The organism is Pseudogracilibacillus auburnensis (genome assembly GCF_003201975.1).
Taxonomy (GTDB): domain Bacteria; phylum Bacillota; class Bacilli; order Bacillales; family Amphibacillaceae; genus Pseudogracilibacillus; species Pseudogracilibacillus auburnensis.
The window spans coordinates 115,343-173,013 of the sequence record NZ_QJJQ01000005.1; the positions used below are offsets into that span (position 1 = coordinate 115,343).

Below are 57,671 nucleotides of genomic sequence, written 5' to 3' on the forward strand. Positions count from 1 at the left end.
ACAATGTTTAGCGCGAATTCGCGAAGAAATTAAGAAAGAATTAGCAGTATACGCATAATGCCGCTAATTCTTTTTTCTTTCCATCATTTATAAACTACTTTTTAAAATAGCTAGCACGTCTTCTTTTGTTAGCCTTTTGAAGTTACCACATTTTGGTTGGGTTTCAATTGTTTTTTCTGCAATAAGTGGCAATGTTTTATCCGTGATCTGATAATCACGTAATTTGATAGGTGCTCCCCAAGAAGCCCAATGTTGTGCCAAAGTATCAATGCCTTCATTAGCAATTTCTATATCCGTTTTCCCGTTCGAATCAATTTGGAACACATTAATTGCTAGCTGCTTAAACTTTAAGACATTTTCAACATCTAGTACATATCTCATCCAATGCGGAAATAAAATAGCCATCCCACCACCATGAGGGATATCGTGTACAGCAGATAATGCATGATCGATATGATGTGTACCCCAATCACCAATAAAACCCATATTTAATTGGTCACTTAACGCAATCGTACTTGCATAAGCAATTGTTTCCCTGTACTCGTAATTCTCTAAATCGTTTAATAATTTAGGGGCAACCTCAATGATAGTACGCAATACACTTTCACAAAATTGATCTTGAATGGGAACATTTGTCGCAAGGTTAAAGTAATGCTCTAACACATGGGACATCGCATCAACGATTCCATTTACCGTTTGTTTATATGGGACAGAAGTCATATAAGTAGGGGCGACAATGGCAAACTTTGCTCTCGAAAAAGAAGAAACCCATGCACGTTTATCCTGCTTTTCCCAATCGGAAATAACAGAACTTAAGCTCATTTCAGCTCCAGTACCAGCGATCGTAACAACGGAACCATAAGGAAGACCATCCGTGGCTCTTGTTTGTCGACTAATAATATTCCATACATCTTCATCTGTTTTCGCTGCCACGACAATTGCTTTCGTACAATCGATTACACTACCGCCACCGACTGCTAAAACGAAATCGACCTTTTCCTTTTTACATATTTCTGCCCCTTTTCGGACAGTTGTTACCCGTGGGTTTGGCTCCACACCAGCAAGCTCGAACCATTCTATGTTCGCATGCTTAAGCATATGGATTATTTTATCGTATAATCCGTTTCTTTTAATACTTCCACCACCATAAACGAGTAATACCCTATTTCCAAATCGAGAAATCTCCCTCGCTAAATTGTCTAACTGCCCTTTTCCAAATAAAAGCTTTGTCGGATTATAGTACATAAACGGGTTCATTTCTTCACCTCTTTTTCCTTCTAAACAACTCAACTTTCGCACTAATATAATAAGTGCAAACAGTTTCCTTGGTTAAGGTTGGGATGATTCTAATTATATCCTTGACAATTTCAGTAACATCAACCATTTCCAAAAATGGGTTCTAACATATAAAAACTGAACTGCGCAGTAACATTTAGTGACGGAGACCCCATCGCTACGGAAATACACTCCGCTTTCCCCACAGGGCATAAGAACGATATCTGTTCAACCTGCGCTATCGCTTGTTTTCACAGTGTCTCCATTACCGCGGGTGGCTGGTGAGTCTCCTCACTCGTAATGAAGGTGGGCCTACTAAAACCGGCCTTTGCGCCCAACGTCGGCATCCCCCTTGCCGGGGCAGGGGCTCACTGTGCCTTCCCCCGCGACGCACAATGTTTTCGATGGGACGAGCATTTAGCACAGTCCCAGGACGTGACCGCTTTTAGCCGACCAGGAGTCTACGTGTAGTTGATTGTAGCGGAGGAAAGTTGACTCCTACGGGAAAAGCAACAGCTGAAAATCTATTTTCTAATGTTTTGACAAAACGGATGAAATTAGTTGAGGCGTTGCCCGTGGAAAGCGACTATCCGTAGCGACAATCAACGGTGCTGCTAACTTAGTTACTTCGCAGTTTCGTTCTTATGCGTGATAATAGCTACAAACTTAACGTAAAGAGCAATGGGAGTTAGATGTATACAGATAGCCTAGAGTAAACAGTTAATCTTATGTCAACTTGAGCACTGTCTTTTCATCCCACTTCATTCTCCAAAGGCTTTTTGTCCATTTCACTCTACGAAAGTTGAATAAGTAAAAAAATAAAGGAGTAATGATTACCCCTTTAAATAAACTACCGCATCTATTTCTACTAAAACATCTTTTGGCAGACGGCTTACCTCAACTGTGGCACGTGCAGGATAAGGTTTTTTTAGATAGCGTCCATATATTTCATTTACTGTTGCAAAATTATCCATATCTTGTAAGTAAATTGTAAATTTAGCAACTTGTGAAAAAGTTGCATCTGCTTCAAGTAAAACAGTCCGTAAGTTTTCCATTACTTGAATTGTTTGTTTTTCAATGCCTTCCACAACTTCCCCAGTTTCGGGATTGATTCCAATCGCTCCTGAAGCATATAAATAGTCTCCAGCGATGACCGCTTGTGAATAAGGACCAATTGCTGCTGGCGCTTTATTTGTAAAAACTTCTTTCATGAACATTACTCCCTTTCCGTTAATTTTTCTCTTATTTTAATAATAACAACTTTCCCCCTGCTTTAAAACATTAAACTTCTAACTATCTTCACTTTTTTGCATCTAATACTTGAAAACGAAAGGTAAAAAAGAGACCTATTCCTAAACTTAAAAAAAGAATTCCTTTTGACTGGAGTAACACAAAATGATTCGACATGATTTCGCTAATTAAAAAATACACCCCTCCAATAATGGAACAAATAGACAGGATAAGTGATATGCCCCCCGATAAAGGAATATCCTTAGACAAACAAACCCCTCCTTATTTGGTAGCAAACTTGTTTTTATATTCCATCACATCACGAGCGTAATAAATATCGCCATAACAAGCATCAAATTGTTTCGCTTCCTCGCGTAAACAAGTGTAGATGGATTGATCCTCTGCATTTTGATACATCTCTTGCGAAAATTGAATGACGATATCTTGATCAAATTCTTTGTCACTATTCTTCACATAATGAGCAAAACCAATGCCAAAATTGTATGATTGAACCGCTAACTCAATATCCCCATTCGCGGCTTGTAAATTTTCTGCAAAATAGGAAACACCTTGTTTGATCGACACTTCTGGGTCATCAATACAGCCTATCTCTCCACATAAACTTTCCGAGGACTGCATCGGATCATCCCCACGTCCTCCAGATTCTTGCAACATCATTGCCAATAACACATCAACATGTTCTTCTACATCGTATTCTTTTGCATATTTACTAACCGTCGGTCGATATTGTTCAACCTTTTTTGTAAATACATGTTGAACAATATTACCACTTTTCAAATGTTCTTTATACGTATAAAGGGAAACACTAACTAATAAGATCGAGAGAATGACAACAAGGACAAAAACCTTGATCATCACTTTTTGCATTGAAACCTTCATTTCCCAGCCCCCAAGTAAGTTTATGTTTGTCTGAATAATTCTTTTTTACGCCATCTACCAAAAAGATAATAGAAGGAAGCTAGGAAACTACTAATAATAAAACTTGTTCCCATTCCAATTGCTATTCCTATTTCATCATAAATGCTAGAAAACAAAAATGTCAACGGGTATCTTAGTACCCAAAATGAAATAATATTTAAGAATAAAACTTGATACATCGCACCGGAAGCCCGAACAACCCCATTTAATACAAAGTTAATACCTAAAAAAGGAAAACAAAATGCCATCATTCGTAAATAAATCGTCGCAAATTCAACTGCTGCTTCTTCCTGAATAAATAATGAAACAGCAAATTCAGCAAAGATAACGATAAAAATTCCGATGAAACACATAAAAGCAAAATTATAAACCAATCCATACTTCGTTATTTGATGAACACGTCGCCAATTTCCAATACCGATATTTTGACCTGCCATACTATTAACCGCCGTTCCCAACGCCTGAGCGGGAAGCATAATAATACTGTCCAGTCGCTGGGCAGCACCGAAGCCACCGACAACTGCTCCACCAAAAACAGTAACAACGCTCATAATTGCAGCAGAACCAGCGGAAATTACTGACATTTGTAATCCTGACGGAATCCCTAAATGTAAAATTAATTTCACTTCTTTCCATTTAGGCTTTTTTGGTAGTTGAAAAGGGGCAAGTCGATTACGAAGCACAAAAGTTACCCCATAAATAAATGAAACTCCTTGAGCAAGGATGGTTGCGTAAGCGGCTCCATTTACACCCAAGTTAAATCCAGCAATAAATAGAGGATCTAAAAATAAATTTAAGACTACTGCAATCGTAACAAACTTCAATGGGCTTTTACTATCTCCAATGGCTCGTAATACCGTGCTAACGAAGTTGTAGCCAAACAAAAATAGCATTCCAATAAAATTAATTTGTAAGTAGCCTTTTGCTAAAGGTAATAACTCTACCGGGGTTCCTAATAATTTTAATACGTTTTCCGCTAAAAGAAATCCAACTACACTAAAAATCAACGCTAAAATGGAAAGGATAACGACAAAGGCATTTAAATAATGCGTTAATTCTTTCTCATTTTCTTTCCCTTTTAGCTGTGAAAGAATAGTTAATGCTGCGTTATTTAATCCAATAACAAATGCTAGCATCGTAAAAATAACTGCTCCAGAAATAGCTACTGCTCCAAGAGCGTCAGCACCTAGTAAATTTCCAATCCATAAACTATCAACAACTTGGTAAGATGTTTGCAGCAAATTTGCTAGAATAATTGGGCCAGAAAATAATAGTAATTGTTTAAAGATATTCCCTTCCGTAAAATTATAATTATATTGTTTTTGCATCCAATATCTACTCCTATGTTCATTCACCTTTATCTTATCATAATTTTCCATGCATTATTCCATGTACTAAAAGTAATCATCCGTATTTTTGAGACTTTTCATTGTTTTCAAATTATTCATTTTATGGTATTATTAGAAAAATATTGTTTTAAAGGGGTTGGTATTATTGATGAATCATGCGTTAACTGTTGGAGCTATGATGGAACATGCTGAAAAGTTTTTTCCAGGAAAAGAAGTGATCTCTCAAACACATGACAAGATTCACCGCCTGACGTATAAGGAAATTGGAAAACGAACTCGCTGTTTAATGAGCGCCTTAGACAAGCTTGGCGTAAAAAAAGGTGAACGAGTTGGAACACTTGCATGGAATACACACCGCCACTTAGAAATTTACTTTGCAGCACCAGGTATGGGAGCAGTTTTACACACAATTAATATTCGCTTATCCCCAGAACATATTATTTACATTATTAATCACGCGGAAGATAAAATAATCTTTGTCGATGAAGATATTTTACCACTAGTCGACAAACTTCAAGATCATTTAAAAACGGTGAAAGCTTATGTCGTTTTAACGGATAAAGAAGAATTACCCCCTACTAGTTTACCTAATGTTTATTCCTATGAAGACTTAATCAAAAATGGAGACGAAAATTATCCTTTTATAAAAGAAATGGATGAAAACGAACCAGCCGGAATGTGTTACACATCTGCCACAACTGGAAAACCGAAAGGAGTAATTTATTCTCATCGTGGCATTGCTTTGCATAGTTTTGCCTTGGCTCTTGCAGATACAGCAGCACTTTCTGAATCAGATATAGCGATGCCTGTCGTTCCACAATTCCATGTAAATGCATGGGGAATGCCATTTGCGTGCACATGGTTTGGTGCTACACAAGTTATGCCTGGCCCAAGATTTACCCCAGAAAGACTTGCTCAATTTATTGAAGACTATAACGTAACACTTACAGCAGGCGTCCCAACTATTTGGCTAGGTCTACTAAAGGTATTAGAAGAAAAAGAGTATGATCTTTCTAGTTTACGCGGCGTTTTATGTGGAGGCTCAGCAGCACCAATTGGCATGATTCGGGCATTTGAACAAAAATATAATATTCCTTTTTATCATGCGTATGGAGCAACGGAAACGACACCACTTGCTACCTTTTCAAGACTTAAAAGCTACCAGTCAGATTTATCAATTGATGAAAAAATAAACGAGAAAACGAGACAAGGTATTCTCGTACCTGGACTAGAAATGAAAATAATCGATGATGACGGGGAAGTCGCATGGAATAATGAGTCAATGGGTGAATTACTACTAAGAGGTCCATGGATTGCAGACGCTTATTATAAAGATGATAGATCAAAGGATGCTTTTATCGATGGTTGGTTCCACACAGGAGATGTGGTCACCGTCGATGAAGAAGGAACAATAAAAATCGTTGACCGAACGAGTGATTTAATTAAAAGTGGTGGAGAATGGATTTCTTCCGTTGAATTAGAGAACGTACTAATGGCACATGAGGCAGTTTTTGAAGCATGTGTTGTTGCTATACCAGATGAAAAATGGCAAGAGCGTCCGATTGCTTGTGTCGTACTTCATGAAAAGTTTGTCGATCAAGTAGACAAGGAAGAATTACTAGACTTTTTACGACCGCAATTTGCAAAATTTTGGATTCCAGATGACGTACTTTTTGTCGAAGAAATACCGAAGTCATCGGTTGGGAAATTTTTAAAACGTGAACTGCGTAAATATGTGTTAGAACATTATCAAGTGCAAGATTGAAAAGTGGCATTTTATTAATAGACGCTCCGTTAGTCAGGGAAAACGACTGATGGGGCGGACTTAATATAATCCTTTTCCATTTTAACTTCGTTTGCTTTTTAAACAATCGCAGTAGTACATTCATCTGCAATAGCTCTTTTACGATAACTACAGCACAAACCATACAACGTTTCCTCCTAGAGTCGTATGACGTATATCTAAACATGTTCTTATTTTCAAGCGTATTATGTACAATTTAATCTTGCATTAGACAAAATGTAAAGTGAATTTGTATATGAGTACACATTTGAGCAATGCATTCTTTATAAATGGTGGTAATATTTTAAGTGGTAAAGCCATTCCTTCCTAAAATAACCATTAATCTTTCTAGCCAACGTATTTTTCTGCATATTATTTAAATTGTTGAAGTAAGATTTAACAATATGAGTACTAGGGAATATCTAGAAACTATCATTGGATTCCCTCCTATTATGTTATTTTTTTAAAATAAAAACCATTAATTGAGAGCGCTTTCAATTATCAGAGATACTTATCTATAGTAAAAGGGGGTACATATTATGGCAGAAAGTATGGTAAAGCTCGAAAATATCACGAAGCAATTCGGAGAGTTACATGCTGTAGACAACATTTCTTTAACTATTAAGCAAGGTGAATTCCTTACATTATTAGGTCCTTCTGGATGTGGAAAAACAACGACGTTACGTATGATAGCTGGGTTTGAAAACCCAACGTCTGGAAACATTTGGATTAATCAAGCGTTAGTTAATGAGATAGCACCATATCATCGGGAAGTCAACACAGTATTTCAACATTATTCACTGTTTCCCCATATGACTGTATTTAACAATGTTGCCTTTGGTCTAAAAATGAAAAAAGTGAAAAAAGCTGAAATGATGGAAAGAGTATACAACGTGTTGGATCTTGTTCAATTAAAAGAATATGAAAATAGAAAGCCAAATCAATTGAGTGGAGGGCAACAACAAAGAATTGCCATTGCTAGAGCTATCATAAACAACCCCCAAGTCCTTTTACTAGATGAGCCTCTCGGTGCACTCGACTTAAAGCTTCGTAAACAAATGCAATTAGAATTAAAACATTTGCAACAATCTCTCGGTATCACATTCATTTACGTTACACATGATCAAGAAGAAGCATTGACAATGTCAGACCGTATTGTCGTTATGAACAAAGGAAAAATCGAACAAGTAGATGTTCCTCGAGTTATTTATGAAATGCCGAAAACATTATTCGTATCGAGTTTTATTGGAGATACGAATATTTTAAAAGGAATGGTTCATAAGAAAAGCAATGATGAACTAACCCTACAATTAGGTGCTGAGATGATTACCGTGAAGAAGGAGCCTACGATCGAAGTAGATGATCATGTCCTTTTATCTATCCGTCCGGAAAATATCTATTTTATCAAAGAGACAGAATCACATGATATAAAAATTCCTGTTAAAGTTATTGAATGCATTTATACCGGTTCTAGTACAAAGGTCGTTACACAGTTAAGTGATGGACAAAAAATAGTAATCCAGAGTACAAACGATGCCATAGTGACTAAAAATACCGCTGCTTTTTTAACTTGGAAAAAAGAATTAACCGTCGTTTATAAAGCCAACGAGAAAGAGGAAACTTTTTGAAGATTGGATCATTAGAAAATGGTGTGGAAAGTGTTTTTATTTCTAAAATCATTTAATGGAATATACTCACTTTCCTCCTGGACGGTTCATATATTCTATTTACTAAGTAATTCAGTTTGTCACCCAAATATATAAATAACCTACATTCTAATGATAACTGGGGAGTTGAGAAGATGGAAAGTAAAATAATCCGTTTCATATTCATTTCTAGTTTGATTTTTAGTTTAGTAGCATGCTCGGGTTCTGACACAACAAGTAATGAAAAGGACAAACAGCTAGCAGATGAACTCATTATTTTTAATTGGAGCGAATATATGCCAGATGAAATTATCGAAAACTTCGAATCAGAATTTGCCGTAGACGTAACGTATACTACATTTTCATCGAATCAAGAAATGCTTGCTAAAGTAAGAAGTGGCACTGTTCCTTATGATCTTGCTGTGCCCTCGGATTTTTACGTTCAAGTAATGCAAGAGGAAGGTTTACTTGAAGAAATAGATTTTACTAATATACCGAACTTTGAAAATATCGCAGATGAATGGAAAAACTTAGACTACGATCCAGATAATAAATATTCCGTTACGTATATGTATGGTTTTGATGGACTTATTTACAATAAAGAAAAAGTGAAGGAGCCACCGACGAGTTGGGCCGATTTATGGAATCCCGATTATAAAGGCCATGTCATTTTGATGGATGCCTCAGATGAAATTAGTGATATGTTACAACAATATTTAGGTAATGAAATGAACAATCCAACGATTGATCAAATTGAAGAAGGTGGAGAAAAGTTAATAGAATTAATGCCGAATGTATTAATGTTTACAGAAACCCCTGAAGCACAATTAGTAAGTGGGGAAGCTTGGCTTGTCTATGGTTATTCGGGAGAAGCAGGAGTCGCATATTTAGAAAACGATCAGATCGATTTTGTTCTACCAAAAGAAGGTGGAATTAGATGGACGGATAATATGGTCATTCCAACGACGTCTAAGAACAAATATACAGCAGAAGTATTTATGAACTATTTATTGCGACCAGATGTAAGTAAATTGTTGTCAGAAGAGTTTCCTTATGGGAATCCAAACAAAGAAGCAGTTGAGCTATTAGACGAAGAACTGTTTGGAAAAATCCCCGGCTTCAATTTACCAGCTGATCAAATAGAAAATGCGGAATGGTCCGAAGTACTGGATCCTGATAGAACACAAGCAGTAAATCGGATCATCCAAGAGGCAAAAGTGAAAGGTGGTCACTAATTTTCCATTGCTGTAACCTGAGCCTTTTTTTAGGCTCTCCTTCTTTCATATAGTGAAAAGGATGGTGTGATATGAGGGCGAAAACGAGGAAAGTATTGTTTATTTATAGTTTAGTAGTTTTTGCATTTTTGTATATTCCAATTATCGTCTTAATCGTTTTTTCATTTAACGACTCAAAGCTCGGAACTGTTTGGACTGGATTTACATTTGATTGGTATATAAAGTTATTTTCTAATTCACACATTCATGCTGCATTATTAAATAGTCTATTCGTTGCTATGATTACTACCATTTTATCAACCATTTTTGGAACACTTGCCGCCCTTGCACTGTATCGCTATACATTTGTCGGTAAAAGATCCATTGACTTTTTATTTTTAATTCCTGTCATTATCCCAGACATCGTTATTGCAGTTGCTTTACTGGCAATCTACGGATTATTAAACATTAATTTAGGCCTACTTACGGTTATCCCTGGCCACGTTGTGTGGGGGATATCATTTGTCATGTTAGTCGTTTTAGCTAGATTATCTGGTTTAGATCGGTCACTTGAGGAAGCAGCTAAAGACTTAGGGGCAAATGAATGGCAAACCTTTTGGCGTGTCACTTTTCCACTTATCTTCCCTGGTATATTAGCCGGTGCACTACTTACATTTACCCTTTCGTTGGATGAATTTGAAGTAGCTTTCTTCACAGCAGGGCCTGGCTCTAGCACTCTTCCCGTATTGGTTTATTCCATGGTTCGTCTCGGTGTTTCACCTGAAATAAACGCACTTTCTACGATATTAATTTTAGTCGTGATTATTGCGATTATCATTTGGGGTGTATTTATCAACAAAACGAAAGATAATAGGGGGAGTCTAAATGATTAGGACTATTCGATCAGCATATACGATGTTGTCACCAAGCCTCATTTGGCTGCTATTCTTCTTAATCATACCTGTTGGATTCATTGCCGTGATTAGTTTTACGACAAATTTGGGATTTGGAGGAATTTTATATAAATTTAGTACAGATGCCTACCGTTTAGCCTTCAGCACATTATATGCAAAAGTCATTTGGCAATCAATCGTTTGGGCTGCACTTGGGACGTTTCTTTGTATTGTGATCGCTTATCCATTTGCTTACTTTATTGCAAATGCAGGGAAGTGGAAAAACATGCTGCTACTGCTTGTCATGGTTCCCTTTTGGACTAACTTTCTCATTCTCATTTATGCCTGGATCATCCTACTTAATTCACAAGGTTTGATTAATTCTTTATTAATTAAAATCGGCATTATTGCTGAACCACTTACGATGTTATATAGCCCTTATGCAGTCATTATTGGTATCGTCTATGGATTTTTGCCATTTATGATTTTGCCCATTTACGCATCACTTGAACAGATGGACCGTTCCTATTTAGAAGCGGCAGAAGATTTAGGTGCAACACCTTTTAGAGCCTTTTTAAAAATAACATTACCTTTATCAGCACCAGGAATTTTTGCTGGTTCCTTAATTACCTTTGTTCCCGCCTTAAGTGTCTTCGTTATTACTGATTTATTAACTGGTGGAAAATTATTGATGGTCGGAAATATCATTCGAGATGCATTTGTCGTCGAAATGAACTGGCAATTAGGTTCTGCATTATCATTACTATTAACGATTCTTGTATTAATATCTATCTACTTGTTTATAAAATTTACGTCTTCAAAAGATCGGAATTTATTATTATAAGAAGGTGAAAAGATGCTACTACATTCAATGTGGGAAAGAACAGCTAATAAACGGCCATCATACCCAAGATTAACGGGCGATCATCATTGTGATATTGTCGTGATCGGTGCTGGTTTTACAGGATTGTCTACTGCCTATCACTTACAACAGCATCATATGAACACAATCGTACTCGAACATGACCGAGTTGGAAGTGGTGCAAGTGGACGAAATGGTGGAGAAGTATTAACAGGATATCTCGGCAATATGGAGGATTATGTGGAAACGAAGGGACTTCCTGTCGCACAAGAAATGTGGCAATTATCCCTTGATGCAATCGACTTAATTGAACATATTATCACCAAAAACAATATTCATTGTGATTTTACCCGTTCTGGGCATTTTCATGCAGCATATAAAAAGAGTCATTTAAACGAGATGAAAAAGAATCAAGCATTTATGGCTCGCCACTTCGACTATCATCCTATCAAAATTGTGGAGAAAAAAGATCTTCCAACCGAATTAAATACTCCTTTTTATCACGGTGGAGCCATCGATGAAAAAAGCGCTCATTTTCATCCACTTAACTACACATTAGGACTTGCAGAAGCTGTGACAAAATTACGAGGAAACATCTTTGAAGAATCAAGTGCGCTAAAAATAAAGTGGAAATCAACAAACAAAGTGATCGTATCTACTTCAAATGGTCGTGTTATTGCAAAAAAAGTCGTCATGGCTACAAATGCGTATGCTGGCGACATTCATAAACGAATTAAAAAATCGATTGTTCCCGTTGAAAGCATTATGATTTCAACAGAACCGTTAACAGAAAAAATGATGACGGACATCATTAAAAAAGACCGGGCAGTTTTTGATTCAAAGCATCTATTATATTACTTCCGTAGAACTGCTGATCATCGCCTCGCTTTTGGTGGATCTGGTAGGGCATCAAGTAAACGTGATTTAAAAAGAATTTATCAAAATTTGCATAAAGGAATGCTAAAAGTGTTCCCACAGCTACATGAAGCTAAAATTGAATATCGCTGGGGCGGGAAAGTGGGGTTTACGAAAACATTCCTACCCTATGTAGGACAGTTAAAAGATGGAACTTACTTTGCTTTCGGTTATGGTGGCCACGGTGCTGCGATGGCTACAATGCTTGGGAAAGTAATTGCTGATGCTATCTTTACTGAAACAGATATAAATAATCCTCTTAAAATAAAAAAATTAAAACCAATTGCTTTTCATAGTCAGCATGCAAAAGGAGTTGGAATAATGAAATTGTATAAACAGTTTCAAGACTTTATCTCCTAATAGTAAGACCACACCATTAGAAAGGATCTGAAATAATTGATTGAAAAAATGATATTAACTGGCACATCAAAAGAGATTGGCGAACAACACGGAAGACTCGGGAAAAACCAAATAATACAAAGTCTAGAAACATATGAAAAATTATTTCGTGACTATCAGTTTATTAGTTGGAATGAAGCCCGTGAGATGGCACTACATTATGTAAAAGCCATTGAGAAATACGACGATCAATTATTAGAAGAAATGGAAGGTGTTGCAAAAGGGGCCGGAGTAGATATTGAAGATATACTAGCATTAAATGCTCGTACAGAAATTGCCCTCGGGAGCTACGGAAACAGACAGTTTACAGATGGTTGTACCGCAATTGCAACAACGTCACCAATTAGTCATGACACCATTATCGGGCAAAATTGGGACTGGAAAGGTGCACAAACGAAAAGCTTATTATTACTTGAAGTTCACAGAAAAAATAAACCTGTTATTACAATGATGACTGAAGGGGGTATCATTGGGAAAATTGGTTATAACTCTGCTGGATTAGGGCTATGCTTTAATGCATTATTAACGGATAGAAAATCAAACGAAGTACCAATCCACCTTGCATTACGCGGTGTATTAAATTCATTTACACTATCAGAGGCTATTTCCAAAATTAAGGACGGACAGACCGCTGCTTCGGCAAGTTTACTCATTGGAAAAAGTGAGGAAGACGGTTCTGGTATGGTAATAAATGTAGAAGTTTCTCCATTCGGCATCGACTATGTCGGAGGGGATAAAGGATTCTTAGTCCACACAAATCATATTATGTCACCTGTAATCAAGAAACATTTACTTGATATGAATGAATACTGCTTTGAAGACTCCATGCTAAGATATAAACGAGCGCAACAATTAATCAACATTGCAATCAAAAAGAATGAAAAGATTGATCACGAAGTATATAAAAAGTGGCTTTCAGATACGTTTAATGCACCTAATTCCATTAATCATTTATGTAATCCACATGCAGAAGAACATCGACAAATGGAAACCGTTTTTTCAATTATTATGAACTTAACAAAAAGAAAAACGTTTCTTTCTATCGGAAAACCAGCAGATGGACAGTTTATTGAAATATAATTAAAGGTGTATAATAAGATGAAAAGGATTGACTCAAATGATTATCCGTGAAATTCAAAAGGAAGACATTGATGAAGTCGTAAAAATAGCCATCTTAGGCTTTGGCAACTCTGAGATTGCTTATAAGGAGGAACATTATGCAAACCATATTAACACTTTCCCAGAAGGTCAAGTATGTGTGCTTTACGATGGAAAAATAGTCGGATCAAGTTCGAGCATCATCATTAACTATGAAGAATACGGTGATGACCATACATTTGAAGACATTTCAAAGGACGGATTTATTAATAATCACAATTACCGTGGAAAGAATCTATACGGGCTTGATGTTGTTGTTCATCCAGCGTTTCGTAAACGACACATAGGTAAACGTCTATATGAAGAAAGACGACGTCTATGTAAACAGTTTAATTTACAAAGTATTATTATCGGTGGGAGAATGCCAAACTATCATAAATACGCCACCCACCATTCAGCGCACGAATATGTAGAGTTCGTTCAGCAAGGAAAAATATATGATCCAGTACTCACCTTTCAGCTAAAAAACGGATTTAACGTGCGATCCGTCAATGCTAATTATCTGGAAGATGATACAGATTCATTAGAATATGCAGCAATCATGGAATGGATAAATAAAGAATATGAATTAAAAGAAAATTGATTTACGTTTTTAGATTGGAAGCCTTATTTTTAGGAGAAATGGAGTAAATAGCTTCTGTCTTTCTATTATACCGTGCCGATAATTCTATCTACTAGATGCTCAAAGTCCAAAGCATTCTATGAAAGCGTACCTTCGCTATAAAACAGGCTGGGACAAAGTGTTTTCACCAAAGAAAAAACCGAACAATAGTAGCTGCATATAACCCGCTTCGGAAATATACTTCGCTTTCCGCGGGCAACGCCTCAACTAATTTCAAATGTTTTATTCAAAACGTTTGAAATGGATTTTCGGCTGTTGCTTTACCCGCAGGAGTCTACGTATATTTCCTCCGCTAAGGTAATGCATTGTTTGTCTTTAGATTTGTCGTTTTAGTTATGTCCCAGCACTTTTTGTCGTTATTTATGTTAGACCCAGCGTCCTGTTACTACTTTTTTCCGCGTATAAAACTGTAAACCATCTTTTCCATTTGCATGCAAGTCACCATAAAATGAATTTTTCCAACCTGAGAATGGGAAAAATGCCATTGGAGCAGGAACACCGATATTCACTCCTAACATTCCAGCATCGATATTTTCCCTAAACGTTTGAACACTTCCCCCATCATTCGTAAAAATACACGAACCATTTGCAAAAGGAGATTTGTTTGATAACTCTATCGCTTCTTCTAGATTACTTACACGACTAATGGATAATACTGGAGCAAAAATTTCATCTTGCCAAATTTTCATTTCGCTCGTCACATGGTCAAAAATAGTTGGACCAACAAAATATCCTCCGTCTTGTGCACTTTTATCATTACGACCGTCTCTAATTAATGTAGCCCCTTCATCTTCACCTGATTCAATATATTGTAATGTCCGTTCTTTATGTTCTTTTCGAATAACAGGACCAAGAAATATCCCGTCATCCAGCCCATTTCCAATCGTTACTTCATTTGCTTTTTTTACTAATTGTTCAATAAATTCATCTGCTACCGTTTCATCTACTGCAACAACAGAGCAAGCCATGCAACGCTCTCCAGCCGAACCGAATGCAGCATTTAAAATTTGTGTAGATGCATTGTCTAAATTAGCATCACGCAAAACAATCGAATGATTTTTAGCACCTGCTAATGCTTGCACACGTTTTAAATTTGCAGTTCCTCTTTTATATACGTACTCTGCGACTGGTTGAGAGCCAACGAAGGAGATAGCTGCAATATCTTGATGATCAAGCATCCCATTTACAACATCATGTGCTCCATGAACAATATTTAGCACCCCTTTAGGGAGTCCCGCTTCTTCCATTAACTCTGCTAAACGATTTGCTAATAATGGTGTCCGTTCAGACGGCTTTAATACAAACGTATTACCAGTTACAATCGCCAGTGGAAACATCCATGTAGGAACCATCATAGGAAAATTAAACGGTGTAATTCCACCAATGACACCAATTGGGTAACGATAAACCCCAGAGTCTAATCCTTTTGCAATCGATGGAAGCTGTTCTCCCATCATTAGTGACGGTGCACCCGCCGCAAATTCCACACATTCAATTCCACGCAATACTTCTCCATGGGCTTCTGTGAAATTTTTACCATTTTCTATTGTAATTAGCCGAGCTAATTCATCCCAATGGTCAACGAGTAGTTGTTGATATTTAAAAAGAATTCGCGCCCGTTTTGGCACCGGCTCATCTTTCCACGTTTCAAATGCTTCTGCTGCAATTTTCACTGCTTTATCTAATTCTTCCGTTGTTGAAATTGGTACATGTGCAATAATCTCACCTGTCGCTGGATTATAAACTGGTTCTGTCTTATCCGTTTTTGCTTCAACCCATTCTCCACCAATAAAATTCTTCACTTTTTGTGCAACTTGTGTAGTCATTAAAATTCCTCCTTGTTAAATAGTGGCTCAACCTTCACACCAATAAAATGAGTTCAACCCGTTCGCTTGGTTAAGCTTGGAGTGCTTCAAATTATATCCTTGACAACTTTGGTAAAATAAAACAGTTTTCCAAAAGATAGGGATCTGCGAATACTTCTTTTACCAAATAGATTTGTTGTTTTTTACAATAAGAATTAAATTGCGCAATAACTTCAGATAGCGGGATGTCCCATCGCTGCGGAAATGCACTCCGCTTTCACCACAGGGCATAAGAGCGACATCTATTCAACCTGCGCTATCGCTTGCTTTCACAGTGTCTCCTTTACCGTGGGCGGCCGCTAAGCCTCCTCACTCGTAATTAAAGGAAGGCCAACGTCGGCATACCCCTTGCCGGGGCAGGGTCTTATCCAGGCTTATACACCCACAGGAGTCTCCGTGCATTTCCTTCGTTAAGGTGAGGTTGAATCATTACGGTAATTTATGTTTGAAATAAATATCATTTACATTCTCCTAACGTATAGTTGATTGGAGCGTAGGACAGTCGACTCCTGCGGGAATAGCGCGAGTCTGAAGACCCCGCAGGAAGCGGTTTTTGCTTCCGAGGAGGCTGAAGCCGTGCCCGCGGAAAGCGACTGTCCGAAGCACAAATCAACGTTGCTGTGATTAGGTTTGTAGATGAAAATTAAACTAAGTTACTGCACAGTTTAGATCAAATACGTGATAATAGAAACAAACATAATGAAAAAACATTCGAGTTTAGATATAAACAGACTGCTTAGAGCGAACAGTTAACCCAAAGTTGACTTGAGCACTGCATCTTCATCCCACTTCATTCTCCATAGGCATTTTTGTCCAATTCACTCTGCGAAAGTTAAATAGTAGCAAATGCTTCTTTTAATACTGTGACGATAAAATCAACATCATCATCCGTAATATTTAATGGTGGACTTAAAGCGATGATATTATTAAACCCAGCAACCGTATCACCATTCTTACCAATGATTAATCCTTTCCCCTTACAGTAGCTAATAATATTATTGACAACATCCGCATCAGCTGGTTGTTTTGTCATCTTATCTTTCACTAACTCTATTCCTATCAACAACCCTATTCCCCTTATATGACCAACATATGGATGGCTATCTAAATCTTGCAACTTTTCTTTCAATACTGCTCCTACTGCTTTTGAACGTTCAATCAATTTTTCCTCTTCATAGATTTCCATGTTTTTTAAAGCAACTGCACAAGCAGCTGGGTTCCCACCAAATGTACTAACATGACGGAAATGATCATATTCACCTGAACTTTTAAATGAATCATAGATTTCTTTTCTAACAGCTGTTACGGCTAATGGTAAATACCCGCTCGTTATTCCTTTTGCCATCGTAACAATATCAGGCTTAATTCCTGAATGTTGAAACGCAAACTTTGCTCCTGTCCTGCCAAACCCACAAATGACTTCATCGATAATTAATAATGCTTGATGCTTATCACAAATTTCCCTAACTCGTGGCAAATAACTTTCATGCGGTATGATGACCCCACCACCAGTGATGAATGGCTCCATAATAACACCTGCAACCGTCTCACTCAACTCCCAAGTCATCACCCGATCAATTTCATCAGCTGCCGCTAAGCTCTGTTCTTCCAACGTACCTTGATAAGGACTTCTATAAATGTCAGGTGGGGTTACATGGATAAAACCTTGAGTAAGTGGTTCATACCGATATTTTCTTTGTGCCTGCCCTGTCGCCGAGAGTGCTCCCATTGAATTACCATGATATCCGCGATATCTAGAAATGAACTTATGGCGACCCGATTCACCATTTTGCTGGTGGTATTGCCTGGCAATTTTAAATGCCGTTTCATTCGCCTCAGAACCACTGTTTGAATAAAAAACAACATATTCATCTTCTAGCCATTCATTTAATTTTTCGGCAAGTTTAATTGCGGGAATATGACTTTGTGACAGCGGAAAATACGCCATTTTCTTCATTTGATCGAAAGCTACTTCCGCTAGCTCCACTCGACCATAGCCAGTGTTTACACACCAAAGACCAGCCATTGCATCTAAAAATCTATTTCCTTTTACATCTGTAATCCATGCTCCCTGCGCTTCCTTAGCAATAATGGTCGATTCTGGATTAAATGGTTTTACCCCATGCCATACATATTGTTCATCTTTTTTAGATAAATCGTCTGTGTTGATGATCACTTAACAACACTCCTCCCTTTTTATCTTACATATAATAATATATTATTTTACATTTTAGCCATTAGACATAATGTAAAATTATATCCTTTTCTCTTTAACTATAAGAGGATGTTCAAAAAGTCCAACAAAAATGACACATCGAATTTACGTTGGCTTGCTTTTCCAGTACTTTTTATCGACCTTTTTGAACACGCACTATAGGGGATGATATTTGCCTGTTACAGCGTCAACTGTTAAATAAAAAGAGGTTAACTTTCCTTTTCCTTTCACAATCCAATAAGGTCGATAGAACTCTTCTTGTCGCTGTAGTTCCAATCTAGGCATTTTTACTATTTTCATTCGAGAGTAGATAGACTCAAATAAAAATTGCTCCGCTATCTCGATTGCTTCATTATTATTCACGATCCTTTTCATGATGTATTTTTCTTTAATTTTCTTAAAAATAAATGTCGGTGCTGTATCAACTAAAGCCCCTATTTTATTCATCCCATCAATCGTACACCCCGTTTTTTGCCCTACTCTATTGATCAAACCGCTTTTTTCAACCTTATATTCGTGAAATAAATAAGGATAATAAATCAATGATTGAATTTCATATTTAACATTAGGTTCCATCTTTTTAAATGATTCCTTTAATAAGTCCTTTTCAAAAGAAATGCTTTCCGTTCTTACTTCTTTCATCACAATTTACTCTCTACCGACAATTGACTCGAGACGAATATAGAGATACTTTTAGCTTCGGGACTTATTTCACAAGAGATATTTTTCTCGATATTATTTGGTAAAATTCTCGGACCCTTCGCTTTCTCAAATAGGTCTAACACATCTTCTGAAGGAGGCGTCCCGAATCTATTTCCTATGACCATGCCAAGAATAGAAACAATTAATCCTCCCAAAAACGGATGAATGCCTGTGCTCGCCTGCCAATCAAAAGTGGTCCAAAGAATATGTGAAACACTTCCTGAGATCATTGCACTTAGAATTCCAACTTTATTTGAATTTCTCCAATAAACCGAACAAATATAAGGTACTAGGAAACTATTACCTAGCGTTCCAAACGCAAATACGACAAGGGCAAATACGGATGGTGGTTGCTTGATTGCTACAATCACTCCAATTATTCCAGCAAGAAGAATGCTTAAACGTGATACCAAAACCATCCTATCTTGATTGGCCGTTTTATGAATAAATCGTTGATAGACGTCTCTAGACAAAATGGTTCCCGCTTGCATTAAAATGGAATCCGAAGTGGACATAATCGCCGCCATCACTGCTGATAGTAGAATAGCTGCAAATAAACCTGGGAAAAAAGTATACGCTAACTCTGAGACAACCATTTCCGGATCAGCAATATTTGGAAGCAAAATAATGCCTATTAATCCAATCAAATACGGTGAAAAGGCCATAGCCTGGTTGTAAATGGCAGTCCATAAAGTGGCTGTCTTAACTGTTTTAGTACTCCGCATGGACATATGCCTTACAACAACATGGGGCAACCCCATATAACCAATGGAATAGATTAATATAGCTCCAATAATGACTCCCCATTGCCCATAAAACTCTAAATCTTTCCCCCAAATACTTAAATAGGAAGTGTCAATTTGTGCAAGTGAAGCATTAAGTCCCGATAATCCTCCCACATGGATAAGTCCCATGATTAAAATACCAACCATCCCAATCACCATAACAATCGCTTGGAAAAAGTCAGTCCAAACAACCGCTAAGTAACCACCTGTTACTGTATAAATAACGATGACACTTACCCCTATAATTAATGCTAACTCATACGGTAAACCTGTTAATGCTTCAAGCGCTTTTCCCGATGCGATGAATTGAGCAAATACGTAAGCAAATAAAAAAACAATCGAAATAACCGCCCCTACGATTCTAATTCCTGTACTCTCATATCGTTTTTCTAAATACTCAATAGGTGATAATGCTTTCAATAGTTCAGACATTCTTCTCATTCTTTTCCCTAGAACAGATAGGTTAACGATACTACCTCCTGCATCCCCGATCCCATAAAGAATTGCATACCAACCTCTTTGGAAGGCTTCTGCTGGTCCACCAAGAAACATAAACCCACTCATCGATGTACTTTGCATCGTGAGAGCAGTTACTGCAGGACCTAGGCTTCGATCCCCAAGTAAATAACTATCCACTGATTTAGATGCTTTTCTTGAAAAATACAATCCAATTGAAAGTAATATTAATAGATAAACAATAAATACAATTGCGTCAGAACCCACTTACTTCAACTCCTTTTCATCCAACTCTGCGTAATACTTATCTTCTAAATCATCTTGACGTTTGTTTACAAAATACATAACAATACCCGCTGTTAACCAAATAAAAGGCCAAGGTACAACGAGCCAAAAAGTTTCTGTAGGTAGGTTAAACACGATCATCACCTCTTTTTCTATTAGGTTCTGAGTATATAGTATAATAAACAAAATGACCTAACCTTAGACAAAGCGTTAAATTTGTAGAGCGCTTTCATTTACATGTTGTAAATCATAAGTGAGGCCACTTAAAAGATCTAGCACATTCTTCGTTAATGAAATTCATAACGAAAAGCTGTATTCGATGTAATTTTGTTCTTTACATGCTTTAATTAGACCGATAAACAATCTCCCCATTTATCATCGTTAGTTCCACTTGTAATTCTTTTATCTTCTCTTTTTCAACGTTTAGAATGCTTTTATCTAACACAACCAAGTCTGCTAACTTTCCCTTTTCTAAACTACCTTTTATTTCTTCTTCAAAGCTCGCATAAGCACCCATTATTGTATACGCTTTAAGTGCATCCAAAACCCCAATTTTTTGCCTTTCACCGACTTGTATATTGTGTTTCGATTTTCTATTTACGGCAGCATGTATTCCTAATAATGGATCACATCCAACTACTGGTGCATCTGACCCGAATGCTGCAGTAATCGTAGATTCAATATAGTCATTTGCCGGATACATCCAATTAACTCTATCACCATAGAAATGAATATAATGATCGCCATTTTCATACATAAAAACAGGATTAGGGATTACAATCACATTTAGCTCTTTCATCCTTTTTTGTAAGTCTGGTGGTGCAATCCCTGCATGTTCTATTCTATGACGATGATTAGCTTTAGGCCGCTCGTTCAGAGCAGCCTCAATACAATTTAAAACCATTTCTATCGCCCTATCGCCCTGCGCATGGGCTGTAATCTGATAACCTCTTTTATGAGCATCAATTAACACCTGATTTATTCCTTTTTGATTATCATATAGGATTCCAAAATCATTTGGATCATTTGTGTAAGGCTTCCTTGTCGCTAATGTCGGTCCAGTACTACTACCGTCTGAAAATAACTTTACCGGCCCAACTTTAAACTTTTCATTTCCGAAACCTGTAACAATATTTTTCTCTTTCATCTCCTTAATAAACTTCTTAGAATCTATTAAGGATCCTATCATAGCGTAAATACGAAGTTTTATATCCCCCGATTCCGTTCCCTCTTGCATGATCTCTAATAGTTTTGAACCATCCCCATAACCACCTGCATCATGAATGCTAGTGATTCCATGCTTAATAAAAACCTCTGACGCCATTTTCATTGATTTCTTCAATTCTTCCTCATGATGACTTGCTACTTCTGATATTTTCATATGAGCATTTTCTATAAGTTTCCCCGTTAAATGTCCAGAAGCATCCTTTTCTATTATTCCACCTTCAGGGTTCTTCGTCTTTTCATCTATGTTCGCTATTTTTAATGCCCTACTATTAACAATGGATTGATGGTTACAAACACGTACAATTAATATTGGATGTTCTGTAGAAATTGCGTCTAATTCTCTTTTTGTTGGAAGTCGCTTCTCAACTATATTATTCTCATTAAACCCCGATGCTCTAATCCAATTTCCCTTCTCCACATGTTGAACCTCTTTCCTTAACTCAGTATATAAGTCCTCGAGCGATTGAACTTCCGGACTGTTACAGTTGATATCTAAAAGATTAGTTCCATAAATACTTAAATGTATGTGCGAATCTATAAAGCCCGGTAGCAAAGATCTACCTTTCAAATCAATAATCTTTGTATTTTCACCGATAAAATCTGTTATCCTAACAGAAGAGCCAACGGAGCAAATTTTATTGTCCTTAATTGCAATTGCCTCTGTAATTGTCTGATGATCATCTATCGTTATAACCTCACCATTTAGAAATACAATGTCTGCAATAACTTTTTCGGTTGAGTCTATCATTGGACACCTCTTTTTTATGCATATATATTTTAACATCTAGTTAGTTTCAGTTTTTCATTTAATTCACTTCAGCATACTCCTTGTCCCTTTCTTTCACATGATTTTCATTATATTTAAACTGTAAAAGGGCATTTTCAAAGCGCTTAACCGTATTCTGATCCCTAGGCTTTGTGCTCAGACTAATAATGATGAATAGGGTCGCGTTTATGAGTAGACCCCACATAGCAGGATTTAACCCTAAAGGACTGACTAAGGTAGGTATAAATGTAAAGAGTATCGTAAAAGTTAAACCTCCAATCAAACCTGTGATTGCTCCAGCTTCATTTGCTCTTTTCCAAAACAGGGCTCCAATTGTTGGTATAATAAGTTGTGCAGTACCACCAAATGCTATCAAACCTATAGTTACTAATAGTCCCGGCGCAAATAGTGCAAGAAAATATGCTAATATGGAAAAAACAAGAAGGAAATATCTCCCTACTTGAATTAGCCTGTCTTGTGAGGCATCCGGGTTTTTATATCGTTGATAGAAATCTTTTGTCATCACTGCTGAAACTGCATGTATTTGACTATTCGCAGTTGACATGGCAGCCGATGCACCACCAGCCAATACAATTGCACCGATAACAAAAGGTGCGTATTCCATAATAATTATTGGTAATATTTGATCTGGATTTTCAACACCTGGTTTAATGAGTACGCCCGTCCAGCTAACTAAAACAGAGCCAATATACGATATAGCAACCAACGATATTAAAAATGGCATCAAGTTGAATAACTTTCCATTTTTAACAGCATACATTCTTAACCAGAGTTGAGGGCCCATTAAAGCACCAATTGCAGTAATCAAACAGAGTGATATCCAAGACGCATATCCAGAAGAACCTAATGGCCCAGGCAATGTTAAATGTTCTGGATGTAAGTTTTTCATTTGCTCAAACATTTCAATAGGACCACCAACTAGCCTTACAATATACAAACCTGTAAAGAGCAATCCAAAAAATAACAGAGCTCCGTAAATAATATCAGTCCAGGCAACGGCTCGCATTCCACCAACCCACACATAAATGATAATAACTAAATAAAATATTAATGCTGCTAACCAAAATGGTATAACACCCCCGGATGCAACCTCTATTAAATATGCACCACCTGTCAATTGTATTTGTAAATAGGGGACAGTAAAAACAATGACAACTAGACCTACTAGTATTCTTACTTTTTCACTATTATAAAAATCCCCTAATAAATCAGATGGGGTAACATAATGAAACTTTTTTCCCAAATACCATATTCTTTTTCCGATCACAAAATATAAATAGCCAAATAAAATGTTCCAAGCAAACGCAGTTAAATAGATTGGTCCTTGACTATAAAATGAGGCATTGGATCCTAAGAAAGCAAATGCACTCCACCATGTCGCAGCAACAGTGAAGAATACCGCTATAGATCCCATACCTCTACCTTGAATAAAATAATCATCACTTGATCCTTTTGATTTTCCAGCAGCATAAAATCCTACCATTAACGGTACAATCATGAAAATTACTATAATCAATACTCCAATTGTCATTCCTTTTCACATCCTTATTATTTTTTTCCCCAATTAAACTTGTAAGCTATAAGGAATAAAATTGTACAAAAAGCCCACCAAAATAAAACCCAAAAAAGAAGAAATGGTAATCCCAATACCATAGGATCAATCTTATTTGCCCACAAAATGATAGGACTTTCCAACATAACTAATCCCAGTATTGTAAGAATAGTAAATAAAATCCTTTTATTCATATTATCCCTCCTGAATTATCCTATTGAATCACTCTTTTAGATGGGGTTAGGAAAAAAGTGTTTTCACCAAAAAAAATCCAAACAATGATAGCTGCATATAACCCGCTCTGGAAATATACTTCGCTTTCCGCGGGCGGCTAGTGAGCCTCCTCTTTCGAAATTAAAGGGAGGCCAACTAAAACCGGCCTTTGCGGCCAACGTCGGCATACCCCTTGCCGGGGCAGGGTCTCACCGATGCCTTTCCTCCCGCGACGCACAGGACGTGCTAGTGTCGAGCGTTGGTCACAGGACGTGACCGCTTTTAGCCGACCAGGAGTCTACGTATATTTCCTCCGCTAAGATAATGAATTGTTCGTCTTTAGATTTGGTCGTTTTAGTTATGTCCCAGCCTCCTATTCATTATTTTATTTTCATACCATCGTACCTCTATTTTACTTAGAACACATTGGACAAAACGTTAAAAACAGATAGCGTTTTCATTAACACTTTGATTCATATATAAAATAGAAGGGAACATACTTGGAATATGTCTTTATTAGTGAAGAAATAGATTTTCATTAAAATACAATGGCTTTAATTTGATATAAGGAAAAATAATAAAGGGAACTGGATGTGGGAAATATGTAAGTTACCGATAAGAATACCTTTCCACAACAAAAGAGCACCTAAGCTACTGGCGCTCTTCAAAATGGACAATTTACTTAATTAAACAAGTTCTTTTTACAAAGGGAAAACTTCTCATATTAGGGGTTACACTGAGCGATTTAATTAATTACCTTCCATCAGATTCAATACCGTATTCAGCAACACATTAACTCCTTGCTCACAATCGTCCCAGTTCGTCTTTTCATTCTCCATATGACTTTTTCCGTTAATACTCGGGACGAATATCATCGTAGAAGGAATAAAACTTGCTATGAACTGGGCATCATGCCCTGCTCCACTGACTACTCTTTTATGCGAATAATGAAGAGCATTTGCCGATTGCTCTACAGAATCGCGTAGCTGAGGTTCAAACCAGACGGTATCCCTATCCCATAACTTGCTAATTTGTATTGTTGCTGTTTCTCGGGTAGGAGCATTAGCTAAGCTTTCAATAATTGCTTCCACTTGTTTCATCACTTGCGGATCTTTGTGCCTTGCCTCTATTGTAAAAATGACTTTATTCGGAATGACAGTATGAATATTAGGATGTACATTCATTCTTCCTATGGTAAATACTAACTGCTCATCCAATCGCCCCAGATTACCTTGGACAGTTGAAATTAAATCATTGGCTACAAAAAGGGCATCTTTTCTCATATTCATTGGAGTAGTACCAGCGTGATTCGATTCACCATTTATTTCAATCTCATAACAAACCATGCCAACTACACAATCTACTACTCCTATGGAAATGGAATGATGATCCAGTACAGGTCCTTGTTCAATATGTAATTCTAAAAATGCAGTAGCATCTTTTAAACGCTTTTCAATGGAACCAACATAATTGATGGACTCCAGAGCCTCTTTAAATGAAATTCCATTCACATCTTTGGACATCATCATATCAGTTTTTTGAAATTTTCCCGCAAGCACACCCGAGGACATCATGGACGGCTCAAATCTTGCTCCTTCCTCGTTTGTAAAATTCACAACAGTAATTGGTATTTTAGGAGTAATATTGTTCTCTATCAATGTTTCTATTACTTCAAGTCCAGCGATCACACCTAAGGCTCCATCAAATTTACCCCCTTTTTTTACCGTATCCAGATGAGAACCGATCACAATGGGTGGCTTGTTTTCTACCCCTTCTAATGTTCCATATATATTTCCCATATCATCAACCTCGACGACTAAACCCAAATTCTCGCAATAATTACAGAAGTAGTCACGTACTAAACGATCCTCTTCTGATAACGCTAGACGTGTTACCCCATCATTTGCTGTTCGACCAAAATCAGCGAACTTTTCCAATTTATCTTGAACGTTTCCCTTTTTAACTAACAGCAAGTTTTTATTCATATCGTTATCACCTCTTATATTTATATGATGAAAAAGGCTGTTTATCAGATTGGGGCTGCAATGCACATCTCATCCTCGAAAAGATGGTTGGAACTGTTCACTGCTCGCCCCATCGAAAAGAGCCGTTGTTTTTGCCACAAACCTATAAACTAAGACAAAACTTTGAATAGTAAATGTCTTACTGCTACGGAAATACACTACGCTTCCATGGGCGGTTGATGAGCCTTCCCTCCCGCGACACCGTGCCCGTGGAAAGCGACGATCCGAAGTGGAAAACAACTTAGCTGTTACTTCACGGTTTATAGCAAATGTGATGGGTAAGAAGCAGCAAACTTGCCACTTACTTTGAAATCTAAGGTTAACTAATGTCATCAACACCAATATCTTAGAATAAAAAGTAACAAGTTTCACCCTCCATCATTCAATTATGCTATCTCCTAACTTCAAAATGAAGAAATTACCTTCCATTACTCATTAAGCCCCTGCTTTTTGTTGTTGAATCAACACAACAGCAAAATACTTTCTTCCTTCAGGTGTAATGATGTGTAACATCTCTTTTTCATCTTCTGCAACATTTTCAAGTTCTACAAAGGCACCATTTAAGCTTTCAGTAACATTCGTAATTTTATACTCCTTTTGTACCAAAAAGTCTATTCGATCCCTCTCTTGTAAAAATGTTTTGTACTCACTCATTTTCTTTCCACTCCTTCTAACAATGTTTTATTCGCTCTTTCCCTTTCCATTCCCCTATCATTTTATTATACTTTTGAATCAACGGATGTATCTGGAAAAACGACCGTCTCTGGTTCAAGATCAATCTGCCAATCGCGCCCAACCGTAATTCCTAAATACTTCTCATCACTAGGGTCTTCAAGTTCTGCTTGTTTATATTTTTTAAACCACCAGTATTTAGCTAGAAAGTAATAGACGATCCCCGCGATGAAACATCCGACAAAAAAGGAATATGTTTGGAAGAGCAATGCGATTCCTCCACCAACTATAAAGGAAATCATTCCTGCCCAGTTTATTCCATTATGGAAGCGATATTGACCATCGCTTTCATATAAATGGGGAACATTCAGCCTGCGCTTACGAATGATATAATAATCAACAATGATGATACCAACCGTTGCAGATAAAATAGCACCACTAATGATTAAGAAAGGAATAATCACATCAAGAATCGCCCAAGGTTGTGACACTACAGCGATAACACCAGCTATAATAACTCCGAGAGCATATGGTACTTTAGGTCCACCAACATTAGAGAATACCGTTGCAGCAGGTATAACATTTGCTGGTGTATTTGTGGACCATTGTGCAAACACAATCATAAGAAACAAAATTGCTAAAACAATTCCACTAGTTGAAAGTAATTGGATTGCTGCAACAGGATCATAGTCACCTACAGCAATATAAGCTATTGCACCGATTGCAACGACAAAGGTTTGGACAATAGGCATAACAATGATACTACCTACCCACATACCTTTATTTCGCTTCCACCAACTTCTTTCAAACTTTGGCGCCGTTACATACCGTGATATATTCATGAGATCATTTGCGAGTGTCGACCAGTACCCCATCGTCCCAGTAACAATTAACATAAAGGCCGTAAACATGATGCCAGCCGAAACAGGTTCCTCAATCCATGCCCACACATTACGGTCAATTGCGGCGGCTTCTTTACCTAAGACCACATACATCCAAATGGCGATGATAATTACTGTAGGAGCGGCCAAATTAGCAAATCGTTCAACGGCTTTAATCCCAAGTATTGTATTTGTTAATTGAACAGCAATAAATATGATAAAACAGATAAACCAATTATCAAATCCCCAAAATATATTAAAAATAGCATTCATAGCTGTCGCACCAAAATACGTGTTAATCCCAAACCACATTGCCGCAGTAAAGGCCCTGATTAAAGCAGGAATATGCGTACCAACAGTTCCAAAAGGAGCTCGTATATATACTGGGAATGATAAGCCATGTTCAATACCAACATCCGCAGTGATTGTCATAAAAAGCCCAATCAGAACACACCCTACAATGGAGGCGGCCAAAACCCAGAAAAGCGATAGATTCGCCATTCCTGCCCCACCTATTGCAAAAGCCGAAATTACGATAGCCATACCGACCCACATAACCCCGAATCCAAATGTACTAACCACCCTATCACTTTGGGTAGACGGAAGTAAATCGGGGGATTTTAAATAATCAGTATTCTTCATCACCATTCTCCATTCTCTCATTTTTTTGACGAAATCTTGTCTTCTTTTCAATGACTTCTGAATGTTAAGCAAAGGTGTTTGTTTTTAATTAGACGCTCCCTAGAGTTAAACATTCTCAGAAATGCACAACTCGACATGTTCACGGTAAAATATAATTCACCAAAAATCAGCGATAACAGAATTGTTTTTTAAATATTCAGAGAAATTAACTTTTAAAATGGTATATACTACATGCTTGTAGAAGCAGGGGAAAGGAAAGTCTTTCCCCTACCAATCCACATTTAAACAAAGGTTAGATGGTGTATGTTTTATCTTCTGATTCGTTGCTTATATTGTATTTTGCACGCTTCAAATACTGACCAGAACCAAGTTTTCCAACAAACTTTTTATCCCGAACGACAAATTCTCCGCGAGAAAGTACAGATACTGGTTCTCCTGTTACTTTCATTCCTTCATACGCACTATAGTCTACTGCCATTTGATGGGATTCGGCTGAAATGATTCTTTCACTGTTTGGATCGAAAATAACAATATCAGCGTCTACTCCAACAGCAATCGTTCCTTTTTGTGGGTATAATCCAAATAATTTTGCAGCTCTAGTTGAAGTAATATCAACAAATTGATTTAATGAGAGTCTTCCTTTAGTCACCCCCTCAGAGAAAAGTATACTTAGTCTATCCTCAATATGAGGGCCACCATTTGGAATCTTAGAAAAGTCATCTTTTCCAAGATCTTTTTGTCCATTAAAATCAAATGAACATTGATCCGATCCAATGGTATGGAGTTGACCTGTTTTTAGTGCGTTCCAAAGAACATCTTGATGCCGCTTTTCACGTAAGGGGGGTGACCAAACATATTTAGCCCCCTCAAAATTTTCCCTTTCTAAGTATGTCTGATCAAGCACTAAGTATTGTGGACATGTTTCACCCCATATATCAACTCCGTTATTCCTTGCTTCTGCAATTTGCCTAACAGCTTCCTCACAAGTGACATGTACAATATAAATCTGAGAATTTGAAAGCCCCGTGAACGTAGCCGCTCTTCCTGTTGCTTCACCTTCAATTTCTGCTGGCCTTGTGAATGCATGAAAAATCGGGTCAATATTTCCTTCTTTTAATGCCTTTTTCACTAAATAATCAATCACATCCCCATTTTCTGCATGCACCATAACAAGTGCTCCAAGTTCCTTTGCCGCTACAAGCGTTTGGAAAAGTGTTTCATCATCTGCTTGAAGAACATTTTTATAAGCCATGAATACTTTAAAAGAAGAAATGCCTTCCTCTTCAATAACAGATGGAAGTTCAGATAATACCGTATCATTCACTTCACCAATCATAAGATGAAAACCGTAATCAATAACTGCCTTTCCTTTTGCTTTTGCATGCCATGTATCAATCGCGTCTTTCAATGGCTCTCCCTTATTCGTTAAACAAAAATCAATAATACTTGTTGTCCCACCAAAGGCGGCTGCAATGGTTCCTGTTTCAAAATCATCCTTCGTTACTGTTCCTCCGAATGGCATTTCTAGATGTGTATGGGGGTCAACTCCACCAGGGAAAACATAGTGTCCTTCTGCATCAATCAATTCTGATCCGTCTGTAGAAAGATGTTGCCCAATCTGACTAATGACGCCATTTTCAATCAAAATATCTGCATTGTATATATCGGCTGCTGTGACAATCGTACCGTTCTTTATTATTTTTCTCATTTAATCACCTCTTTTAAAAAATTTATTTTTCTACAATGTCAACTTCACAGCCAACAGCACCGAGAGCAGCTTGTCGATCATTCCACGTCATTACAGGAAGTTCACTTGGAATTTCAATCATGTCAATCGCACCATCGACCGGACAAACAATTGCACATAAATTACAGCCTACACAATCTTCTTCCCTAACTTTTAAAATATCGTTGCCAATGTCATCCTTTAACATATCAATACATTGATGGGATGTATCTTCACAAGCGATATGACATTTATTACAATTAATACATATGTCATTATTAATTCGTGCAACAATTGTGTAGTTTAAATCAAGTTCGCCCCAATCTGTATATTTAGGAACAGATTTTCCTACTAATTCCATCACTGATGTTATTCCCTTTTCATCTAGGTAATTATTTAAACCTTCTGTCATATCCTCTATAATTCTAAACCCATGGTGCATTGCAGCTGTTGCGACCTGTACACTTGATGACCCCATTAACATAAATTCAACCGCATCTTGCCAGTTGGAGATCCCACCAATCCCCGAGATCGGTACATTAATTCGTGGGTGTCTAGCACATTCACCAACCATATTTAACGCAATTGGTTTTACTGCAGGCCCACAATATCCTCCATGCGACCCTTTGCCCCCAACATGTGGAATCGTATTCCATGTGTCAAGATCAACACCTGCTAAGCTATTGATCGTATTAATCATACTAATCGCATCGGCTCCACCTTCTGTGGCCGCTTCAGCTGTAGCTGTAATATCCGTTATATTTGGGGTTAACTTAACAATGACAGGGGTTTTTGCCGCTTCTTTCACCCAATATGTTTGTTTTTCAACTAATTCCGGCACTTGACCGGAAGCTGAACCCATTCCCCTTTCCGCCATTCCATGAGGACACCCAAAGTTAAGTTCCAATCCATCTACTCCAACATCCTCTACTCGTTTGACAATTTCATGCCATTTTTCTTGCTTTGGTTCGACCATCAAGGAAGCGATGATTGCATGATTTGGGAAACGTTTTTTTGTCTCATAAATCTCCTTTAAATTATCTTCAAGTGGCCTGTCTGTAATTAATTCGATATTGTTAAACCCTGCAACTCTGTGCCCATTAAAGTTCACTGCAGCAAATCGTGATGTTACATTTAAAATTGGGTCCCCCAATGTTTTCCAAACGGCACCACCCCATCCCGCTTCAAAAGCTCGTTGAACTTGGTAGCCTGAATTCGTTGGAGGAGCAGAAGCTAACCAAAATGGATTGGGCGATTCAATTCCTGCTAAATTAATGCTTAAATCTGCCATTTTATTACCTCCCATATTAATGATAAGGAATACCTTCTCATCATAAAAAATGATCATTTACTCTTATCACATACTATATAAGCTTTAAATAATAGATTAAGCTGTTTCCAAGATGTCTTTGAATAACATTTTATGAATCTGGTATGCAGCTTCTTTTCCTTGTTGAGCAGCCGATACGACCATCGCTTCTCCCTGCCCTTTTCCAAAGATGACGTCCCCACATGCAAACACCTTCTCATTCGAAGTTTGAAATGTCGTTTGATCGACTTGTACTACTCCTCCATCATGCTTTAAGCCAAATTGTTCGATAAGATCAACATACCTCGATTGTCCAATTGCTTTAATAACAGCATCTAGTTCCAATGTGAATTCGGATCCTTCCATTGGAATAGGACGTCGTCGCCCGTCTTCATCAGGTTCCCCCAACTCCATTTTTATACATTCAATTCCAGTAACACGACCATGCTCATCCCCAATAATTTTGGTAGGGGTAGTGAGCCATCTAAACTCAACCCCATCTTGCTTGGCAAACTCATATTCGTACTCGTATGCTGTCATTTCTTCGATCGTGCGCCTGTAAAGAATTTTCACATTTTCTGCACCTAAACGTACAGAACATGTGGCACCATCAATCGCTGTATTTCCTGCACCAATGACAACAACACGTTTTCCAAGAAATTCATTTGGTAGAGGTTTTGTCTTTGTATCTTTTACAAATTCAATCGCATCATATACACCTTCTAAATCTTCACCGCTTATCCCAAGGTTCGGAACTTTCGACATTCCGATAGTAAGAATGGCAATATCGTAGTTTTCAAGGATTTCATCGACAGAAATATCTTTACCAACTACAGTATTTGTACGAATTTCTACATCTAGGCTTTCGACTTGCTCCACTTCCCAAAAAGAAATTTCTTGAGGAAGCCTAAACGAAACAATTCCAAACGTATTAAGACCACCTGCCTTTTCTTCAGCTTCAAAAATGGTAACAGCATAGCCCAACAATCCAAGTTCTCTAGCAGCTGAAAGACCTGCCGGCCCCCCACCAACGATAGCAACTGATTTTCCATTTTTCTTACCTGGTTTGAAAAGCACTTGTTCATTTTTAATCGCCCAATCAGTGGCATATCGTTGCAAATTCCCAATCATGATCGGCTGTGTAGAATGGTTTAATACGCAAGCCCCTTCACATAATTCTTCCGTTGGACAAACGCGGGCACAACTTGCTCCAACAGCGTTTTCTGTCATAATTGTCTTTGCAGAACCTTTTAGATTACCAGAAGCAATCTTTTTGATAAAGGTAGGAATATCAATTCCCGTTGGACATGCAGTAATACACGGTGCATCATAACAATAAAGACAACGATTTGATTCTTCGATTGCTTCCTGGCTTGTTAATCCTGGAAAAACTTCTTGAAAGTTTTCATTTACATTCTCTAATGATATGCTGGATTTTGTAAGATGACTCATACTAGACAACCTCCTCGTATATAATGTGTAGACTTCATTTTCACCTATCTAACACTTTATCCTTAAGATAAGGATGTTTGTAGTCACTAAATAAAGGTCTTTATCTCATTTAAGACCATCTTCACCTCCTAAAAAGAGATTACCTTTCATTTCATGAAGCTATTAAACGATCTTGCTTATACCACTAGTGATTTATACACGTAAAGACGAACCAATATGACAAGTTGTGCATAAAGATCTAAGAAAAGGGAAATTGTTTTGTTCTAATTAATTTCTTTATTCGACTTAAGTAGTTATAATACCTGTATATATGTAGTTAGAATTTATATTATATTCAATCTATTCTTATTTCATTGGACATAATGTTAAATTTCGGTACCGTTTTCATTTACGTTTTGACCAGCATAAACATAGGAGGGGACAAAATGGCTTTATTAGTTAGAGATATATTGAAGCGACCTTTTTTTGAAAATGCAAAGGTCTTAGCTGGAGAAAAGGGATTAAATCGTACAATTAAGTGGGCACATATTGTAGAGATAGATCGGTTTGGACATTTGCTTAATGGGAAAGAAGTTATCTTAACGACTGGATACGGCTGGGCTAACGAAGAGAAGAAAAGTTTATCCTATTTGCAACAACTTTTAGAATACAATGCTTCAGCACTTTGTGTAGAATTAGTTATACATACAAAAGAACTCCCCTCAAAAATGGTTGAACTTGCAGAACGGCACGACTTTCCAATTATTGTTTTCACAGAAGAAGTTAGATTTATTGATATTACGAAAGATTTGCACGAGTTATTGCTTGGCTACAATAAAGACGTCTGGCTGAAATTAGAAAGCTTATACAATCAATTAAACAAGGAACTTATTTCCAATGGCAGTGCCGGAGATTTCTTAAGAGTTTTACACAAAGAAACAGAAAAGCAAGTTGCATTAAAATTTGAGGAGCAATATCGTTTCTTTCCTTCCCCATCAACCAAACAGCAACATAAATTAAAAAATGAACTTGAAAAAAACAAAAATGAGCAATATCACGAACAACCTATCTATTTATTCGGAAGTAAAATCGCTTCATTGTACTTTGTTGAAAACAAAAACATGGTAACTCAATTTGATGAATTAGCCCTTAAAAGATGTGGTGAAATTCTAGGGCAATACTTTTGGAAAAATCAGCAACAAAAAGAAGCAAATCAAATGAAAAAAAATGATTGGATTTTAGAAGCCATTGCTGGTTCTTTAAGCCATAAAGAAATTGTTTCAAAAATACAGCAAAAGACTCCAGGAGTTTTAACGAAAGAGGCTATCATCGCAGTTAAACCTTTCCATAAATCACTACTTGTTAACGATAAAAACAGCAATTCAGAAACGGTACTCATGATGCTTTTACGACCTGTCTTGCTTGAATTTGGCTTTCAATTATTTACCGTTAGAGATTATACCCGGAATAATTATATTTTTCTACTAATTAATCAGCAAACCGACAATCTTCAAAAACGATTAATGCAAGCAATAGAAACGATCAATAAAAATAATAATGATCCACTTATTTTAAGTGAACTAAAGTGGATTAGCTTTGGAAAAACGATATCTGCTTATGATCAGCTTAGAAAAAGTTATGATACTGCCCTTTCCACCTTAAATTATCAGCAAAATAATGAGATATTAAAGCAGCCTTTTTATGATACGTTAGCCTTTTATCGATTAATTGACCAGATGGATGATAAAGATAGTTTGAAAGAAATTATTATCGACTATCTTGGTCCGATACTAACTTATGATAAAGAAAAAAGAACGGAGCTTCTAAAAACGTTACAAGTGTATTTGAAAAACCTTGGCGCCAAAAATGAAACTGCTGAGGAACTACATATTGTTCGCCAAACTTTATACCATCGGTTAAATAGAATAGAATCATTGCTTGGCCATGATTTCATGAGTCCGAAAAATCGGTTTATGATTGAGTTCTCTATTCATGCCTTAAAGTATGTAGATATTTGAATGAATAAACAAACTCGCCCCAGTCATCCTTTTGACCTATGGGCGAGTTTGTTCTAGATGAATAAAAAGAGGGCAATTTTATTTGGTAGAAAAACGATGCACCTCTCGCTTAAAAATATTTTCAAAAAATTAACTGTTATTATCAAATAGGTAGTTTATAATCCCGTCAAATGCGGAGACATCTTTTGTTATCAAAAAGACGGGCATAAGCATTATGACAAGAAAAACTGCTAAGTAAGAAACGATCCATTTCATAAAGCCTCCAGCAATTTTTTTCATTTTATCGCCCCTTTCTGAATTGTAGTAATATTCTATATTAAGAATGAATCAAAATCAAGCACTTGTGTCTAAATTGTGAAGTTTTCTATGCCCATTTTATGGTATGATGATCGGTAAGGAGGATTAAAAAATGAAACGACAAAATATACTAATCTTCTTACTTTTACTTAGTGTCTTGATTACCACTTCTTGTATGAAAACAGAAATAAAATCGAATCCAGATTCACTAAACGAAGGAGAGTTAGCACCAAATTTCTCGCTTCAAGATATGGATGGAAATATGGTGACAATCGAACAGTTTTTGGGAGAAAAAGTGTATGTCCAATTTTGGGCATCCTGGTGCTCCGTTTGTTTAGCTGGGCTTAAAGATACAGATCATTTATCAAAGGAAGCAACTGATTTTACGGTGATTACCATTGTAAGCCCAAATTATAAAGGGGAGATGAAAAGGGATGATTTTATCGACTGGTTCAATTCATTGGAGTATGAAAACATTATTGTGTTATTTGATGAAAATGGCTTATGGTCGAATGAATTTAACGTACTTGCTTACCCTACCTCTTATTTTATCGGAACAGATGGGGTACTCACTTCATCTATTGTTGGTCAACTTGAAAATAATGATATCCACGACAAAATGGGAAAAGTCTATTAGGGGGAACATACAGTGCGCCAGTTTTTCATTTACTTTACTGGGTTAACTCTTATTCTATCGGCATGTTCGGCATCCCCAAAAGATAGTGTTCATTCTCCAATGAATAAAAGTCCAGAAGTTCAACACGATTTAGATTCACCTGCCTCTTTTTCAAATGAACAAATAGACAGCCCTAATGCAAATGTAGATTATTCTAATAGTAGTCTCGAAAAAATTTATTTTGCTGGCGGTTGCTTTTGGGGAGTGGAAGCATATTTTGAGCGCATATATGGAGTATTTAATGCGACACCTGGCTATGCAAATGGAACTGGTGAAGACCCTACCTATGATGATGTAATTAGCGGGGAAGAAGAGTTTGCTGAAACCGTTGAAATTGTCTATGATCCTGCCCGAATTACATTAGATGAATTGCTCCTTTATTTTTTCAAAGTGATTGATCCGACGCTACATAATCAACAGGGAAATGATATCGGGATTCAATATCGAACCGGCATTTATTATGTACAAGATGAAGATCTTGAAACGATTGAAGCAGCAGTAAAGCAAGAGCAAAAAAAATATAAAAAAGAAATTGTTACCGAAGTTTTGCCCTTAGAAAATTATTATCTTGCCGAAGAATATCACCAAGATTATTTAACGAAAAATCCAAATGGGTATTGCCATATTAATTTGGATATTTTGGATGAGATTGAAATTGATCCGAACGCCTATTCAATCCCTAGTAAGGAAGAATTAAAGGAAAAATTAACAACGGAACAATATAACGTAACAATGGAAGATGATACAGAAACAGCATATTCGAATGAATACTGGGATTTTTATGAACCAGGTATTTATGTCGATATCGTCACAGGTGAACCTCTTTTTTCAAGTAGAGAAAAATATGACTCCGAATGTGGTTGGCCTAGTTTTACAAGGCCGATTGATCCTGATGTAGTCACCTACCATGAGGACACAAGTTTTAACATGATCCGAACAGAGGTTAGAAGTCGTGTTGGTGATATTCACTTAGGGCATGTGTTTGATGATGGACCAAAAGATCGTGGTGGCAAAAGATATTGTATTAATAGTGCTGCAATTGAATTTATTCATATTGATGAAATGAAAGAGAAAGGATACGGTCATTTAGTAAATATTGTTGAATAGCTTGAGTTGATATATATAAATGGGGGAAGGGCCATGAAAAGAGTATTATTTGTTAGTTCTATCATCACTTTTGTTTTACTACTAGTAAGCTGTCAGCCAACCGATGATTTTGATCAAACACAACTAGAAGAATATGAAGTGAAGCAAACGATTGCAGAAACGAGAGAAGGAGACTTTGTTTTTCGGTTATTGTCGGAAAAAGAAGTATATGAAGAAAATGAGTCAGTCGAGCTTTATGGAGAAATCATCTATGTTGGTGATGAGGAGGAAGTTTCTATCGGTCATTCAGCCTCAGCCATTCTTTTCTCTATCGAAGAAAAAGTGCGTGGTTACACAATTGACTACGCTGTTGAGGACATTGGGACAACGACAATACTTAAAAAAGGAGAAAACTACCGAAAAAAATATAAAAAAAGCATTCATTACAGTGAAGAGATTGATCCTAAGGAATATATCGCTTTTGCCGAGGAGTTTATGGAGGGAGATGGATTTCCTCCCGGTTATTATGTTGTAAATGGAGTGACAGATTTTTTTCTCTCCCCGGTTGAAGATGATGATGGAGCGAAGCATTTCGAACTAGAAGCTGAGATAGACTTTTTGGTTAAGTAACAAAAGTTCAATTAAGATAGGAAAAGGACTCGGGTGTTTTCGAGTCCTTAAATACTTATCTGCCAACGCAGAAATTCAATGTGTCATTTTTGTTGGACTTTTTGAACAACCTCTATTAGGAAAACGATGTGGAATATCTATTATCTTTTCAATTTGCACTCCCGTTAGTTTTGCAAGATGAGGACTATCTTAAATATCCCCCATTATTAATATCGAACGCGGCGCCTGTATAATGTTTGGCTTTATCTGATAAGACAAAAACAACAGTATCAGCCACATCTTCAGGCAAAACAGGCGTATCAATGAGTTGCTGACTTAAATACTCGTTTTTTCTCCAATCAGGTATCGTACCCATCATCGGTGTATTAACCATCGTAGGAGCAACAGCATTCACTCGAATATATGGTGAGAAGTTCATGGCACAGCTTTTAGTTAAACCTAGAATGGCAGCTTTCGATAGCCCATAGATGGCATCTGAACTACCTTCCATGCCTGACACTGAAGACATATTAATGATGACTCCCTTACGTTGGTCTTGGAGCAATACTTGACCGAACATTTGTGAAAAATATATAAAACCCTTAATGTTTATATTTAGAACTTTATCAATTTCATTTACTTGATAATTCAATATATTTTTCGCCAAATAGATTCCCGCATTATTAACTAAACCATTCACGTCAGGATGCTCTGTTTTAATATATACAAAAAATCTAGTGACCTCTTCATAGTTACTCACATCTAATTGATAGGTATGTAGATCATTGCGATTATCTATTAACCGTTTTAAATCATATAAAGAGTGTTCATTAATATCGCATGCAATTACCGAAGCACCCTCATGTAGGCATCGTTTGACAATCTCCTTACCTATCCCAGAAGCCGCACCTGTTACAATTACCTTTCTATTTTTGATCACTTATTAAAACTCCTCTCTCTATCTATGGATCAAGTTAACTAAAATTTCATCGGCGCTATCCAAACCTGATAAGTTGATTTTTTAAAAATCAGACCCGATCGCATACAATTGCTCGATTAAAGCGTCGGTTTTTAGAATAAATCAGAACACCTACCTAGTAACACGAACTGAATTAATTTTATGTTTTCCATTCTCTGTTTTCGTTAATGTTCATTTTTTCTTTAAACGCGGCTTCTAAATCTATATCTAGTTTGTTTGCTAAGTCAAAAATATTCCATGTCACATCAAACATTTCATGCCCTATGTTTCTTTTAATAACTTCTTGCTTCTCTGTCGTTGCACCTTTTATTTCTAGTAAGTCATCGGTTAATTCACCTATTTCACTAATCAAGTACATAACCCTAGTCTCAAGCGGGATACCTTCGAATCCCTTTTCGTCGCAAAACCTTGAAACATATTGTTGAAGTTCCTTAATGTTCATTTCTTGAATTCCCCCCTATTTTAAAAATATTTACATCGTGTAGAAACCCTGAATTCATCTCTCGGAACAATCCTCAACAATATGGCTTTGAACCAAGAAATTCCATATTCGCACCCGATGATTGAATAAGGGATTTCGTATCTATTGAATAGAGATATAACGCAACAATTTCCCCATACACAAACACGACCAAAATCAGTTAATCCAATGGAAGGGCCGTTGTATATAATATGGTAATGTTGTTTTTACATCACCCTTGGCCGAATTAATTTGCATTTGAGTTAAAAACATACTCGTAGATAAGTTCGCACCCCTTAAATCAGCATCACGCAAATCAGCGCCAATAAAATCAACACATCTTAAATCTGCATTCCTCATGTCTGCTGAAATCAAATATGCACCTCTTAAATCTAACGCCCTTAAATCTTTACCTCTTAATTTTTTGCCAATCCAGTCGGCTCTTTCATGATTATAATTTTTCGTGCCAGGTAACTTTTCAATTAAGCTTTTTCGAATATACTTGCTTGTTTCCATAAGCAACTTATTTAATGGAAATCTGTACATCACTAGATCAAGAGATAATAATTGTTCAGCATCGAACTTTGATAAGCTTTGCAATTCTTTTAACTGCATACTCAATTTATCAGACAAAGCAGGAGGAATGTCATACGACAAGGCTTCTGCCGCATATGCCATCATTTCATGTATTTGTTCCATAACCGGAAACACTTGGAACATTTTATCTCCAATTTCAGGATTATCTCGCCAACTTCGACCTTTAAACGTAACTTGGGAAACGACTTGTCCAGCACCTAAACAGTCAAACACTGTACAACCCTTAAAACCCTTCTCTCGTAGATTACCATGAATTTGACAACCATAATCAGATTGTAAGTGAATACAAGGTGTACCTGCTGGCTTGTTAATTGGAAAATCACTCGATGCTACAATATGAAGCGCTGTACAGCAAAGTCCAAAACACTTCATACAATCGGCCGTTAAACTTTCTCTAATATTTTTGGCTGTTTCCTTATACATTTTTCTAGCCTCTTTACATTTTTTGTCATTTAGTTAAAGAAAACTTCTCGTTCGGAAAATCTGTGAGATACTTCTCCTTTGCATACTGAAATCCATCCCAAGAGTCCATGAGGAAAAAGATAAATACTGCCACTCTTCCGCCCATATAAGCAAAATGGGTGCTGCTATTTATTATAGAATGACACCCTATTTTGGAAATAAAGCTTATGTTTATTGCCAATAGCTTCTTGAGCATTATGATGTTCAAGAAGTGATATGGGCTTCCCGTTCGAAATTCGTCGTAACCCACTTTCCCTCGTTCTGAAAGAGATCTAGTACTAGTTCTCGATTGATCGGTGGCTCTTCAATCCATTTCTGCAAGGTGTGAATAATAGGTTCTTTATGGGGAAAGTAGTGGATAAAAACATCAGACTGCTCATGAAGTCGTGTCGACCAAATCTGAGATCGTACCATCACCATTGAATAGTATGTTCGAATCATCTTACGAGCGAAGTTTTGTACAAGTATTTTAAACTCGTCTATGGTAGCTGCTTCTAACCGAATCATTGTCCTAGCAAGTACTTCATGAATATCTCCATTGAAACTTATCGCTATCTCTGATGTGAGTTTGTAAAGGCCGAATTGTTCTCGAAGATCCTCTCCATGAACACAAACACACAGTTCCTTAAGAAATGCCTGTTCATAGTAATTCGCTGGATCAACTACATAATCGTAATTTGCAACGGCTATACCAACATCACGTACCAAAGTGTGGTACTTTCGAGACAATACTTTAGTTACTGCCTTTAACTCCACCAACTCCTTTTCACCCAACGTATCGTTGAACATAGCTAAAAGGTCTAGATCTGATTTAACCGCCACAGCTTCACCTCTTGCAACGCTTCCATATACATAAACACTGTGCAATTGATGAGGAAATAACCTTACTAGCTCCTCGACAGATTCCCGTATGCACGTAAAATAGACATTATCAATCTTATCTAAAGCGACGTCACTCATAATGTATCCATCTCCGTCTAGCCCATATCCGGCTTGTAGACTCCCCATTCCAATCTCCATCCCCCTCATTAGTCATTCCTTTTCACAATTTCTATATTTATTTTAACACAAGTAACCAATTTGTTATTTACCCAATTGTTGAACAGTAACGCCCTTAATATAAAAGCTAATCAGTGATATAAGGAACATTAATGGTACTTCTGGGGATAGGTTCAAGAGCACTTAAAGCTGATTGACTGTCAAAGAGACACATGTGAGTGAAACAATACAGCTAACCATGTAACGAAACGATAGCGTAAGACATCATATAATATACTAAGCAAGACCAATTCTTCAGACAAAGCCAATAAACCGTATGAATTCATGCGGTTTTACTTTCTCGATTCTTACTAAATGAATAAATTTTTAACTTATGTTCCAGTCTTTAATAGTTACTTGGGGTCCGCTAAACAACTAAAATACGTTCCATACTATCGTTGTCTTCCGCAAAATGTGACAAGCTTTTTACTGGGCACTGCTTCAGTCTTCGAAGCACAGAACGTGCAAGTGCAAATTCTACGGTAGGACGAGTATCGTAGGAGCAACGGCATTAACTCGAATATGCGGTGAGAAATTCTTGGCACCGCTTTTAGTTAAACCTAGGATGGCAGCTTTCGATAGCCCATAAATTGCATCTGAACTGCTTTCCATGCCGGACACTGAAGACATTATTAACCTGCTAAATTAAATTTTTTAATTCATCTATTTAGTGAATCCATTAATTGAAAGAAATATTCAGGTTGAGAAGTCTTATTTAGGTAATACCATGAATCTAATGTATCTGGTGCAAATACATTTAACTTTTTCAGTACTTCCAGCGCAAATTCCAGAGGAGCAGTTCCTGATGCAGTGATCAAATTCTCACTAGATACGGCAGGTCCCATCTCATGAAACTTTTCTCCTTTGTAATTTGGACAGACCATTTTCATATACTCTAAGTTATTGCTTGTATGTTTTCTAGAATCTAGATATCCACATTTCGCTAGTCCCTCCGTTGCACCACAAATTGCGGCAACAATAGTGCCAAGCTTTAAAGCTTCGCCAACTTTCTTCAAAATAGGTAGATGAATATCTTCCCCCCAAGTATTCCCACCAGGCAAAACTAAAAGATCATCACTTTCAAGATGACACTCACCAACGGAAATATTTGGTTTTATATTCAGTCCTCCCATCGTAGTAATAATTTCTTTATTAACGCCTACTGTAACAATTTTTAAAGGTGCTAAACCTTTTTTAAAATATCTTCCTGAGTTTAGTTCAGCAATTAAATAGCCATATTCCCAGTCTGACATTGTATTAAATACATAAAGATAAGTTGTTTTTGTTTGCATCTAATAACACTCCAATCATAATTGATATAGCCATTATAATATAACTTCCCTGACAGCTAACGTCAGGGAAGTTATCATATTTGATGAAATTCTATTAATTCCGACAGAACTTCAATAATTCTTTTCTTCAGACTTATTGGCTCAAGAATTTGGACAGATGTTCCATACGGTATAAGTAAATGAGGTACATATGTATGTATTATCTCTTTTCCGAGAAGAAATACAGCTTGATTTGAGGTGCGTTCTTGTAAATAATGTCCTAAAAACCAATGTTGGCAAATATCGCCTAACATCTTTTTATTACCGGTAATCACTAAAGAAATACTGTTTTCCTTCTCATCTGAAGTCGGAAGAAGATTTTTTATAAAAAGGTCACGTGCTGAAAAGTTTTCTGGTCGGTTAAACTTATTTTCGGTTAGAATTAGACGTTCAATTCGATCGACTCTAAAACTGCGAATATCATTTCTAAGATGACAAAGTCCAATTACATACCACTTATTATTCCAATAGATAATTCTGTACGGATCAACCAGTCTATACGTTGATTGCTCTTTGCCACCTTTATTGTATAGAATTTTTACAGAGTATCCGTCAGCCACGGCTTGCTCCAGTTCATTTAACGAAGATTTCATAGGGAGGGAACTAAATCCATTCAATACTTCAAGACTGGATACATACCGTTGTATTTTGCTTTCCTGTTTTTCATTTGCATAGTTGCTGAGCTTTGTAATGGCTCTTTGAAGTGCTTCATCGCCATAGTATCCGGCTTCTTCCGCAAAAACAGCGGCGTGAATTAGGGAGGTTTGTTCTTCGTAATCGAAAAATAGGGGAGCTTCAATGAAATGATCCAATAAAGTGTAACCGCCATGATGCCCTGTGTCTGAAATGATAGGTACACCACTTGTTGAAAGGGTATCGATATAGCGATAGACGGTTCTTATATTCAGTTCCAGCTTTTCTGAAATTTGTTTGGCAGTAACTTTTTCACCAGAACGAAGCATCCAAAGAATGGCTAGCATATTGTCAATTTTAGGCATATGATCCCACCTCTATCTATAGCAAATCTCATTTAATTTATTTCCTTGAATTCGACTATTAGTCTCGTTAGTTTAAGTATTCCTTCACAAGTTATTTTCGCTTTATTAGTATCACTATTCAAAGGGAGTGGATGATTCGGGTCCTATTCCATATTAGGTTAATACGCCCGTTAAGTTCAATTAAACTATATAAAAATTCTCGTCACACTTTCCCTTATTAAAACGGGAGATAATTAGTGTTGATAAAGTGCCCAAAGATACTAATGTTATTATTTTTTGGTCATTTTGCTTTTTGGAAGATCTATTTAGTTCATGGATTGCACCGATCCATGCAATGACGGATGCTAGGATAACAATATTTATCATCCATACGCCCTTCCCTCTATTTTAATCATGATAATTTTAACATTCATATAGTGATACAACAATCGGACCCTTTACTAACAAATGTGAAAAAAACTTGTTTTTTATTTGTTCCAAAACTCTTGGTAAAATGGTACTGGTGAGATAGTTATAACCTAATAATTACAAGGAAATAAGCAGAGGACTCTCACCTTTGTTATCTAGTTTTTGAGTAAAAAACGAACAAGGGGAGTCCTCTTGAATAATCCATCACTTACCAACAATAAAACATGGAACAGTTCCCGGAAGTTCAATGTGTATATAAAAATATTTTCGTTCCTTTTAGAAGAAAAACAACACCGAAAATACCAATTAAATACTTAACAATTCTCGTACATCATCTTCCGATAGGCTTGACAACATCGTTTCACCTGGCTTAATTACTTGGTCAATTAATTCACGTTTTCTCTGTTGTAATTGATAAATTTTCTCTTCAATCGTTCCTTCTGTAATATAGCGGATTACCTGCACAACATTTTTTTGGCCAAAACGATGGGCACGACCTGCAGCTTGATCCTCAACAGCTGGATTCCACCATAAATCATATAAAATAACTGTATCTGCTCCAGTTAAATTGAGTCCTGTTCCACCAGCTCGTAACGAAATTAAGAAGACATTTTTTTCTCCATTATTAAAAGCTTCACTCATTTCTACACGATCTTTGGACGGTGTCTGACCATGCAAATAAAAATAATCAATGTTTAGTTTTTCTAGCTCATTGATGATTAAATCATGCATGGATGTAAATTGCGAAAATATGAGCATCCTTTTCCCATTTTCAATCATCGTTTGAACGGATTCCATTAATTCATCAAGCTTACCTGATTTACCTTCGTAATTTTCGATAAATAAGGATGGATGGCAACATAGTTGACGTAAACGTGTTAGGCCCGCTAATATTTTCATTCGATTTTGTTGGAAATTATTTGCCGCGATCGATGCTGAAGTAACTTCTTGCAACTCTTGTAGATAACCGACATATAATTCTTTTTGTTCTTTTGTTAGTTCTGATACATGGACCGTTTCAATTTTCTCAGGTAATTCAGTTAACACTTCTTCCTTTAAACGCCGCAAAATAAATGGTCTCGTTAGCGAAGCAATTTTTCCCGGTCCGAGTTGCCTAAATTCTTTTTGACCCGGCATTAATCCTGGTAATATAACTTGGAAAATAGCCCAAAGCTCATCCAATGAATTTTCTATTGGAGTTCCGCTTAAAGCAAATCGCTTTTCCGCCACAATTTCACGTATCGCTTTCGATGTTTTTGTTGCGTAGTTTTTAATATATTGTGCCTCATCCAAGATTAATGTCTGAAACTTCATCTCTTTATAATAATTCACATCTTGCCTTACTGTTCCGTATGATGTAATCCATACATTAGCCTCTTTCGCCTGGTTCATCAACTGTTCCCGTTCCTCCGGGGATCCTGTAATAACTGCTACTTTAAGGTCTGGGGCGAATTTTTGGCATTCATTACGCCAATTATAAATAACGGACGATGGAACAATGACTAAATGAAGTTTATCACTCGGCTCTGATAGTAAGTAGGTGATTGTTTGTAATGTCTTACCGAGCCCCATATCATCCGCTAAAATCCCACCCAAATGATATTCACTTAGTGATTTAAACCATTGATAGCCAATTTCTTGATATTGTCGCAAAGATGCCTGTAAATTTTCTGGGATATCAAAAACTTGCTCATCTGGCGATTTCAATTGGTGAAGTAATTTACGAAACGAAGGATCATAGCTCTTTTTCGTTTCGATTAATTCATCAATTTGCGCCCCACGATAAACAGGAACTGTAACATTTCCATCTTGCACATCTTTCCCCTTAATATGTAAATCGTCAAAAAACCGTTGCATGGAGCGATATTCATCACCCTCTAAAGAAACAAGCGCTCCACTATTAAGGCGGTAGAAACGCTTTTTTTCGATAACTGCTTGAATCATTGCTTTTACTTCATCATCATCGACTCCACTTATATCAAACCCAATTTCAAGCAAATTGGTGCCTGTTTGAACATTCACAGTTGTACTTGGGGTTGGCTCTGTTTCGACAATAAGGCTTTGTATTTCGGATGTTAAAAATAGTTCCACATGTTGATCTAATATTGGTAGAATATGATATAAAAAATCGTACACTTCCTCGTCATTTGTCATTTTTATATATAATTCTTTCCCGTTGTAGTGGAAATTAGAATGCTCGATTAAATTCATGATTAATTGTTCTGTTTCTACATCACGAATAATAATAACATCTTTTTCCTTTCTTTTCGCAAATGGATCAATTTCATACGTACCGTAATGATAACTTAGTTTTCCAAGAATCGCTTCTTCATTTTTTTGTAAATACATTTTTGCCCGTAATGGAAGCTCGATAATTTCATCTGTTACTTGATCAGATATTTCTACATGTGATACTTTCTTTAAGACTGGTAATACTTCTGAAAAAAATAAATCTGCCGTTTCGGTTGAAATAGGTAGTTCCTGACTGGCAACGCCAAAGCGTTTTATTTGATTCATTACTTTTAGTTGATCATCATTCGGGAAATAAAAAACACCTGCTGAAAAAATCATTTTATAAGGTGTAAAGTATTTGATCTCTTTAAACCCTTCTACTTGTAAAACGAGTTCTTTCTTATCATCGTGTGCTACTTTAAAATCAAACGGGAGTGCATCTTTTACAATCTCCATTCCTTGGTAAAATGACTTTCCAATTTCTACTGTGGTCGATCGTTCCTTTAGTAATTCGATTAGTTGGAAAAACGCTATAGGAGGTACGAGAAATAGCCTTTTATCATACGCATTTTCCGAATAGTAGCCTCGGTCCGTGAAAATATCCCCTGTTTGAATAAAAGATTGTAGCATTTCTAGTATTTGAATATCTTGCTGTAAAAAATAATGTAGTTCTGGATCAAAACTAAACCTGTTTGTGAAAAAATGAGCCTCATTATTCAGCACATGCTCTAAAAACTCACGAACATTTCGAATCACGTAACGATGTTCGACACCTGTTTTTAACTCTAACCAAATTTTATTATTATGTTCTAACTTTACATAATACTCCACCATCATTGGTATTTTTTCCATTTCAAAATGTGTAGAACGTTGTGAAGATAATATTCCATCAAGAAATTGCGTTGTGATCTTTTCATCAAATCGATTCGGTACTCGTTGATCGGAAATTTTTAAAAGTACAGCGACGATATGTTTGCAAGACTTATATGAATCAAATGCAGGACATTCACAATATGTTTTAACTTTACCATCATTTATTTCATTAAATTGAATATCAACATAATAATCTTCTGTGCCTTCCACTTCAGCAAACCATGCTTCTTCATGCCTATTATAACTCAGGCCTCTCACTCTATCTTCATGATAATATTTCAAACCACGTTCATAAATATGAAGTGGGAATAAGCGTTGGATTACATTTCGATTAATTATTTTCACAACTATTACCTAACCTTTATATATTTTCGGTAAGTGGAAAAATTCTCCTTATCACGACGCAAATGGAATGACGCACGGGACTGGTAGTGTTGGCGTTAGTTACAAATCTTACGGTGGAACGAACAAAGTCCAGTCCCAGGACATGACCGCTTTTAGCCGACTAGAAGTCTCGCATATTCCATTTGCTAGTAAGGCATATACATCTAATAGTTACTTTTCCACACGAATACCCTATATTTTAAACTATTATACTATAGATTAACTTTTCTAACTTTTCGTCTACCGGTTACAATTAAAAACGTATAGAACATAAGTGCAACTAGAACTGAACAAGCTGACACGACATAAATAATTCCGTAATTAAATAAAAAAGCGAGTTGACCAAATAAGATAGCTCCAACACCAACTCCTAAGTCAAAAAAAGAGAAAAACGTTGCATTTGCCATTCCTTTTCGGTTATTTGGTGCTTTATCAACTGCCCATGCTTGTAAAGCAGGTTGGACTGTTCCAAAACCAAGACCGTACAATGCTCCCGCGACAATCATCGTCATCATATTTGGTAGCCAAGCTAACAGTAACATTGCTGTAAATATTAAGATTGTACCTGGGGGAATAACATACAGATCACCCTTACGATCATATATTCTTCCAGCAAAAATTCTTGATAACATTAAAAATAATGCGAATGAAATAAAATAAAGTTGAATACCTTCGATGCTTTTCTCGGCTGCGTAAAGAGGTAGAAAGGATGTAATACCACCAAATGTAAGTGTAATAAAAAACAACAGAATGGAAGGGTTAATGGCTGTTTTTTCTATTACGTCAAAGCGTGCTAATTGCGTTTTATGTGGGGACTCATCCACTTTTTTGTATTTTATATTTAGTGCAATGATCAGTGCAATCAATCCTAGCCCAGCACAAATTAAAAACAACTGCTTAAATGTTAATACATCTGCCAAAGTAAGCCCTAAAGCGGGACCAAATGCTAATGCTAAATTACCTGATAAACCATAATACCCCATTCCTTCCCCACGTCTTTTTGGGGGAATTAAATCTGTAGCAATTGTACCAGAGGCGGTTGTTGAAAAGCCCCAACCGATACCTTGCACAATTCGCATGATGATTAGAAAGGTCATACTAGCGATTAAGCCAAATGAACCGACAGACAAAACAAATAAAGCTAAACCAAATAGGTAGACTACTCCTCTTCCCTTCGTTTCAAGTGCATGACCAGCATAAGGGCGAAATAATAATGCGGAAAACGTAAATATCCCTACAATAATCCCAATTAGTTGGTCACTTCCACCTAAATCATTGACGAAAATGGGGATCGTCGGTAAAGTCATTTGAAATCCTAAGAAAACAAAAAAGTTCGCAAGCCATATGAATGCGAAGTCCCTCGAAAAAATTTTTTCCTGCTTGATATTTTCTCTCTCATTAGATTCCATGTTCAGTATCTTCCTCTCCTATTTATAGTATACATGAACAAAAAATCATTTTGAAAATTATTTACTTTATACAAAATAATAAGAGTAGTCTTTTCAGAGAAAATAACCATCTCGTCAGCTTACGAACTTTTCATTTTTATCAAAGCACTTATTTTTCTGCTTTACTAATCACTCCACAAACGATCCTTTCTCCTGCGTCACCTGCTGGTTGAGACTTATAATCATCGGGATTTGCATGAATCATTAGGGATGTTCCTTCTTTACTAAATAAAGAATTGATGGCATCTTTTTCTAACGTAACTTGATCATTCATTATTTTTGTATCTACTGTGCCATCTTCTTCAACCTCTAAATTTTCCATATCCCCAGCATGTGCTCCAGCTGGATCGTCAAAACCATGGTTTTTATGATCAGGGTTAAAATGGCCTCCCGCTGATTCAAAATTAGGCGTTTCACATAAACCCTTTTCGTGAATATGGAATCCATGTAAACCCGAGGCTAAATGATTTGCTTCCACATGGATTTGAACTCCGTCTTTTTCTTCTGTCAATGTTGCCGTTCCAATTGAAATTCCTTCTTGATTCATTAGCTCTACTTCTGTACGTTCTTTACTTGGTGAGCTTACTTCTTGTAAATCTTGATCTTGGTCTTCTTCTGTCATTTTAGGTTCTTTCGGATCCCTTTGGCAACCAATCGCAATCACTAAAATAAAACATAACACATACAATAGATGTATTTTTTTCATCCAACATACCCCTCCAAACGTGCTTATTTCTATTATTTTCACCCGAAAGACATAAAAATAAACGTTTTTAAATAGGTTGACTTTTAAAATAAGTGGTCATATACTGTTAATATAGATATATACAGTATAACACTTGGGGGTTTTTATGATGAATACTTGGAAAGAGGCTATTTTGTTGGCAAAATTTGAATTAAAGTCTTCACAGGCACAATTATTTCTTTGTTGGTTAATCCTTACGATACTTAGTCTTATTTTCTTGACTAGTTTTAAAGGATACGTGGAGGAAAATTATATTGGTTTCGATATTTTCTTCTTACTTGTCATTAGTTTAGTTTCGGACCTTTTTGGTTTCGTTCCAAGCAATTCCAATATAGAAGGATTTCCAATCGACTTTGGGCATCGCCAGTATTAATCATGCAAAATGAACTTCCCATTCCTAAAGAAGTCATTGCTAAAAGTAGATTAATCATCTACCTTGCCTACCTGATGCCATTTATATTCACTGTCTTCTCATTTTTATATATCTTTAATGGAACTGTTAGAGAAATGATGGATCTATTTACATACTCTGCATTTGTACTCATTTGGATTTTATATGCTCTTTATTTCGGAATGATTATGCCATCGAGTGACGCTGGAGATTATCATACACCTACTAAAATGGTTGTGAGTTTTCTTATATCCTTTTCTCTTGGGTTGGGATTTATTTTATTTTTCTATCAAGTGCTTGGATACGGGATTGTGGCCTGGACGATCATGCTTGCACAAGATTGGGCTTTCGTAGCGATTGGTATTTCTATTATTTTAGTCATCATTAGTTGGAAGGCTTTGCCTATTTATATGGTCAAAACGATGAAAAAATTAGATTACTTTTAAGGGAGGATTTAGCAAATGGAAAGTTGGAAGCAATCTTTCTGGATAGCAACATTTGAATGGAAACATTCACCCAAAAGTTTCCTTTATTTATTAGGAATATTGATTGTATCTTTGTTGCTTATTCGCTCATTAATCCCAACTTATTTAGAGGAAGCATCTATGGGATTAGATTTTTATTTTTTAGCTTTTATATTTAGTGGCCTTCTCTCGCAATATGTTAGACCAAAAGATTTTCAATTACAAAAAATAACAGGTCTCTTTTATGCGTCCCCTTTTCTTATCGCCTTAAATCAACTGGCAGTAGAAAAAGAAGTAATCGTTACATATAAGTTTTTGTCCTATCTTTTCTACTATACCTTGTATAGTGGAATGTTACTCATTGTTCTTTACCCATCTTTTCAACAAGTAATGACATTAGGCTCATATGTAGCCTTTTCAATCATTTGGTTCTGTTTTGGGATATACATAGGTTGTGTGAATCCGACCTTTGAAGCACATTCCAATCTCGGTTGGAACATCTTTTATGGGCTGCTTTTTGGCAGTATGATATTTATTGCATATTTATTTATCTTTTATAAATGGTATGACGCTGGACTTGTTTCCTGGACTATTTATCTTGCAACAGAAAAGCCACTCCTTGCCTCTATTATCTCTATCGTACTTGCAATCATTGGCTGGAATTTTTGGAAAAAAATCATGCTAAGAAAATTAATGAAAACAGACTATTTATAAGGGGGGCGCAAAATATGAATGTACCGATTACACTATCAAAAGATTCGAGAGAGCCAATCTATCACCAAATTGAAAAGCAATTAAAGGCATTGATTGCTGGAGGTCATTTAGCTGCAGGTGCCACCCTTCCATCGATACGAGTTTTATCAAAAGATTTAGAAGTAAGTGTCATTACGACAAGAAGAGCGTATCAAAATTTAGAAAATGACGGGTTTATTCAAACGATCCAAGGAAAGGGGACTTTTGTTGCCCAAATTGAAAAGACCCGAAAAGAAAAAACAAAAGAATCTGCAGTATACGACGCTTTAGATACTGCTGTTCGAACAGCGATAAGTTATGACTATAACGCTAAACAAATAATGGATATGTTCACATCCATTTTAAATGAATACCAAGGAGGTAAAAAATAATGCAACCATTTATTAACATTGAGCATCTCGAAAAAAAGATCGATGATTTTACACTCGGTCCCATTGATTTCCTCATCGAACCCGGAACAATTACTGCATTGGTTGGAGATAATGGTTCAGGAAAAAGTACGTTACTAAAAATAATCATGGATCTAGTCAATGCAGATAAAGGACAGATTGATCGATTTGGTTTATTAGAAAAAGAGGGAGACTGGAAAAAGGATTTGGCTTACCAACCACAAACAGTAGTCGGATATGATGCCTTTACAGGAGAAGATTTACATCAGCTTATATCACACTGGTATCCTACTTGGGACGAAAAGCTGTTCCTCCACATCATCAATGAATTACATGTTCCGCTTAACAAGAAGTTTGGCAAACTTTCTCAAGGTGTCCAACAGAAATTAACCCTAGCTTTAACGCTTCCGAGAAATGCAAAAGTATTAATGCTAGATGAACCGACATCTTTTATGGATATTCCATCTAAAAAGATCGTTGTCGATTTATTAGTTGATTGGATGGAAAAAGAGGAACGCGCAATTATTCTTGCAAGCCATCAAGCAGAAGATATTAAAAAATTGGCCGACTTTATTGTTCTTTTACGCAGTGGAAAGATGCTTGGTCTTTTTGAGAAAGAATCCCTAACGGAAAAATACCGAAAATATTGGGTAACTGGTTTACCTGGATTCGAAACAATACCTGGTGAAGTTTTCCGAGCAGAACATGAAGTCATTTCTAATCAACCAGATTTATCCGAACAATATTTTGCTGCACATGACATTACCCCAATGAACAGCATGACACCAGATTTAGAAGAAATGATTACGCTCATACTAGCAAATAAAATGGATATGTAGAAAACTCGCTAAACAAGCGAGTTTTTATTCTTTATAAAAACTTGTGACTATGATGTACCCTAGCAACATTCGACAAATATAAGGGGCAGATCCACTAATGATTGCTTGCGCCAAAAAAACATTAGGAATGCTTAGAAAATGAAGTGTATTAGAAAAGTAGATAAATGGATAGTAAGCTAAATACATTGCTGGTAAACCAATGATCATTATCTTTCCAATATTGACTCGCCATTTTCCTTTCTTCCGACGCTCTTTGATTAGATGCAATCCACCTATTATTCCACCAATAAACGGATAAGCAATAATCCCGAACAGTAATTCTGGCCATACTTGAAACGTAGTGCTTCCATGAAGTTTTAACTGAAATTCAATTGCAAAAATAGCGATCAACAAAATAAACAAAAATAATGCATACAAACCATAAAGTTTAACACTTTTAAAAACAACCATATACATCAACCTTTTCCATAATAAGGTAACTAACTTTCCTTCATTTTACCATAAAATGAGCCGAAATACATTGAGTGTTCTGGATTCATTGGAAAATTTGGCATTCTCCTAGCCTTTACTGCGAATAACCTAAGTTACGCTTATGTAGTAAAAAGGTTTTAGACTTTCTTATTTGCCAAGATAAACATTCACATAAGCCCCAAGTCGTATATTTTTTTAACTCTTTAGCCGTTTTTCCAACAAAGAAAAGGTTGCTATGATTAATAAGAATCATTTTTATAGGGTGTTGACAATTCTCCCTTTAGGTTATATGGTTAATTACACATGTGACTAACCAATTGAGTTGAAATTTTGAAAGGAGTACATATCATGCTACGTTTTTTATTAAAAAGAAAGATTATCGTTATGTTATTTGTCATTTTTATTTTTGGATACGGTCTTTATGGCATTACAAAGCTAGATAAAGAGCTTTTTCCACCTATATCATTTGACCAAACTTTGATTATGATTGAAACAGAAGACATGCCTGCTGAAGATGTAGAGCAATTTATTACGATACCAATTGAACAATCTTTGGATAGTATGCAAGATGTAAATGATTATGAATCTACCTCTTCAGTTGGTGAGAGCGTGATTGCTGTTAACAGTGAAACTGGAAAAGGAGAAGAAGTAACAAAAGATATTGAATCCCAAGTACATAGCATAACAAACGATATACATGGAGTTAGAGATGTGTTTGTTATGCAAGCATCGACAAGTCAATCATTTGAGTTTTTCTTGGATCTATCTGGAGGCAATTTAACCGAAATGTCGTCCTTTGCTAAAAATGTGATCCAGCCACGTCTTGAATCTTTGAGTGAGGTGCGGGAAGTCGCGGTAGCTGGCCTTGAAGAAAAAGAAATTGTTATTACTTTAAAGACAGAAAAATTAGAAGACTATGGATTAAGTCAGGATGAAATTATTCCGCTTATTCAACAAATGAATACAAACACGTCTATCGGAAGTTTTGAAGATGAAGCGGGCAAACCGACACTTCGTTGGAATACTACGTTTAACGACATAGACGACATTAAACGTATTTCCTTTCAAACAAATGAAGGAATTAAACGTTTAACAGATATTGCGTCCGTAAAAGAAGAAATTGCTGAGCAAAAAAATGTTGCCTGGAAAAACGGTGATCCAGAATTTCTCTTATTACAAGTTGGAAGAGCGGATGGATATACACAAATTGATATGACAGAAGCTGTCAGGGCTGAAATTAAAAAAATTAACGAAGAACATTCTAATGGTATAAGCATAAGTGAAATTGCTGCTCAAGCGGACTATGTTACCAGTGCGATTGAAGGCGTTGTAGATAATATTTTAATTGGCGGAATCATCGCGATTATTGTTTTACTACTGTTTTTACGGAATATTAGAGCTACTTTTATTATCGGTTTATCTATTCCAACATCCATACTTTTAACCATTTTAACGATGACACTTCTCGACTACAGCTTTAACCTGTTAAGTTTGATTGGGCTAGGGCTTGGAATTGGTATGATGGTTGATGCTTCTATTGTTGTTTTGGAGTCGATTTTTAAGAAGAAAGAACAAGGATTATCCAATCTAGAAGCCGTTGTTACCGGAACAAAAGAAGTAGCCGCAGCTGTATTGTCATCTATGTTAACTACAATAGTTGTTTTTGTTCCAATTGTTTTATTAGATGATGATGTTGGAAAAATGATGATTATTTTAACGGTCGTTATTGCAGTAACACTTATTAGTTCCGTTATCATAGCATTTACTGTTATTCCATCACTTGCAGAAAACTTTTTACGAGTGAAGAAAAAGAAAACAAAAGGGAAACTACAATTAATCGAAAAATATGGGAAGATCCTTGCCTGGATGACAAGAAAAAAACGTCGTCGAATCGGAATTATTGGCCTTTTTATTGCAATGTTTATTAGCTCCTTCCTATTACTAGCTAAAGTTCCAATGACATTTATGCCTGATATTATGAATCGATATGCAGAGGTCATTGTTGAATTAGAGCCTGGAGTTACACCTTCTGAGCGTGCGGAAATAGCTGCTAAAATGAACGAACAATTAGAAACGATTCCTGATGTGGAAAATAATATTATCATGGATAATATGGGCGTTATGTTTGCGATCGTTCATATGACACCAGCTGAAGAGAAAACGATGGAACAAAATGAAGTGAATGAACAAATTTTACAAAAGTTTCGTGAATTAGAAAGAAAATATCCAGTTACAAATGTTGGATCTGCGATGGATGGTATGACAAGTTTACCTGTAGAGGTTCAGGTAAGTGGAGAAAACTTACAAACACTTCAACATATTGGAGAAAAGGTTACAAATGAATTAAAGCAAATAGACCATGTTGTCTCCGTTAAAATGCAAGTGGGGGAAAATACAGAGGAATTCTCTGTTCAGTTAAATGAAAAAAATATGAAAGATGACGAGATAACTGCCTCCTATGTATCGGCACAACTATCACAAATGTTTTCTGATAGCCCAGTTAGTGAATTCAGACAAAATGGGGAAACTGTTTCGGTCATATTAAAAAATGACTTATCGATTAAAGAAAAAAAGCAATTATTACAAAAGGAAATAATGACCGCAAATGGAGAAAAGAAACTATCTAATTATGTTTCATTAGAAAAGGTATCTTCTTTATCTCAAATTGATCGTTATAATGGCGAACGATATATTAATGTTACCGCAGATATTGAAGGGAAAGATTTAGGTTCAGTCAATCTAGAAGTACAAAAGGCCATTCAAAATATGGACATTGATGATGGATATGCTGTCTCATTAGGTGGGGATTTAGAAGAGCAGCAAAAAGCGTTTCAAGATTTACTCGTTATTTTTGCCATCTCCCTCTTCTTAGTATTTGTAGTAATGGCGATTCAATTTAATAGCTTTAAACATCCAATCATTATTTTATTCATTATTCCGTTAACGATAACTGGAGTGATTATTGGGCTCTTTTTAACGCAAAAGGAATTAAATCTTATGTCGGGAATTGGAGTGATCATGCTTGTCGGTATTGTTTTAAACAATGGAATTTTATTAATTGACCGTGTGAAACAAATACGAAATGAAGGCAAAAATGTAAAACAGGCAATAGTCGATGCTGGAAAAGATCGTATTAGACCCATTTTCATGACAACATTAACGACAGTCGGTGGTATGTTGCCCCTAGCATTTGCTTCAGGGACATCTAGTGATTATCAATCCCCTCTAGCGGTTGTGATTATTTCGGGATTATTATTCTCTACCTTTATTTCGTTACTTTTAATCCCGGCAGTCTACCTGTTTTTTGAGGATATTGGAAATGGATTTAGTCGTATTTTCAAACGAAAAAAGTCGAAAAAACTATCCGAAGTTAAACTAAAAGCCCAGTAAGAATAATGTTAAAAGCTCGAGCATCTAAATATAAGGTGCTTGAGCTTTTTTACATGTTAAATTGCCTAATGATGCGATTTAGAATTTTGTAAGGTCGATTCGTTATTTGCCACTTGTCTATCGTACTATTCATTTGCTTAGTAGCTTCGCAGACGCATTGTGGGACTCCCTGATACCTTTCCTTATTCTAGCGGTAAAACAAACGAAGGGAATGAGGCGCTATCCCACGTGACATTTTTCATCTCGCGAAGCATAAAACACATGCTAGTCGAGGGCATTGGGCACAAACTTTTACGTTGTGACGAGCATTTAGCACAGTCTCAGGACGTGACCGTTTTTAGCCGCCAAGGATATATTTCCTTCACCTAGGTTGGATATTTTTTGTCTTTAATTTGATTGTTTTCGTTTTGTCCCAACCTCCATTCGTGTATAAGGTCATTGTTAAATTGATTGTTATTGCTATGTAGTGTGATAGTTAAGTAAGAATGTGATGACAATGAGGTCGATAGAACCCAAAATATTTTATCTAAGACGGTTCAAATAGACATGTGATTTTTTTGAAGGTATTAAAATATTTATGTTAGGATGAATACACGGTATAACTAATATTACATTCAACAAACAGGACATTTTATTGAATAACGTACTGGGGGACAAAGATTTATGGAATTTTTTTCGGTTTTACCAATGCGGAAATACTTAGATAAACCGATAGCAATTAATGATTCAAATAGTGTGCAGGTTGGTTTTATTCAGCGAAGGTATAAAAATTTCTGGGATAAGCTTATTCATTATTTGCCTTTGTCGTTATCCTTTTTGGAAAGAATAAATATTGATGGTGAAAATGGCGTTTATCATTTACAAATAAGAGAGCGGTCTTTTAAATCGAATTTAATAAAATTAAAATGGGATATATTTTTAAATGATGCTGGCGAAGAAAGTAAATTTTTGTTAGAAGATAAAACAAAGGTTAGCACCAACCCTCGTATGGTCTATCATAAAAATAATAAAGAATATGTTTTTAGAAAAGATATATTTAATCGTACTTGTGAAATTAGCTTAAATGATATTACCTGCGCGACTATTAGAATGGATAAAAAGATTCCCCCGTCACTGAAAACCATAACTCAAACGAATGATCTCACAATTATTGAGTTACTGGGGATTTATTATGTAATGAATTTGACTTATTAGTACTAGTGCTTCCATAATCGGGCACATGTTTGAAAGGACGAACTAAGGGGGCTGAGACATAACTAAAACAGCCAAATCTAAA

At 36.4% G+C, this 57,671-nt stretch carries 49 protein-coding genes and 1 pseudogene (1 of these 50 cut by a window edge); 20 read left to right on the plus strand and 30 right to left on the minus strand.

The window, feature by feature from the left end:
- Nucleotides 1–58 carry the 3' portion of a YuzB family protein gene (locus tag DFR56_RS08720; RefSeq protein ID WP_110395051.1) on the plus strand. It extends 188 nt beyond the left edge of the window, so 58 of the gene's 246 nt are visible here — the last part of the coding sequence; the start codon falls outside the window, past its left edge; the stop codon is at nucleotides 56–58.
- A gap of 29 nt (nucleotides 59–87) precedes the next feature.
- On the opposite strand, the gene DFR56_RS08725 is transcribed toward DFR56_RS08720, so the two are convergent.
- From DFR56_RS08725 to DFR56_RS08745, 5 genes are all read right to left on the minus strand, one after another.
- Nucleotides 88–1,257, minus strand: a complete 1,170-nt coding sequence (locus DFR56_RS08725) for an iron-containing alcohol dehydrogenase (RefSeq protein ID WP_110395052.1) — start codon at nucleotides 1,255–1,257, stop codon at nucleotides 88–90.
- Between the two features lie 851 nt (nucleotides 1,258–2,108).
- Nucleotides 2,109–2,492 carry a RidA family protein gene (locus DFR56_RS08730; protein ID WP_110395053.1) on the minus strand — a complete coding sequence of 128 codons (384 nt, stop codon included), beginning with the start codon at nucleotides 2,490–2,492 and terminating at the stop codon, nucleotides 2,109–2,111.
- An 82-nt stretch (nucleotides 2,493–2,574) separates the two neighbouring features.
- Nucleotides 2,575–2,775, minus strand: coding sequence for a hypothetical protein (locus DFR56_RS08735; protein WP_110395054.1), 201 nt, complete (start codon nucleotides 2,773–2,775; stop codon nucleotides 2,575–2,577).
- Nucleotides 2,776–2,787: 12 nt separating this feature from the next.
- Nucleotides 2,788–3,405, minus strand: coding sequence for a lysozyme family protein (locus DFR56_RS08740; RefSeq protein ID WP_110395055.1), 618 nt, complete (start codon nucleotides 3,403–3,405; stop codon nucleotides 2,788–2,790).
- 20 nt (nucleotides 3,406–3,425) lie between these two features.
- Entirely contained in the window at nucleotides 3,426–4,772 is a 1,347-nt protein-coding gene (locus DFR56_RS08745; RefSeq protein WP_110395056.1) for an MATE family efflux transporter, read from the minus strand.
- Between the two features lie 169 nt (nucleotides 4,773–4,941).
- Here DFR56_RS08745 and DFR56_RS08750 point away from each other — a divergent pair, with 169 nt between their 5' ends.
- The 8 genes from DFR56_RS08750 (at nucleotide 4,942) to DFR56_RS08785 (ending at nucleotide 14,246) form a co-directional block, all read left to right on the plus strand.
- A complete protein-coding gene (locus tag DFR56_RS08750) occupies nucleotides 4,942–6,558 on the plus strand; it encodes a long-chain fatty acid--CoA ligase (protein WP_372442861.1) in 1,617 nt (538 codons plus the stop codon).
- A 557-nt stretch (nucleotides 6,559–7,115) separates the two neighbouring features.
- The gene (locus tag DFR56_RS08755; protein ID WP_110395058.1) at nucleotides 7,116–8,204 is read left to right on the plus strand and encodes an ABC transporter ATP-binding protein; all 1,089 of its coding nucleotides are present in this window, start codon (nucleotides 7,116–7,118) and stop codon (nucleotides 8,202–8,204) included.
- A gap of 173 nt (nucleotides 8,205–8,377) precedes the next feature.
- The gene (locus tag DFR56_RS08760) at nucleotides 8,378–9,457 is read left to right on the plus strand and encodes an ABC transporter substrate-binding protein (protein ID WP_110395059.1); all 1,080 of its coding nucleotides are present in this window, start codon (nucleotides 8,378–8,380) and stop codon (nucleotides 9,455–9,457) included.
- Nucleotides 9,458–9,528: 71 nt separating this feature from the next.
- A complete protein-coding gene (locus DFR56_RS08765; RefSeq protein ID WP_110395060.1) occupies nucleotides 9,529–10,329 on the plus strand; it encodes an ABC transporter permease in 801 nt (266 codons plus the stop codon).
- Nucleotides 10,322–11,173, plus strand: coding sequence for an ABC transporter permease (locus DFR56_RS08770; RefSeq protein ID WP_110395061.1), 852 nt, complete (start codon nucleotides 10,322–10,324; stop codon nucleotides 11,171–11,173). Before DFR56_RS08765 ends, DFR56_RS08770 begins: the two co-directional genes overlap by 8 nt.
- A 12-nt stretch (nucleotides 11,174–11,185) precedes the next feature.
- Complete coding sequence (locus tag DFR56_RS08775; protein ID WP_110395062.1) at nucleotides 11,186–12,466, plus strand: NAD(P)/FAD-dependent oxidoreductase; 1,281 nt, start codon at nucleotides 11,186–11,188, stop codon at nucleotides 12,464–12,466.
- Nucleotides 12,467–12,502: 36 nt separating this feature from the next.
- Nucleotides 12,503–13,585 (plus strand): C45 family autoproteolytic acyltransferase/hydrolase, encoded by a 1,083-nt coding sequence (locus tag DFR56_RS08780; protein WP_110395063.1) that lies wholly within the window; start codon nucleotides 12,503–12,505, stop codon nucleotides 13,583–13,585.
- A gap of 37 nt (nucleotides 13,586–13,622) precedes the next feature.
- Nucleotides 13,623–14,246: a GNAT family N-acetyltransferase gene (locus DFR56_RS08785; RefSeq protein WP_110395064.1), complete on the plus strand. Its 624-nt coding sequence runs from the start codon at nucleotides 13,623–13,625 to the stop codon at nucleotides 14,244–14,246.
- A 404-nt stretch (nucleotides 14,247–14,650) separates the two neighbouring features.
- On the opposite strand, the gene DFR56_RS08790 is transcribed toward DFR56_RS08785, so the two are convergent.
- The 14 genes from DFR56_RS08790 to DFR56_RS08850 all read right to left on the minus strand — a co-directional run bounded on the left by DFR56_RS08790 (nucleotide 14,651) and on the right by DFR56_RS08850 (nucleotide 33,078).
- Entirely contained in the window at nucleotides 14,651–16,111 is a 1,461-nt protein-coding gene (locus DFR56_RS08790) for a CoA-acylating methylmalonate-semialdehyde dehydrogenase (RefSeq protein WP_110395065.1), read from the minus strand.
- A gap of 871 nt (nucleotides 16,112–16,982) precedes the next feature.
- Complete coding sequence (locus tag DFR56_RS08795; RefSeq protein ID WP_110395066.1) at nucleotides 16,983–18,326, minus strand: aspartate aminotransferase family protein; 1,344 nt, start codon at nucleotides 18,324–18,326, stop codon at nucleotides 16,983–16,985.
- Between the two features lie 195 nt (nucleotides 18,327–18,521).
- Nucleotides 18,522–19,007 (minus strand): hypothetical protein, encoded by a 486-nt coding sequence (locus DFR56_RS08800; protein ID WP_110395067.1) that lies wholly within the window; start codon nucleotides 19,005–19,007, stop codon nucleotides 18,522–18,524.
- Complete coding sequence (locus tag DFR56_RS08805) at nucleotides 19,007–20,575, minus strand: sodium/proline symporter (RefSeq protein ID WP_110395068.1); 1,569 nt, start codon at nucleotides 20,573–20,575, stop codon at nucleotides 19,007–19,009. The genes DFR56_RS08800 and DFR56_RS08805 overlap by 1 nt, the downstream gene beginning before the upstream one ends.
- Entirely contained in the window at nucleotides 20,576–20,728 is a 153-nt protein-coding gene (locus DFR56_RS23245) for a hypothetical protein (protein WP_170124499.1), read from the minus strand.
- A gap of 208 nt (nucleotides 20,729–20,936) precedes the next feature.
- Nucleotides 20,937–22,568 carry an amidohydrolase gene (locus DFR56_RS08810; protein ID WP_110395069.1) on the minus strand — a complete coding sequence of 544 codons (1,632 nt, stop codon included), beginning with the start codon at nucleotides 22,566–22,568 and terminating at the stop codon, nucleotides 20,937–20,939.
- A gap of 58 nt (nucleotides 22,569–22,626) precedes the next feature.
- Nucleotides 22,627–24,138, minus strand: a complete 1,512-nt coding sequence (locus DFR56_RS08815) for a sodium:solute symporter family protein (RefSeq protein WP_110395070.1) — start codon at nucleotides 24,136–24,138, stop codon at nucleotides 22,627–22,629.
- Nucleotides 24,139–24,155: 17 nt separating this feature from the next.
- Entirely contained in the window at nucleotides 24,156–24,353 is a 198-nt protein-coding gene (locus DFR56_RS08820) for a DUF3311 domain-containing protein (RefSeq protein ID WP_110395071.1), read from the minus strand.
- A 768-nt stretch (nucleotides 24,354–25,121) separates the two neighbouring features.
- On the minus strand, nucleotides 25,122–26,357 hold the full coding sequence (locus DFR56_RS08825) for a Zn-dependent hydrolase (RefSeq protein ID WP_110395072.1): 1,236 nt from the start codon (nucleotides 26,355–26,357) through the stop codon (nucleotides 25,122–25,124).
- Nucleotides 26,358–26,831: 474 nt separating this feature from the next.
- On the minus strand, nucleotides 26,832–27,050 hold the full coding sequence (locus DFR56_RS08830; protein WP_110395073.1) for a hypothetical protein: 219 nt from the start codon (nucleotides 27,048–27,050) through the stop codon (nucleotides 26,832–26,834).
- Between the two features lie 65 nt (nucleotides 27,051–27,115).
- A complete protein-coding gene (locus DFR56_RS08835) occupies nucleotides 27,116–28,591 on the minus strand; it encodes an NCS1 family transporter (RefSeq protein WP_342353154.1) in 1,476 nt (491 codons plus the stop codon).
- Between the two features lie 292 nt (nucleotides 28,592–28,883).
- Nucleotides 28,884–30,299 carry a dihydropyrimidinase gene (gene hydA / locus DFR56_RS08840; protein ID WP_110395074.1) on the minus strand — a complete coding sequence of 472 codons (1,416 nt, stop codon included), beginning with the start codon at nucleotides 30,297–30,299 and terminating at the stop codon, nucleotides 28,884–28,886.
- Between the two features lie 22 nt (nucleotides 30,300–30,321).
- Entirely contained in the window at nucleotides 30,322–31,608 is a 1,287-nt protein-coding gene (gene preA / locus DFR56_RS08845) for an NAD-dependent dihydropyrimidine dehydrogenase subunit PreA (RefSeq protein ID WP_110395075.1), read from the minus strand.
- A 96-nt stretch (nucleotides 31,609–31,704) separates the two neighbouring features.
- The gene (locus tag DFR56_RS08850; protein ID WP_110395076.1) at nucleotides 31,705–33,078 is read right to left on the minus strand and encodes an NAD(P)-dependent oxidoreductase; all 1,374 of its coding nucleotides are present in this window, start codon (nucleotides 33,076–33,078) and stop codon (nucleotides 31,705–31,707) included.
- Nucleotides 33,079–33,503: 425 nt separating this feature from the next.
- On the opposite strand from DFR56_RS08850, the gene DFR56_RS08855 reads away from it, so the two are divergent.
- The 4 genes from DFR56_RS08855 to DFR56_RS08870 all read left to right on the plus strand — a co-directional run bounded on the left by DFR56_RS08855 (nucleotide 33,504) and on the right by DFR56_RS08870 (nucleotide 37,764).
- The gene (locus DFR56_RS08855) at nucleotides 33,504–35,075 is read left to right on the plus strand and encodes a PucR family transcriptional regulator (RefSeq protein WP_158525581.1); all 1,572 of its coding nucleotides are present in this window, start codon (nucleotides 33,504–33,506) and stop codon (nucleotides 35,073–35,075) included.
- 409 nt (nucleotides 35,076–35,484) lie between these two features.
- Entirely contained in the window at nucleotides 35,485–36,009 is a 525-nt protein-coding gene (locus tag DFR56_RS08860) for a redoxin family protein (RefSeq protein WP_110395078.1), read from the plus strand.
- Between the two features lie 12 nt (nucleotides 36,010–36,021).
- The gene (gene msrB / locus DFR56_RS08865) at nucleotides 36,022–37,155 is read left to right on the plus strand and encodes a peptide-methionine (R)-S-oxide reductase MsrB (protein WP_244916463.1); all 1,134 of its coding nucleotides are present in this window, start codon (nucleotides 36,022–36,024) and stop codon (nucleotides 37,153–37,155) included.
- A 33-nt stretch (nucleotides 37,156–37,188) separates the two neighbouring features.
- Nucleotides 37,189–37,764, plus strand: a complete 576-nt coding sequence (locus tag DFR56_RS08870; protein ID WP_110395079.1) for a hypothetical protein — start codon at nucleotides 37,189–37,191, stop codon at nucleotides 37,762–37,764.
- A 184-nt stretch (nucleotides 37,765–37,948) separates the two neighbouring features.
- Here DFR56_RS08870 and DFR56_RS08875 read toward each other — a convergent pair whose 3' ends face one another.
- From DFR56_RS08875 to DFR56_RS08930, 10 genes and pseudogenes are all read right to left on the minus strand, one after another.
- Complete coding sequence (locus DFR56_RS08875) at nucleotides 37,949–38,683, minus strand: SDR family NAD(P)-dependent oxidoreductase (RefSeq protein WP_110395080.1); 735 nt, start codon at nucleotides 38,681–38,683, stop codon at nucleotides 37,949–37,951.
- 178 nt (nucleotides 38,684–38,861) lie between these two features.
- Nucleotides 38,862–39,164 carry a MazG nucleotide pyrophosphohydrolase domain-containing protein gene (locus tag DFR56_RS08880; protein ID WP_110395081.1) on the minus strand — a complete coding sequence of 101 codons (303 nt, stop codon included), beginning with the start codon at nucleotides 39,162–39,164 and terminating at the stop codon, nucleotides 38,862–38,864.
- 195 nt (nucleotides 39,165–39,359) lie between these two features.
- Nucleotides 39,360–40,202 carry a pentapeptide repeat-containing protein gene (locus tag DFR56_RS08885; RefSeq protein ID WP_110395082.1) on the minus strand — a complete coding sequence of 281 codons (843 nt, stop codon included), beginning with the start codon at nucleotides 40,200–40,202 and terminating at the stop codon, nucleotides 39,360–39,362.
- Nucleotides 40,203–40,445: 243 nt separating this feature from the next.
- Nucleotides 40,446–41,270, minus strand: coding sequence for a nucleotidyltransferase family protein (locus DFR56_RS08895; protein WP_242694551.1), 825 nt, complete (start codon nucleotides 41,268–41,270; stop codon nucleotides 40,446–40,448).
- 498 nt (nucleotides 41,271–41,768) lie between these two features.
- Nucleotides 41,769–41,909: pseudogene (locus DFR56_RS08900) on the minus strand (SDR family oxidoreductase); the annotation flags it as partial.
- Between the two features lie 29 nt (nucleotides 41,910–41,938).
- Nucleotides 41,939–42,571 (minus strand): type 1 glutamine amidotransferase family protein, encoded by a 633-nt coding sequence (locus DFR56_RS08905; protein WP_110395084.1) that lies wholly within the window; start codon nucleotides 42,569–42,571, stop codon nucleotides 41,939–41,941.
- 74 nt (nucleotides 42,572–42,645) lie between these two features.
- On the minus strand, nucleotides 42,646–43,608 hold the full coding sequence (locus tag DFR56_RS08910; RefSeq protein WP_110395085.1) for a helix-turn-helix transcriptional regulator: 963 nt from the start codon (nucleotides 43,606–43,608) through the stop codon (nucleotides 42,646–42,648).
- Between the two features lie 714 nt (nucleotides 43,609–44,322).
- A complete protein-coding gene (locus DFR56_RS08920) occupies nucleotides 44,323–47,466 on the minus strand; it encodes a DEAD/DEAH box helicase (RefSeq protein WP_110395086.1) in 3,144 nt (1,047 codons plus the stop codon).
- 251 nt (nucleotides 47,467–47,717) lie between these two features.
- Entirely contained in the window at nucleotides 47,718–48,914 is a 1,197-nt protein-coding gene (locus DFR56_RS08925; RefSeq protein ID WP_110395087.1) for an MFS transporter, read from the minus strand.
- 148 nt (nucleotides 48,915–49,062) lie between these two features.
- A complete protein-coding gene (locus tag DFR56_RS08930; RefSeq protein WP_110395088.1) occupies nucleotides 49,063–49,659 on the minus strand; it encodes a superoxide dismutase family protein in 597 nt (198 codons plus the stop codon).
- A 148-nt stretch (nucleotides 49,660–49,807) separates the two neighbouring features.
- Here DFR56_RS08930 and DFR56_RS08935 point away from each other — a divergent pair, with 148 nt between their 5' ends.
- The 5 genes from DFR56_RS08935 to DFR56_RS08955 are packed head-to-tail and all read left to right on the plus strand — an operon-like array spanning nucleotide 49,808 to nucleotide 52,534.
- Nucleotides 49,808–50,071, plus strand: coding sequence for a hypothetical protein (locus tag DFR56_RS08935; protein WP_110395089.1), 264 nt, complete (start codon nucleotides 49,808–49,810; stop codon nucleotides 50,069–50,071).
- 2 nt (nucleotides 50,072–50,073) lie between these two features.
- A complete protein-coding gene (locus DFR56_RS08940) occupies nucleotides 50,074–50,535 on the plus strand; it encodes a hypothetical protein (protein WP_110395090.1) in 462 nt (153 codons plus the stop codon).
- Nucleotides 50,536–50,550: 15 nt separating this feature from the next.
- Nucleotides 50,551–51,267, plus strand: a complete 717-nt coding sequence (locus DFR56_RS08945; protein ID WP_110395091.1) for a hypothetical protein — start codon at nucleotides 50,551–50,553, stop codon at nucleotides 51,265–51,267.
- Nucleotides 51,268–51,281: 14 nt separating this feature from the next.
- The gene (locus tag DFR56_RS08950) at nucleotides 51,282–51,677 is read left to right on the plus strand and encodes a GntR family transcriptional regulator (RefSeq protein ID WP_110395092.1); all 396 of its coding nucleotides are present in this window, start codon (nucleotides 51,282–51,284) and stop codon (nucleotides 51,675–51,677) included.
- Nucleotides 51,677–52,534, plus strand: coding sequence for an ATP-binding cassette domain-containing protein (locus tag DFR56_RS08955; RefSeq protein WP_110395093.1), 858 nt, complete (start codon nucleotides 51,677–51,679; stop codon nucleotides 52,532–52,534). Before DFR56_RS08950 ends, DFR56_RS08955 begins: the two co-directional genes overlap by 1 nt.
- A 24-nt stretch (nucleotides 52,535–52,558) precedes the next feature.
- Here DFR56_RS08955 and DFR56_RS08960 read toward each other — a convergent pair whose 3' ends face one another.
- Nucleotides 52,559–52,984 carry a hypothetical protein gene (locus tag DFR56_RS08960; RefSeq protein ID WP_110395094.1) on the minus strand — a complete coding sequence of 142 codons (426 nt, stop codon included), beginning with the start codon at nucleotides 52,982–52,984 and terminating at the stop codon, nucleotides 52,559–52,561.
- A gap of 369 nt (nucleotides 52,985–53,353) precedes the next feature.
- On the opposite strand from DFR56_RS08960, the gene DFR56_RS08965 reads away from it, so the two are divergent.
- Both DFR56_RS08965 and DFR56_RS08970 read left to right on the plus strand, forming a co-directional pair.
- Nucleotides 53,354–56,395, plus strand: coding sequence for an efflux RND transporter permease subunit (locus DFR56_RS08965; RefSeq protein WP_110395095.1), 3,042 nt, complete (start codon nucleotides 53,354–53,356; stop codon nucleotides 56,393–56,395).
- Between the two features lie 663 nt (nucleotides 56,396–57,058).
- Complete coding sequence (locus DFR56_RS08970) at nucleotides 57,059–57,589, plus strand: tubby C-terminal domain-like protein (RefSeq protein ID WP_110395096.1); 531 nt, start codon at nucleotides 57,059–57,061, stop codon at nucleotides 57,587–57,589.
- Nucleotides 57,590–57,671 lie beyond the last annotated feature (82 nt).

What these genes read in the sequence shown, in the direction of transcription:
- DFR56_RS08725 (WP_110395052.1), bottom strand. Translation starts at nt 1,257, where the DNA reads ATGAACCCGTTTATGTACTATAATCCGACAAAGCTTTTATTTGGAAAA.
- DFR56_RS08730 (WP_110395053.1), bottom strand. Translation starts at nt 2,492, where the DNA reads ATGTTCATGAAAGAAGTTTTTACAAATAAAGCGCCAGCAGCAATTGGT.
- DFR56_RS08740 (WP_110395055.1), bottom strand. Translation starts at nt 3,405, where the DNA reads ATGAAGGTTTCAATGCAAAAAGTGATGATCAAGGTTTTTGTCCTTGTT.
- DFR56_RS08745 (WP_110395056.1), bottom strand. Translation starts at nt 4,772, where the DNA reads ATGCAAAAACAATATAATTATAATTTTACGGAAGGGAATATCTTTAAA.
- DFR56_RS08750 (WP_372442861.1), top strand. Translation starts at nt 4,942, where the DNA reads ATGAATCATGCGTTAACTGTTGGAGCTATGATGGAACATGCTGAAAAG.
- DFR56_RS08755 (WP_110395058.1), top strand. Translation starts at nt 7,116, where the DNA reads ATGGCAGAAAGTATGGTAAAGCTCGAAAATATCACGAAGCAATTCGGA.
- DFR56_RS08760 (WP_110395059.1), top strand. Translation starts at nt 8,378, where the DNA reads ATGGAAAGTAAAATAATCCGTTTCATATTCATTTCTAGTTTGATTTTT.
- DFR56_RS08765 (WP_110395060.1), top strand. Translation starts at nt 9,529, where the DNA reads ATGAGGGCGAAAACGAGGAAAGTATTGTTTATTTATAGTTTAGTAGTT.
- DFR56_RS08770 (WP_110395061.1), top strand. Translation starts at nt 10,322, where the DNA reads ATGATTAGGACTATTCGATCAGCATATACGATGTTGTCACCAAGCCTC.
- DFR56_RS08775 (WP_110395062.1), top strand. Translation starts at nt 11,186, where the DNA reads ATGCTACTACATTCAATGTGGGAAAGAACAGCTAATAAACGGCCATCA.
- DFR56_RS08785 (WP_110395064.1), top strand. Translation starts at nt 13,623, where the DNA reads ATGATTATCCGTGAAATTCAAAAGGAAGACATTGATGAAGTCGTAAAA.
- DFR56_RS08790 (WP_110395065.1), bottom strand. Translation starts at nt 16,111, where the DNA reads ATGACTACACAAGTTGCACAAAAAGTGAAGAATTTTATTGGTGGAGAA.
- DFR56_RS08800 (WP_110395067.1), bottom strand. Translation starts at nt 19,007, where the DNA reads ATGAAAGAAGTAAGAACGGAAAGCATTTCTTTTGAAAAGGACTTATTA.
- DFR56_RS08810 (WP_110395069.1), bottom strand. Translation starts at nt 22,568, where the DNA reads ATGATAGACTCAACCGAAAAAGTTATTGCAGACATTGTATTTCTAAAT.
- DFR56_RS08815 (WP_110395070.1), bottom strand. Translation starts at nt 24,138, where the DNA reads ATGACAATTGGAGTATTGATTATAGTAATTTTCATGATTGTACCGTTA.
- DFR56_RS08820 (WP_110395071.1), bottom strand. Translation starts at nt 24,353, where the DNA reads ATGAATAAAAGGATTTTATTTACTATTCTTACAATACTGGGATTAGTT.
- DFR56_RS08825 (WP_110395072.1), bottom strand. Translation starts at nt 26,357, where the DNA reads ATGAATAAAAACTTGCTGTTAGTTAAAAAGGGAAACGTTCAAGATAAA.
- DFR56_RS08830 (WP_110395073.1), bottom strand. Translation starts at nt 27,050, where the DNA reads ATGAGTGAGTACAAAACATTTTTACAAGAGAGGGATCGAATAGACTTT.
- DFR56_RS08835 (WP_342353154.1), bottom strand. Translation starts at nt 28,591, where the DNA reads ATGAAGAATACTGATTATTTAAAATCCCCCGATTTACTTCCGTCTACC.
- hydA (WP_110395074.1), bottom strand. Translation starts at nt 30,299, where the DNA reads ATGAGAAAAATAATAAAGAACGGTACGATTGTCACAGCAGCCGATATA.
- preA (WP_110395075.1), bottom strand. Translation starts at nt 31,608, where the DNA reads ATGGCAGATTTAAGCATTAATTTAGCAGGAATTGAATCGCCCAATCCA.
- DFR56_RS08850 (WP_110395076.1), bottom strand. Translation starts at nt 33,078, where the DNA reads ATGAGTCATCTTACAAAATCCAGCATATCATTAGAGAATGTAAATGAA.
- DFR56_RS08855 (WP_158525581.1), top strand. Translation starts at nt 33,504, where the DNA reads ATGGCTTTATTAGTTAGAGATATATTGAAGCGACCTTTTTTTGAAAAT.
- DFR56_RS08860 (WP_110395078.1), top strand. Translation starts at nt 35,485, where the DNA reads ATGAAACGACAAAATATACTAATCTTCTTACTTTTACTTAGTGTCTTG.
- DFR56_RS08870 (WP_110395079.1), top strand. Translation starts at nt 37,189, where the DNA reads ATGAAAAGAGTATTATTTGTTAGTTCTATCATCACTTTTGTTTTACTA.
- DFR56_RS08880 (WP_110395081.1), bottom strand. Translation starts at nt 39,164, where the DNA reads ATGAACATTAAGGAACTTCAACAATATGTTTCAAGGTTTTGCGACGAA.
- DFR56_RS08885 (WP_110395082.1), bottom strand. Translation starts at nt 40,202, where the DNA reads ATGTATAAGGAAACAGCCAAAAATATTAGAGAAAGTTTAACGGCCGAT.
- DFR56_RS08895 (WP_242694551.1), bottom strand. Translation starts at nt 41,270, where the DNA reads ATGAGGGGGATGGAGATTGGAATGGGGAGTCTACAAGCCGGATATGGG.
- DFR56_RS08905 (WP_110395084.1), bottom strand. Translation starts at nt 42,571, where the DNA reads ATGCAAACAAAAACAACTTATCTTTATGTATTTAATACAATGTCAGAC.
- DFR56_RS08910 (WP_110395085.1), bottom strand. Translation starts at nt 43,608, where the DNA reads ATGCCTAAAATTGACAATATGCTAGCCATTCTTTGGATGCTTCGTTCT.
- DFR56_RS08925 (WP_110395087.1), bottom strand. Translation starts at nt 48,914, where the DNA reads ATGGAATCTAATGAGAGAGAAAATATCAAGCAGGAAAAAATTTTTTCG.
- DFR56_RS08930 (WP_110395088.1), bottom strand. Translation starts at nt 49,659, where the DNA reads ATGAAAAAAATACATCTATTGTATGTGTTATGTTTTATTTTAGTGATT.
- DFR56_RS08935 (WP_110395089.1), top strand. Translation starts at nt 49,808, where the DNA reads ATGAATACTTGGAAAGAGGCTATTTTGTTGGCAAAATTTGAATTAAAG.
- DFR56_RS08940 (WP_110395090.1), top strand. Translation starts at nt 50,074, where the DNA reads ATGCAAAATGAACTTCCCATTCCTAAAGAAGTCATTGCTAAAAGTAGA.
- DFR56_RS08945 (WP_110395091.1), top strand. Translation starts at nt 50,551, where the DNA reads ATGGAAAGTTGGAAGCAATCTTTCTGGATAGCAACATTTGAATGGAAA.
- DFR56_RS08950 (WP_110395092.1), top strand. Translation starts at nt 51,282, where the DNA reads ATGAATGTACCGATTACACTATCAAAAGATTCGAGAGAGCCAATCTAT.
- DFR56_RS08955 (WP_110395093.1), top strand. Translation starts at nt 51,677, where the DNA reads ATGCAACCATTTATTAACATTGAGCATCTCGAAAAAAAGATCGATGAT.
- DFR56_RS08960 (WP_110395094.1), bottom strand. Translation starts at nt 52,984, where the DNA reads ATGGTTGTTTTTAAAAGTGTTAAACTTTATGGTTTGTATGCATTATTT.
- DFR56_RS08965 (WP_110395095.1), top strand. Translation starts at nt 53,354, where the DNA reads ATGCTACGTTTTTTATTAAAAAGAAAGATTATCGTTATGTTATTTGTC.
- DFR56_RS08970 (WP_110395096.1), top strand. Translation starts at nt 57,059, where the DNA reads ATGGAATTTTTTTCGGTTTTACCAATGCGGAAATACTTAGATAAACCG.